The organism is Rhizobium sp. BR 249 (genome assembly GCF_047445895.1).
Lineage (GTDB): Bacteria > Pseudomonadota > Alphaproteobacteria > Rhizobiales > Rhizobiaceae > Rhizobium.
This window is the reverse complement of sequence record NZ_JARWKX010000024.1, coordinates 1-57671: the sequence shown is the minus strand read 5'-3', so window position 1 is coordinate 57671 and position 57671 is coordinate 1. Positions and strand designations below refer to the sequence as shown.

Genomic DNA, 57671 nt, shown 5'->3' with positions numbered 1-57671 from the left:
GCGGTCGATGATCGGGCGGGCGGTCTCGTCGAGGATGCGCGTCAGTTCGACCGAGCGGCCTGACAGCATCGAGTTGAGGTCGCGGCTGCGTTCTTCAAGCGTCGTGCGGATCGAATTGCCGCGCGCTTCGAGCGCCCGGTCGATGTCCGAGAGCGTCGTATCGATCTCGCGGACACGCTCTTCGAGATTGGAGCGGATGGCGCTGCTGCGTGCCTCGAGGGCGCGCTCGACATCCGCCATGGTGGTGGAAATCTCGCTGCCGGCGCCCGACAGCGTCGAGCGGATGGCGTCGCCGCGCGCTTCAAGCGACTGGCCGGCATCCGACAGAGCCTTGGAGATCGCATTGACCTGGGTGCCGACGATGGTCTCGGCCTCGGCCACCTTGTTGACGATGGCGTTGCCGGCTTCCGAGAAGGTCTGGGCGACGGCGGCGGCCTGGCTTGCCAGCCGGCTCTGGGCCTCGGCGACGCGGGTGACGATCTGCGACGAGCGCTCGTCCATGGTGCGGGTGAATTCGTCGCTCTTGGTGTTGAGATCCTCGGCGAATTGCTGGCCTGTCCTGCCGAGCAGTTCGGTGGTTCTCGTCGCTTCGCCTTCCATGCCCTGGGCCGCATCGGCAACCGCGCTACGCAGCGTCGAGGCGAGACCGGCGGCCTTGCCTTCGATGGTGCGGTTGACGGCGTCGAGGCCGACGGTCAAGGCGCGGTCCATGGTGGAGAGGCGTTCCTCGATGCGTTCATTGCCGCGATCGAGGGTTTCGCCGAGGCTCGCCGTGCGGCCGTCGATGGCGCCGGTGAGCATCGAGGTGCGGCTGTCCAGCGTCTCGGCCAGATTGGCGGTACGGCTGTCGATCGCCTGGGTGAGGTTTGCGGTGCTGCCTTCGAGCGTCGCCGAGAAGCGCCGGGTGGCGTCTTCGCTCAGCGCACCGAGACGGGAGATGCCGTCGGAAAGCACGCCGGAGAGCTGGCTGCCGACCGTTTCCACCTTTTCGGCAACGCCGCCGACGCCGTCGCGGATGCGGGTCTCGATCGCCGCAAGGCCAGATTCGACCCGCGATCCGGTTTCCTCGAAACGGCCGGTCAGGCTTTCCACGGATTGGTCGAGATGCGAGGAGAAATTCTGGGCGGATGTCGAAATCGCGCTTGCGGCTTCCTGGAAGCGACCGGCGATCTGGCCGGCGCCGGCATGCATGCGCTCTTCCAATGTCTGGGCGCTGGCATCGATCGCCTGGCGGATCGAAGCTTCGCGCTCCTCCAGCGACATTTCGAGCATGCTGACGCTCGTCGCAACCGAGGTGCCGATACTGGTCGCCTGTTCGGTCAGTGTATCGCTGATCAAAGCATGGGCCTGGTTCAGCGTCAGGTCGATGGCGTTGGCGCGATCGTCGAGCGTGTTGCGGATGCGGTCATGGGCGGAGGCAAGCCCGCCTTCGATACGCGCCGCGGCCTCGTCTGCAAGGCCCCCGAGCCGCGCATGGGCATCGGCCAGGCGGCCCTCGATACGGCCGGTCAGGCCGCCGACGATATCCTCGAAGCGGGCGCCGCCGGCATCGAGGACGCCGGAGAGAGCCGCACTGTGCCCGGAAAGAGCATTTTCAAGCCGTTGCTGATTGTCGGTATAGGCGGCGTGGATCGCGTCGGTCTTGTCGGCGAAGGCGCCGGCAACACGGGCCTCGGCATTGGCGACGGCTTCCATCATGGCGTTGCTGCGGGCTTCCAGCGCGCTGTCGAAGCGGCTCTGGTTGTCGTCGAGCGAAATGGCGAGCGCCATGGTCTTTTCATCGAGCGAATCGGTGAGGCGGTCGTGGCTGGCGGTGACAGTGTTGATAATCGCGGCGGTGCGATGACCCAGGGCCTCCTCGAGGCGAGCCTGGCCGTCGTTCAAGGAAGCGGCGAGGGCGGCTGCCTTCTGATCGAGCACACCGTTCAGCTGTTCATGCGTGCCGGAGACGGCATTGGTGATCGCATCGGCGCCTGATGTCAGGGTTTCTTCGAGACGGCTCTGGCTCTCGTTCAGCGAGATGGCAAGCGCCATCGCCCGGTCGTCGAAGGTCTCGGTCAGGCGGTCGTGGGTGCTGGAGATCGCGCTGAGGAAGGATTCCGAGCGGGTTTCCAGCGTATCCTGCAGACGGCTCTGGCCTTCGTTGAGCGAGGCGGCAATTGCCGATGCCTTCTCGTCGAGCGTTTCGGAGAGGCGCTCATGCGTGCCGGAGACGGCCTTGAGGAAGGCTTCGGAGCGGGCTTCCAGCGTGTCTTCGATCCGGGACTGGCTCTCGTTGAGAGAGATTGCGAGCGTCATCGCCTTCTCGTCGAGCGTCTCGGACAGGCGCTCATGGGTGCCGGATACCGCATGCAGCAGCGCCGCCGACCGGGTCTCCAGCGTATCTTCGATGCGTGCCTGGGTCTCGGACAATGAGATGGCAAGCGCCATCGCCTTTTCATCAAGGGTCTCGGAGAGGCGGTCATGGGTACCGGAGACGGCATGCAACAAGGCTGCGGAGCGGGTCTCGAGCGTATCTTCGATGCGTGCCTGGGTCTCGTTCAGCGAGGTGGCGAAGGCCGCCGCCTTGCCTTCCAGCGTCTCGGCAAAGAGGTCATGGGTGCCGGAGACGGCGTTCAGCAGGGCCGCGGAACCGGTTTGGAGCGTATCCTCGATGCGGGCATGGCTCTCGTTCAAGGAAATGGCAAGCGCCATCGCCTTTTCATCGAGCGTTTCGGCAAGCCGGTCGGTCGTGCCGGACACGCTGTTCAGCAATGCTTCGGCGCGCGTTCCGAGCGCATCCTCGATGCGCGCATGGCGCTCGTCGAGCGAGGCCGTCAGGGTCGCCGCCTTCGTATCCAGCGTTTCCGACAGGCGATCATGTGTGCCCGTGACCGCGTTCAGGAAGGCCGTGGAGCGGGTTTCCAGCGTGTCTTCGATGCGGCTCTGGCTTTCGTTCAAGGAGATGGCGAGCGCCATCGCCTTTTCATCAAGTGTTTCGGAAAGGCGGTCATGGGTGCCGGACACGGCACTGAGCAGCGCCTCGGAGCGGGTTTCGAGCGTATCCTCGATGCGGGCCTGGCTCTCGTTCAAGGAAATGGCGAGCGCCATCGCCTTTTCGTCAAGCGTTTCGGCAAGACGGTCATGGGTGCCTGAGACGGCATTGATGATGGCGTCGGAGCGGCTGGTCAGCGCTTCCTCGAAGCGGCCGTGATGGGTGGTCAGTGCATCGACCAGCGCGTCGCCGCGCTCCGCCATGACGCTGTCGATACGCTCGTGGGCCGTGCCGAGCGCTTCGCGGATTTCTGCGGCGCGCGCGGCCAGGACGCCGGTCAGCTCCTCGGCGCGGCCACCGAAGGCCGTCGTGACCTGCTCGGTGCCGGCGGCAACGGCGGTCGTGAGATCGGTGGTGGTGGTGCGCAGCGTGTCGCGGAATTCGGCCGAGCGGGCCTGAAGATTGTTCTGCAGGTCGGAGGTACCAGATGCAAGCGCCAGCGCGATGTCCGAAGTGGCGCTCTGCAGCGCCGAGGTCAGTTCGCCGGTGCGGCTGGCGAGTGCGGTGGTGATTTCGTCCGTCCGGGTGCCGAGCGCGCTTTCCAGCACTTCATGGCCGGTGGCGAGCGCGGTGGCGAGCGCCAGCGACTGGTCGGTCATCGAGGAGCCGATCCGCTCGATGCCGGAGCTCAGGATGCCCTCAATCGAATCCGAACCGCCGGTCAGCGTCTCGTTGATGCGGGCAAGGCTCTCCATCAGCTTGGTGTCGAGCGAGCCGGTGCGCTTGTCGAAAGCGCTGGTGAATTCGGCCACGCGCTCGTCGAAGGCGGTCGACAGCTGGGCGACGGTCGTCTGCAGCCGCTCCTCGAAGAAGCCGGAGCGGACGTCGAGATCCATGACGGCATCGTCGGCGGTGCTCTGCAGGCTCTGGCGGAAGCTTGCGCCCTTTTCGTCGAGCGCGCTGTTCAGCTTCGACAGGACGTCGTCGAGCGTGCCGCTGATGGTGCGTTCGCCCGAGGTCAGGCTCTCATTGATCTCGCGCGTGCGAGCGATCAGGATCTCGTTCAGCTGATGCGTGCGCTCGTTCAGCGCCGCGTTCAGCTTCTCGGTGCTGCTGTCCATGGTCGAGGCGCGCGTCTCGAACTGGCTGAGCAGCCTTTCGCCATGTTCATTGAGATTGACCGAAAGCGCTTCGAGGCGGTCGTCAAATTCGGTGGCGAGCGCAAAACCGGACGCGTTCAGTGTCTGAAGCAGGCTGTCGGTCTTGGCGGCGAGCAGGCTGCCCATCGATTGCAGCGCGGCGTCCGATTTTTCGAGGATCGTCGCGGCGCGCGTGTCGATGAGCGAAGCGAAGGCTTCGCCCGACGTGGCGAGACGCACGGCGATCTCTTCGGTCGCCAGCGACAGCTCCTCCTTCAGCTGGTCGTGGACGCTGCCGATCGAGGTGCGGATGCGGTCGGCATGGTTGACGATCGCTTCGCGCTCGGAGCCGAGTTCGTGGACGAGGCCGCGCACACGCAGTTCGTTGTCGGCGTAGGAGCGTTCGAGCGCGTTGACCTCGGAATGGACGAGCGTTTCCAGCTCGGAGGCGCGCGCGATGGTGCGCTCGATGCCCTCGTTCATCGCGGAGACTTCGCGGCGCACGGCCTGGCCGACGGTCATGATGCGCTCGGAGGCAATGGTTTCCGGCTCTGCGAGGCGCAATGCCACCTCCGCCATGGAGCGGGCGGCGTTGCGCATGTCCTGGGCGCGGGAGATCATGATGGCAAAGGCATAGAACATCATCACCGGAATGATGATGCCGACGAGGCCGGCGATGACGCTGGGTAGGGCGACGAGATCGGCGATCGAACGGATCTGCCAGATCTGCGGCGCATAAAGCAGCGACATCAGACCGAGGCCGCCCATGACCCAAAGGACGGAGAAGAGCGTGGCGGTGCGCACGGCCGAGCGGCTGGAGGCGCCGTCGAAGGATTTCAGGATGGAGGCTGGCGTGTTGCGGCTGGCGTCATTGGCCGGGGCAAAGGCCGAAGCCCTGGAAGCCTGCTCGCCGGCGCCACCGCGCCGGTTGCGGCGCTGAGCTTCTTCCTGGGCCTGCTGGTTACGCGCATTGGATGGTTCAGACACATTAGCCTCCGGGGCCTGGGGCGCGCTGCCGCGGCGAGACGGCACGTTTTCCTTGCCGAAATCGATCTGAAGCGCCTCGTCCAATGCCTTGAACGCCTTGTCCTCGATCGACTCATTATATTTGTTGTTCGCCATTCGGTTATGCCTCGTTACTGTCAGCCAGTCCGGCACCGCATCCCGGGGTTCCGCCTTACCCGGATAACGACTTCGCCGTTCCAGCCTTCCATCCCAACCGCGGACGGATAAGCATGTCATTTCAGAATAGATAGCCGCTTTTCAAACGGAAGGTATCAAAACACTACCATTATCCACTCGCTCGGCAAAGGCGCGTACCATAAACCCGCTCTACCAGTATCGTAGTGACACATCTGGGCTCTTGACACAATTAATGAAGGCTTGAGATTCACGGCTCGTTAACCCGTTGTTAACATCTTTGAATCCCGCGCCTCGCTTAAAAACCAATAATTTAGGGATGTTTAACGCACGTTAACCATATGGCGAGATTTCCGCCCTCAATGTGCCGGAATTTAACGTGATGGCCACCCTCCTGACGCAGAACTGTAGCAACTGCGGACGATACGAGACGGGAGAATTGGCAAATGGCAGCCCAGATGGCAGCATTGAACATCGTATTCGAGGCGCCGGACAATGCGAAGGGACCCTGTCCCTCGAAGGTCCGGCCGATCGACCTGGTCCATCTCGCCAAGCAGACGATGGGCGACAAGACGCTGGAAATCGAAGTCCTTCAGATGTTTGCGCGCCAGGCGCGCGCCTGCCTTCAAGATATAGCAAGCGGTGAAACAAGCCGCGCGGGCGCTGCCGCTCACCGGCTCAAAGGGGCGGCAAGCTCCGTCGGCGCGTTCCGCGTGTCGCAGACGGCGGAAGCCGTCGAGGAAGCCGGCTGCGATGCCGGAGCGATGGCAGCGCTCGGCGCCGCCGTCGTCGACGCCGAGAATTTCATCCTGAAGCTCTGCCGCGGCTGAGCCATTTCCAGCCATCGTCCGAACGAGGCCCGTTGTTTCATTGCGAAACCACGGGTCTTTTTGCGACGTCCCTCATGACGCTATGAAGACGGCGGGCGAGGGCTCGATCTGCGAGGCTATGGCCAGTTTCCGAATGTTGACTGACGCGTCGAATTGTCGGAAGAAAATCCGCCCATCCATTAGAAGACCGGAAATAGTCCTGATGCCCAAACTTACCATCGTCGCCTTCGACGGCACGCGCTTCGACCTCGACGTCGACCAAGGCTCCACCGTCATGGAGAATGCCGTGCGCAACTCGGTGCCCGGCATCGAGGCGGAATGCGGCGGCGCCTGCGCCTGCGCGACCTGTCATGTCTATGTCGACGAGGAGTGGACCGAGAAGGTCGGTCAGCCGGAGGCGATGGAAGAAGACATGCTCGACTTCGCCTTCGATGTCCGCCCGACCTCGCGGCTGTCCTGTCAGATCAGGATGAAGGCCGCCTATGACGGGCTCGTTGTGCACGTGCCGGAACGCCAGGCCTGAACGCATCGACCCGAAAATCGGAATCGGTTTTCGGAAAGCGCGATGCGAGGACTGGAAGAGTTGGAGCGTCCTTTGTGCATCCGAAAGGATACGCGGCGCTCCAAGCGCGCCCGCGTTTCAACAATCGTCGCTGTCAGATCTTCGTATGGCACAAAAAAGACGCCTCGCGCGCTGGTGCGAGCGAGGCGAGGCGGGCGCATTACCAACGGATGAGGGAGGAACATCCGCGGCTTCGGAACGCGCCAGGAGAACCCAGCGATGAAAGTGCAGATGCCGTACCTGAACTTTCGAATGTGTTCATATTAACGCGTTCCGGTTGAGTCTGCCAGGATGAAAAATGACCATTAAAACGCTGGGGAGGGCGCAAGTTTCGCACAGGTTTCGTTGCGCGGCTAAGTTTTTCCGCTCGCAGAAGAGTTGAGAAAGCCCTATTTTGCGCCGGCTCGACCGTTGATTCGATTGTTCAGCAATCTCAGCATGCGCTTCTGGAAATTGACCGCCTCTACCCGGTCGAATTGCGCCTGCTGCCGGTCGTGCTCCTCTATACCGCGAGCTGATTCGTTGGAAACGAGTTCCTGCATGGCTTCGCAGCTGCGCTGGACCGGCAATGCGCGGATGGCGCGCTCCATGGCGCGGGCCTGGTTGCGGGCGATCTCGGCGTGGCGCTCCTCGTGGCGCTTGATATCGCTCGACAGCGCATCCCAGATCATCGACAGCTCTTTGCTGGCGCCCTTGCGGCTGCTCCAGCGCGGCAGGATGATCTGGGTATGGACGGTGACCTTGACGTTGCCGACGCGGCAGCGGCCGTCATCCTGGATATAGGTGGCTTCGCCGCCGAAGCGGATCTTCGTGGCGCCTGGATGGCGCGCCGAGGAGCCGCTCGCCGTCGGGCCGCGCCGGCTGAGTTCGCGGTCGAGCTCATCCGCCGTTTTGCCGCGAATGTCGAAATAGGAATAGCTTTTCGATGCAATTACTTCGGCTGCCGCTGGGCCGCAGAGGCAAAGAGCAATGGAAAAGGCGACAGGAAGAACCATATTACGCACTGCAAGCGGCATTCTGAACGCAACCCGTGTTGAAATCGGCTGGAGCTTGGGGCATAGCCACCACAAGCGCAATATCGGATGACGGTTTTTTCGTCATCAATGGGATAAGTCTGGTGACAGGGCTCGAAGGCAGTTTATGGCGCGTCGCCCATGGCCGGGAGATCGAACTCGGCCGTCGCTCGGCGATCATGGCGATCATCAACGTGACGCCGGACTCCTTTTCCGATGGCGGGCGCTTCCAAAGCGTGGATGCGGTTGTTGCTCATGCGTTACAGGCAGTCAGCGACGGCGCTGCCATCATCGACATCGGCGGCGAATCGACCAGGCCGGGCGCGGCAACCGTAAGCCCTTCCGAGGAGCAGGCGCGCGTGCTGCCCGTCATCGAGGCCTTGCGCGGGCGCACCGAGGCGCTGATATCAATCGATACCTATCGCGCCGAGACGGCGCGGCTTGCGGTTAGCGCCGGCGCTCATATCGTCAATGATGTCTTCGGGCTGCAGAAGGAGCCCGATATTGCCGATATCGCCGCAGCGACCGGGGCCGGGCTCTGCATCATGCATACCGGCCGCGACAGGGCGAAGCTTCCCGACGTGATCGCCGACCAGGTGCATTTCCTCAAAGCATCGCTTGCGATTGCCGCGGCAGCGGGCGTCAACAGCGACCGTATCGTGCTCGATCCGGGTTTCGGCTTCGCCAAGGAGACGGCAGAGGAGAACCTGGAGCTGATGGCGCGGTTTTCCGAACTTTCCCGTTTCGGCCTGCCGCTGCTCGCCGGCACCTCGCGCAAGCGGTTTCTCGGCGCCGTGACCGGGCGGGAGGCGCCGGACCGGGACGCGGCGACGGCTGCATCAAGCGCGTTGCTGCGGCTTCAGGGGGCTGCGGTTTTCCGCGTGCACAATGTCGCAATCAACAGGGATGCGCTCGATATCGCTGATGCTATGCTCAATGCCCGCCAGGATTTCGAGAGGACGCGGCCGACATGACCACCTACACGATCACGCTGCAGAACTGCGCCTTCTTCGCGCGCCATGGCGTGCATGACGAGGAGGAATTCCTCGGCCAGCGTTTCTTCGTCGATGCGGAGCTCGATGTCGTCGGCGGCGAGGCGCTGGAAAGCGATTCGATCGACGACACCGTCAATTACGGCATCGCCTTCACGGTGATCGAGGAGATCGTTACCGGCAAACGCCGCTACCTGATCGAGGCCTTGGCGCTCGATATCGCCAAGGGGCTCTGTCAGAAATTTCCGCAGGTGCGGCGGGCGAAGATCACGGTGCGCAAGCCGAATGCGCCGGTGCCCGGCGTACTCGATTTCGTGCAGGTGAGCGTTGAGCACTTTGCCTGAGGCTGCATGGCAATCGGCCACCCTCGGCCTCGGCGGCAATATCGGCGATCCGGTAAAGGCGATGGCCGCCGCGCTGCAAAGCCTGGACCGGCGGGACGACTGCCGTGTCGCCGCCGTCTCGCGGCTTTATCGCACGCCGCCCTGGGGCAAGACCGACCAATCCTTCTTCTTCAATTCCTGCGCTGCCGTCGAGACCTTGCTTCCCCCTGAGGCTTTGCTTGATGTCTGCCTGTCGATCGAGCGCGAGATGAAACGCGAGCGTATCGAGCGCTGGGGGCCGCGCACACTCGATATCGACGTGCTGACCTATGGCGATGTCGTTCAGGACGCGCCGCGGCTGGAGCTGCCGCACCCGCGTATGACCGAACGCGGTTTCGTGCTGATGCCGCTGGCCGATATCGCGCCCGACCTTCTGGTCAAGGGCAGGGCAATCGGCGACTGGCTCTCGGAGGCCGACGTGGCCGGCATCGAGACTGCCGATGGCAGCCGTGACTGGTGGCGGAAGGCCTGAAACGGAAAACGGCGGGAAAACCCGCCGCTTCAGGACGATCCTGCAATCCCGTTTTACTGAATGGAGCCGACGGCGATTTCGTCGACCTGGCGGGTCAATGTCAGGCCGATGACCGGGATCATCTGGCTTTCGACCTTGACCGAGACGGTGATGTTCATCGTCTTGTCGTCTCGCACGCGAGCGATCATCGCGCCGTTCAGCTTGGCGCGGTTGATGCCGACGACGACGGTATCCTCGGTCACGGCGCCGGAGACGACGTCGAGGCCCTTGCCGGCAGCGCCGTCGAGGAACTTGCCCTTGTAGGTGGAGCCGGACTGCGAGATGACGGCGGTCATCGGCTGCTTGAAGACGCCGACGCGGCAGGTGCCGTCAAGCTTGATGCCGGTGCTGCTGTCGTCGGTCGGTTCGCCGGTCAGGTTGCAGGTGAATTTCGTACCCTTGTACTTGCCGGCGACGATCTCGCCCGGGCCTTTCCAGGAGCCGGTGACGGATTCGAAGAAAGCCTTGTCACGGGTCGCAGCCGTGGCTGCCGGAGCGACATCTGCGACAGGAGACAATGCCGCGGCGGCCAGGCCGCAAACGAAGAGAAACTTGCGCGAATACATGGATTTTCCTTGGCAAACACCACTCACGAATTGAGTGTAAGTTTTGCCGAATAATGGTTAATCCTTCCTTTCCATCATGGCGGAATGCGAGGAAATGCCGAGGCTGGGAGCCGTCCGGATTTTAGATTTTTATCGCTAATGCATTGGATTTACTTAAATTTATCCAACCTTACCTTGGGGATGGCAAAAGCTGCAGAACTGTTCCGTTGTTCAAGGAGTGTTGCCGCGCGGTGACATCGAAGGCGTGAGATCGCCGATGAAATCTCCGATTCCCGGCCGTTTCAGCGCGTGAAAGGCGAGCGGGCGGCAGAGATCCATGGCCGCGATTCCGATGCGGGCGGTCATCAGACCGTTGATGACGCCTTCGCCGAGTCGGGCCGAGAGCTTGGAGGCCAAGCCATGGCCGAGCACCTGCTGGACGAGACTGTCGCCAACGGCGATCGAACCGGTGACGGCAAGGTGAGCCAGTACATCGCGCAGCAGGCGGAACATGCCGAGCGTGCCGGGACGGCCGCCATAGAGCTCGGCCATGGCGCGGATGAGACGCACGGCCTCATAGAGCACATAGAGCAGGTCGACGACGGCGCGCGGGCTGACGGCGGTGACGATCGAGACGCGCTTGGAGGCGTTGACGATGAGCGCCCGGGCCTTGCGATCGAGCGGGGCGAGCAGTTCGCGTTCGGCGAGCGCAATCAGATGCGGGGAATCGATGACCTCGCCCTCGGTCGCCTTCAGCGTCGCGCGGCCCTTCGATGTTTCGGGATTGGCCGAAAGGAGAGTGCAGAGACGCCCGACGACGGCGCGCGCCTTTGCCGGCCTGGTTTCGAGGATGGCGGCCTCTGCGTCGGCCTTGATGGTCTGGACGGCGGCAAGGCGCATCATGCCCGCGGTTTCGCGGATGACGAGGGCAAGCACGGCGAGGATGCCGATGGCGAGCACGCCAAGAGCGACATAACCCAGCCAATCGGCGCGGGTGAAGAGATCGCGGATCAGCCGGTCGGTCCAGAGGCCGATGCCGAGCGACAGCAGGATGCCGAAGGCGCCGGCGGCGATCTTGCCGAAGGAGGTTCGCCTCTTCAGCGGCGTTGCGACCGGCACCGCGCTCAGATCCTTGTCGGGATTGAGGAAGGGATCGTCCTCATCCGCCGTGACGACGATGTTCTCGGAGAAGCTTTCCGGCTTGCGCCGCGCCTGTGGCCCGCGGCCATTTTCGCGCGGTTCCGCAGTCTCTTCCTCATAGGTGAAGGCGGCGGGCGGGCGGCGAGGCGAATCGGATGGGGGCTTGCTCATGCGAGACGGTCTCCGAACAGGAACTGCATGGCGCGGTCGAGGCGGATATGCGGCACCGACAGCTTGATGCCGCCGCCGGATTCTTCGAGATGCGGCGGGCGGAACCTGACGACATTGACGTCGGGCAGGGGCTCAACGGTCTTGCCCGAAGCAATGCGGTCAAACAGGTTTTCCGGATCTTCCGGCAGGTCGCCGGGGAAGATCGCGGTCTTCTTCTGGCCATCGAAGCGCTCGCCGGCGATGGTTTCGCCCTCCATCGGCGTGCCGACGATCACAGGCAGTTCATGACCGTCACGCTTGACGGTGGCCTCGCGGGTGGCGCGCACGGAGGCCAGCGCCATCACATCGATGCCCGCACCCGCCATGCCGATGCGGGCGATGGCGCGATCGACGAGGCGGCGGGTCAGCGCATCGAGCCGGTCGTGGCTCTCATGATGGAGATGATCGGCCTTGGTGGCGGCGACCAGCACGCGGTCGATGCGGCGGCCGAGCAGCGAAGAGAGCAGCGAATTGGTGCCGGGGCGGAAACAGGCGAGCACGTCTGTCAGCGCGCGCTCCAGATCCTGCACGGCCTCGGGACCGCGGTTCATTGCCTGCAGCGCATCGACCAGCACGATCTGACGGTCGAGCCGGGCGAAATGCTCGCGGAAAAAGGGTTTGACGACGACCGACTTATAGGCCTCGTAGCGCCGCTCCATCATCGCCCAGAGCGAACCGCGGCCAGGATGTCGGCTCGCCGGCAAGGCCAGGGGCGCAAAAGTCAGCGCCGGCGAACCGTCTAGATCGCCGGGCAGAAGCAGGCGGCCGGGCGGCAGGGTGGAAAGCGAGCGCTCGTCGGCCTTGCAGGCCATGAGATAATCGGCAAAGGCGGTGGCGAGATCGCGGGCGACCATCTCGTCGGCATCGGCATGGATATTGGCGGAACGCGTGAGCTCCAGCCAGCCGCGCGACAGCTCGGAACGGACGCCGGTTTCGGCAAGCGCGATCGTCTCCTCGCTGAAGGTGCGGTAATCCTTGCCGAGCAGCGGCAGGTCGAGCAGCCACTCGCCGGGATAATCGACGATATCGATCGACAGGCGGCCGGGCGAGAACAGGCGGTTCCAGCCGCTGGCGCTTTGATAATCCAGCGTGATGCGCAGCTCGGAGATGGCGCGGGTCGAATCCGGCCAGATGCGGTCCTTCACCAGTGCGCGGATATGGTCCTCGTATTGAAAACGCGGCACGGCATCGTCCGGCTGCGGTTCCAGCCGCACCGCCGAGACGCGGCCGGACTGTACCGGCTCGAACAGCGGCAGGCGGCCGCCATGCAAGAGATTATGGACCAGTGACGAGATGAAGACCGTCTTGCCGGAGCGGGAGAGGCCGGTGACGCCGAGCCGCACGGTCGGATTGACGAGACCGCTCGCCCTGTCGGCGAGATTGTCCAACGCGATGCGGGCGTCGTCGGCGAGGGATGTCAGGCGTGGCGGCAAGGCGCGATTCCGGTTGATGACTGCCGGCAATATAGGAAGAGAGCTCCGCCCGAAAAAGAAGCGGATCTAGAGCATTTCCGTTTTTCTTCGAATCACGAAAATTCTCTATCTTCTTGTTTTAACGCAATTCCCGGCAAAAGCTTCAGACGACTAGGAAATCGGTCAGGCGCCAGGCGGTCGCCGATACGTCGAAATCGAGAACGGCGAGGCCGGCCGTCGGGAAGCCGCCGGGAAGGGCGCTCACCATCGCTTCGTGGCCGATCAGCGCCTCCAGTGCCTGCTCGATCGTCGGGTTGTGGCCGACCAGCATGACGGCTGCCGCATCCTGCGCATCGATGATCTCGATATAGGTGCCGACCGTGGCGTTATAGAGCGCATCGACGTAACGCACGTCGAGCGTGACACCCATCGCGCGGTGGACGGCATCGGCAGTGGCGCGGCAACGCAGAGCCGTCGAACTGATCAGGAGATCAGGGCGAAAACCTTTGTCGGCGGCCTTATCGGCGATGATCTCGGCATCGCCATAGCCCTTCTCATTGAGCGGCCGGTCGAAATCGCGCTGTCCGGGTTCGGCCCAGGCCGCCTCGGCATGACGCAGGAGATAGATGCGGTTAGGCGGAGGCAGGGGTACGGTCATGGGCAAATCCAGGATCGAGCAAGTCTTTTCACTAACGGCTGCGATCAGCCGCCGTCAACCGCCAAGCGTGCAACGGCTGCCCAAAACCTGGCCGACAACACGGCGTTTTGAAGGCGAAGCAAAAAACGGCAGCCGGAATAACGATGATAAAATAGACCGTTAGCCGGAAAATGTAACAGATTTAAAAATCTGTTTACCTGTCGTATTTGGCTTGAATCGCGGCCAGCGCTTGGGATATACAGCCCGCCATGAGATGTTCTTCAGGAGAATCGCGTTGAGTGAGAAGATCGATCTTAGCAATTACGTTCCCTCGGAAGAGGAAGAGTTCATGAACGTAAACCAGCGTGCCTACTTCAGGGCGAAGCTGGTAGCCTGGAAAAATGATATCCTTAGAGAAGCGCGCGAGACACTCGACCACCTGGCCGAGGAAAGCGCAAACCATCCCGATCTCGCCGACCGTGCGTCATCGGAAACAGACCGGGCGATCGAACTTCGCGCCCGCGACCGGCAGAGAAAGCTGATCTCCAAGATCGACGCCGCGCTGCAGCGCATCGAGGACGGCACCTACGGCTACTGCGAGGAAACCGGCGAGCCGATCGGCCTCAAGCGTCTCGATGCCCGCCCGATCGCGACGCTGTCGATCGAGGCGCAAGAGCGCCACGAACGTCGCGAAAAAGTCTATCGCGACGAATAGCGATTTTCATGCAGGCATGAAACAGAAGAAGGCGCCGCGACCGATCGCGGCGCCTTTTTGTTACGCGGGATCTCCTGTCGCCAAGGGCTTCCAGGATTGTTCGCGGTCCGCCTCCCCAGCGAGGTCGATCCCAATAAGCACCGCATTCCTGATTCGCCGCCGAATGAGGTCCGCATGGCCGGGGTCCGTGCGAAGCATGCCGCTTTCGTGAAGGGCTTGCAGCCGGGAACGGGAAAGCTTCAGCTCGGACGCCAGCAGGCGGTCGAGACGGATGCTGATCGGAAACGGAATCGTCAGTTCGATTTCCAAACGCGTCCACTCCGGAACGTCCTGCTGGATTTCTTTGGTGACTTCGAAGTCGGCGAACTCGTCCACGCGTTGCGATTTGCGTCGCAGTGCTTCGAGATTGAAGGTTTCCGCCCGAATCCAATCCGGATCGTTGGACTGTAACGCGTCAAGGATTGCGGGATCGATGGTGCGGACATTCTGGCGTTCCAGGATCGGCCGGTTCCACGTTCTTTGGCAGGCCAGGCATTTGTAGATGAGCCAGGCATCCAGTTTGCGGCCGTTGGCGTTGAGCCGGATCTTGTCGCTGGATTGGAAGGCTCTGAGGCCTCCGCATCCGCCGCATGCAATCCAGGGCTGAGGTGCTGTTGTCGGAATGATGGTCCATCGGACCCGAAGCGTCTTGCACATATCGCGTTGGTCTTCCTGTCGGAAGTCCACCAGGATGGTGCATGAGAAAGCCCTTGCGGGCGCGGCGTGGCGATGTTCTGGGCGGCTGAAGAGCTGAGGCAGCGGAGGCAGCGGAGCTGCGCATGGCACAAAATAACAATGCCAAACCGGTCTCTCGCCACCACCCGATGAACATAGTCATACCCCGGCAGCGCATCGCTGTCCCGAAGTACGGGTGAAACTGGAGTGAGACCGGTATTTACTTAGGCAAAATGAACCTCGGTGCGCCAACGCTCTTCAACCCGAGGAATAACAAATGATCGGAGCGGATGGGAGTCCCCGCTGCTTTCCGCAATTGAAAGCCGCAGACTTGCGACTTTTATGCAACTTGATGATGCGGGCAGGAGCGCGGGGCGCTTCCCTCACTTGTCGCGGTTGACGCTCATTTCCCCGAAGATGCGGGCGACTTCCTTCTGCAGTTCGGTGTCGGCGCCGGTGATCGGCGCAAGATCGGGGTCACGGCGCGGCAGGTTGCCGGGCTGCGGCGCGGCCTGGCGCGGCGCCTGGTTTGCCGGCGCCGGCACAACGCGTTCGGCCGTCAGGTTGTTCGACATCTCCTCTTCCAGCACGCGCTGGAAATCACGCCGAATCGCCGCTGCCGATTGCGCAGCCGCATCGTCCTCGGCCGTCGCCGTGCGCGCGGCCGCCGGCGTGCTCTGGACAGGCGGGGCGGAGACCTCAGGTTCGATGCGCTGCTGCGGCAGCACGCGCTGGCGGGCAGCATCGAGGATCTCGGCGGCACTGGCCGCGTCCCGGTACGGCGCGGGCTGCGCGGAAGCAGGCGGAGCGGGACGTTCCGACGGGCGCGGCGAGGGCGGGACGGCGCGCAGCGGATTGTCGCGTTCTGCCGCCAGAGAGGCTATCGCAGGAGATGCTGCGGGCTCAACCGGAAGAGGGCTCGTGGCCACCGGGGACGCGACGACCGGCTGGGCCGGCGGTTCGGGACGAGGGCGCGGTTCCGGCGACACGGGTGTGGAGAACGAGGGCTCGGGGGCCGGTTCGACGCGGGCCGCGACAGGCGGGCGAGCTGCAGGGGCGGGCGGCGTTTCCGGCCGCGCGGCCGGTATCGGACGCTCATCGGCGGGCTGCGGACGGTGGGCGCTTTCCGCCTGTCCGGCCGTCTCGGTCAGGATGCGGCTTTCGATAACGATATCGGTCGGGCCGCCGATCATGATCAGGTGCTCGACATCGTCGCGGCGAACCAGCACCAGCCGGCGGCGGGTATCGACGGCAGCCGCATCCAGCACCTGCAGGCGGGGCTGGCGGTTTTTGCCGCCGCGAACGAAGGGCGAGGGCGCGCGATTGCGGAGCAGCCAGAGCGCGAGGATGAGCAGGAGAAGCGCCAGACCGACGCCACCGGCGGCAAGCAGGAAGCGGCTGCCGTAAGCTCCCACAACATCATCGAACATAGTCACTCACTCCATTTCACATTCGGCACATATTGACGACTTTTCCGTTCCTTAGACAAGGGCCGAAGGTCCTGTCCAGTCACGCGCGAACGCGATTTCGTGTGCGCAGGGTTGCGCGTGCAGGTGTTGCGCTTTTGCGGGCACCTCAGGCGAGCTTCAGGGGCAGATGGCGCTCTTGCCTGTGAATTCAAGCAGTCTTGCCGCCTACCGCTGTTTTTGCCGGCGCGGCAAATTGCTAAGAAGGAAAGAGTGCCTGATTCCTGCTTCGTCTTCGTGCTACGAACCAAGCCGGAAGGGTTTATGTGAGGAATACATGACGAAACCGCGTCAGGCCGACGACTATAACGCACCGCTTGTCGATCGTGGGGGGCGTTCTGGCACGGTTTTGCGCATTCTCCTCCTGGCGATCGTGCTGATCGCGGCCGCCGGCGGCTTCGTCGTTTTCAAGCACTCGCTCGACAATGAGATTGTGCTCGGCGGTCTCGGCGTGCTCGCCATGGTCGGCATCTTCTTCCTGGTATCTTCCGTCATCGGCTTCATCGAGGTGATGCCGCAGCGCCAATCCGACAGCCTGGCGCGCGCCTTCCTGAACAGCCACCCCGACGGCACGCTGATCACTGACGAAAAAGGCCGGATCATTTATGCCAACGCTGCCTATGGCGCGTTGACGGGCGCACGCAAGGCGACCGAGGTGCAGACGCTGGAAACGCTGCTTTCCCGTCACCGCGAATCCAACGAAGCGCTCTACAGGCTGGTCAACGGCCTGCGCGAGGGAAGGGAAGGCCGCGAGGAATTCCGCCTGCTGCGCGCGGTCGGCCCCGGCAGCAACGGCTCGGGCGCACACTGGTACCGGCTGAAGGCGCGGCTGCTCCAGCCGGAGGAGAATGGCGGCAAGCCGCTGCAGATCTGGCAGATCACCGACATCACCACCGAGCGCGACGATCAGGAGCGCTTCTTCAAGGAGCTGCAGAACGCGATCGACTATCTCGACCATGCGCCGGCCGGATTCTTCTCCGCCGGCAGGAAGGGCGAGATCTTCTATCTGAATGCGACGCTTGCGGAGTGGCTGAGCCTCGACCTCACCAAGTTCGTGCCGGGCTCGATGACGATCGGCGACGTCGTGGCGGGCGAGGGGCTGGCGCTGATCCAGTCGGTGCAGGCCGAACCGGGTTTGAAAAAGACCGTGACGCTCGATCTCGACCTGCGCAAGACCAACGGCCAGAGCCTGCCGGTGCAGATCATCCACAGCGTCACTTCGATGCGCGACGGCGCGCCCGGCGAAAGCCGGACGATCGTGCTGGCGCGCGAAAAGAGCGACGAAAGCGGCCATTCCGCTTCGGCCGCGGCCATGCGCTTCACCCGCTTCTTCAACAACACGCCGATGGCGATCGCCTCGGTCGATGGCGACGGGCGCATCCTGCGCACCAATGCGCCTTTCCTGAAGCTGTTCTCCGGTGTGGTCTCTCGTGACGATCTGGAAAGGCGGCCGCGTCTCGAAACCATCGTGCAGGAGAGCGACCGGCCGCAACTGGCCGAGGCGCTGGCGGCGGCGAAGGACCGGCAGGGCGACATCGCGCCGCTCGACACCCGCACGCCGACCGATGAGGCGCGCTATTTCCGCTTCTACGTCAACGCGGTCATCGACCAGAGCGACGAGGCACCCGAGGAAGCGGCGATCGTCTATGCCGTCGAGGTGACCGAGCAGAAGGCGCTGGAAGCGCAGATGGCGCAGACGCAGAAGATGAATGCCGTGGGAACGCTTGCCGGCGGCATCGCGCACGACTTCAACAACGTACTGACGGCGATCCTGCTTTCCTCCGACCATCTGCTGCTGCAGGCGCGCCCCTCGGATGCGAGCTTCGCCGACCTGATGGAGATCAAGCGCAACGCCAATCGCGCCGCCGTGCTGGTGCGCCAGCTGCTCGCCTTCTCGCGCAAACAGACGATGCGGCCCTCGGTGCTGAACCTGACCGACGTCGTCGGCGACCTGCGCATGCTGGTCGACCGGCTGCTCTCCGGCACCAATGTCAAACTCGACGTGCAGTATGGCCGTGATCTCTGGCCGGTCAAAACGGACCTTTCGCAATTCGAGCAGGTGCTGATCAACCTCTGCGTCAATGCGCGCGACGCCATGCCGGAGGGCGGCACGCTGACGCTGCGCACCCGCAATCTGACCGCCGCCGACGTTGCCGCCTTCAACTATTCCTATATGCCGGCCGAGGACATGGTGCTGGTCGAGGTCGCCGATAACGGCACGGGCATTGCGCCTGAGATCATGGACAAGATCTTCGAGCCGTTCTTCACCACCAAGGATGTCGGCAAGGGAACCGGTCTCGGCCTCGCCATGGTCTATGGCATTGTCAAGCAATCGGGCGGTTACATCCAGCCGGAATCCGAAGTCGGCAAGGGCACGACCTTCCGTGTCTTCCTGCCGCGCCACATTCCGGAGCCGGCCGTTGCAGCGGAAGCGGGCGCGATCGACGGCGCCATTGCCGGAACGGAAGTGCTGCCGCCGCCCGTATCGTCGCAGCAGCCCGAGGACCTGACCGGCTCGGCCGTCGTTCTCCTCGTCGAGGATGAAGAGGCGGTGCGCCGCGGTGGCAAGCGCATGCTGGAAACACGGGGCTATACCGTGCACGAGGCGGGCTCGGGGGTCGAGGCACTGAGCATCATGGAAGAGCTCGACGGCAAGGTCGACATCGTCGTCTCCGACGTCGTGATGCCCGAAATGGACGGCCCGACGCTGCTGCGCGAGCTGCGCAAGAACTATCCCGACCTGAAATTCATCTTCGTTTCAGGCTATGCCGAGGACGCGTTTGCCCGCAACCTGCCGCCGGATGCGAAATTCGGGTTCTTGCCGAAGCCGTTCTCGCTGAAGCAGCTTGCTGTCGTGGTGAAAGAGACGCTGGATAGTTAGGGCTGCGGCTTGGCGGTTTCAGTAGAGGGTGCGCTGTGTGGCACCCCCCTCTGTCCTGCCGGACATCTCCCCCACAAGGGGGGAGATCGACAAGCGGCCTGACCGTCGCACACAGCTACCGCTTTGCCGGGCGACAACGCTTGTTGTTTGGGGAAACCCGCGCACCCAGCCGATCTCCCTCCTTGTGGGGGAGATGTCCGGCAGGACAGAGGGGGTGTTACACGGCACTATCTATCTGTATGGCCGGACCAGCCCGCCCGTCAAAAATTACTCGCCCAGCGCCACGGCAATCTCCGCCGCAAGCCGGGCATTGTTCTCCACCAATGCAATATTCGTCTTCAGGCTCTGGCCGTCCGTCAGATCGAAGATCGTGCTCAGGAGATAGGGCGTCACCGCCTTGCCGGTGATTTCGTCGCGCTCGGCGCTATCAAGTGCCCGCTCGATATAGATTTCCATTTCCTCGCGCGCGATCTCGTCGGCTTCGGGCACCGGATTGGCGACGAGCATGCCGCCATCGATGCCGAGCTGATCGCGCACGGTCTGGAAATTGGCGATGGCCGCCGGGCTGTTCAGCGACAGCGGGCTTGGGATGCCCGAGGAGCGCGACCAGAAGGCGGGGAATTCTTCGCTTTCGTAGGTGACGACGGGTACGCCGCGGGTTTCCAGCACTTCCAGCGTCTTCGGAATGTCGAGGATTGCCTTGGCGCCGGCGCAGACGACGATGACGCCGGTGCGCGCCAATTCTTCCAGATCGGCCGATATATCGAAGCTTTCCTCGGCGCCGCGATGCACGCCGCCGATGCCGCCGGTGGCAAAGACGCGGATGCCGGCGCGGGCGGCAGCGATCATCGTCGCCGCGACCGTGGTGGCGCCGGTGCGGCGCTCGGCGATCGCGAAGGCGAGGTCAGCGCGCGACACCTTCATCACATCAGTCGCCTTGGCGAGCTGCTCCAGTTCGGCGGATTCAAGGCCGATATGCAAGGTGCCGTGGATGACGGCGATCGTTGCCGGGACGGCGCCCTGTTCGCGGATGATCGTCTCGACGCTGCGGGCCATCTCGATATTGCCGGGGTAGGGCATGCCGTGGGTGATGATGGTCGATTCCAGCGCCACCAGCGGCGCGCCGCGCTGCTTGGCGCTGGCGACTTCCTTCGAATAGGCGATCGGCAGAAGAGGAGAGATGGGCTTGGTCATGATCTTTTCCTGTGATCGGCAGAGCATGATACCGAAAAGCCGGGCGGGTTTCGAACGGCGTCATGCTCAACTCTTTAATTCAGCCGCTTCAATGCAGAATTCTGGCCTCGGGAACAAGGGCAAGCGCCTCATTCAGGAGAACCGGCGTCAGATTTTCATTGACGGCGTGCCGCGACTGCACGGTCAGCACTGCTGCTGCCGCGCCGTGGCGAACAGCCTCCGCGAGCGGCAAGCCTGACATCAAGGCGGCGAGTGTGCCGGCGGCAAGGGAATCTCCGGCGCCCGTGACGTCGGCGACGGTCTCGGCGATCGGCGGCTGCAGCGTCACGGCGCGGCCCTCACAAATCGCAACCAGCTCGCGCCGGCCGCGGGTGACGACGGCGTTTCGGATGCCGATTTCGTTCAGGAGCGGCGGCCAATCGCCCACATCCTCCGGCTGTCCGCCGGTAAGAGCAGCGGCTTCGGCCTCGTTCAGGAACAGATAGTCGATATCCTCGATGCAGGGTTTCAGCCTGACAACCTTGGCCGGCGAGATCGCGATCGCCGCGACGGGTTTTGCGAGGGAGCGCGCCTTCGCGACGATTGCCGAGATCGTCTCTTCCGGCAGGTTGGCATCGAAAAGGATGAAATCATGGGCGGCGAAGGCTTCCCGCACCCAGCGGATGGAGAGCCGGCGCGGCACGAAGAAACGGTAGAGTTCCATGTCGGCAAGGGCGATGACGAGGTTGCCGTCCTTCTCGATGATCGCCGTGTAACTCGGCGTCTTGCGGTCGAGGAAAACGAAGGGGCGGTCATCGACGCCGGCGAAATCGGCGGCTTCACCGACCATCTCGCCGGTAGCGTCGCCGCCGCGCGGCGAGATCATCGTCACTTGAAAGCCGAGCCTTGCGAGATTGCGCGCGGCGTTGAAGCCGCCGCCGCCCGGTTCCTCGAACCATGTGCCGGGATTGCTGGTGCCTGGCGCCGTCTCGCCGGAAATACGGCCGCGCCGATCGATATGGGCGCCGCCGAGAACGAGAATCTTTTTCTTCATTTCAGCTGCTCTCCTGGCGCCGAAGGAGCGAATCGACCGGGAGAGCACCGTTCCGCCGGAGCCGGTTTTGACGGCTTAAGCCTTTGCTTTGCATCGATAAAACAAATATAGAACACGAACCGTTTTACCTTTTTCTTTCAATTGTTTGATCGCCTATTGCGGGAGTGGAACAAATAGGGTACAAACTCGACATTGCTTGAGCGGCTTCAATAACCTAAAGGTGGATCGGATGTCTCAGAATTCATTGCGGCTGGTAGAGGACAAATCGGTGGACAAAAGCAAGGCGCTTGAAGCGGCACTCTCACAGATAGAGCGGTCGTTCGGCAAGGGCTCGATCATGAAACTCGGCTCCAACGAGAACGTCGTCGAGATCGAGACGGTTTCGACGGGCTCGCTCGGCCTCGATATCGCGCTCGGCATCGGCGGCCTGCCGAAGGGGCGTATCATTGAAATCTACGGGCCGGAAAGCTCCGGTAAGACGACGCTCGCGTTGCAGACCATTGCGGAAGCGCAGAAGAAGGGCGGCATCTGCGCCTTCGTCGACGCCGAACACGCTCTCGATCCGGTCTATGCCCGCAAGCTCGGCGTCGATCTGCAGAACCTGCTGATCTCGCAGCCCGACACCGGCGAACAGGCGCTCGAAATCACCGATACGCTGGTGCGCTCCGGTGCCGTCGACGTTCTGGTCGTCGACTCGGTCGCTGCGCTGACGCCGCGCGCTGAAATCGAAGGCGAAATGGGCGACAGCCTTCCCGGCCTGCAGGCCCGCCTGATGAGCCAGGCGCTGCGCAAGCTCACCGCCTCGATCTCCAAGTCGAACTGCATGGTGATCTTCATCAACCAGATCCGCATGAAGATCGGCGTCATGTTCGGTTCGCCGGAAACGACGACGGGTGGCAACGCGCTGAAATTCTATGCTTCCGTCCGCCTCGACATTCGCCGCATCGGCGCGGTCAAGGAACGCGAAGAGGTGATCGGCAACCAGACCCGCGTCAAGGTCGTCAAGAACAAGATGGCGCCTCCCTTCAAGCAGGTCGAATTCGACATCATGTATGGCGAGGGCGTTTCCAAGACCGGCGAACTCGTCGATCTCGGCGTCAAGGCCGGCATCGTCGAGAAGTCGGGCGCCTGGTTCTCCTATAACAGCCAGCGTCTCGGTCAGGGCCGTGAAAACGCCAAGACCTTCCTGCGCGACAATCCGGATCTCGCCCGCGAGATCGAGCTGTCGCTGCGCCAGAATGCCGGCCTGATCGCCGACCGCTTCCTGCAGAACGGCGGACCGGATGCCAATGACGGCGATGACGCGGCGGAAATGTAATTTTCGCGCTCAGTTCGTCTGCCAGTCCATTTGAAAGTCAGACCGGCCGCATTCCCTGATCAGAATGCGGCCGGTTTTGTTTGTCGGCTGGACAGTGGCGGAGGCGAACGTTAAAAGCCGATGGATTTGTATTTATCCGCCTTGGGCAGCATTGAAGGGCATAGAATGAGCGGCGTGAACGATATCCGGTCGACCTTCCTCGACTATTTCAAGAAGAACGGCCACGAGATCGTTCCGTCTAGCCCGCTCGTGCCGCGCAACGACCCGACGCTGATGTTCACCAATGCCGGCATGGTGCAGTTCAAGAACGTCTTTACCGGCCTGGAAAAGCGTCCCTATTCCACGGCGACGACTTCGCAGAAGTGCGTGCGCGCCGGCGGCAAGCATAACGACCTCGACAATGTCGGTTATACCGCGCGTCACCTGACCTTCTTCGAAATGCTCGGCAACTTCTCCTTTGGCGACTATTTCAAGGAGAATGCGATCGAGCTTGCCTGGAAGCTCGTGACCGAGGGGTTCGACCTGCCGAAGCATCGCCTGTTGGTGACCGTCTATTCCGAAGACGAAGAAGCAGCGGCGCTGTGGAAGAAGATCGCCGGCTTCTCCGACGACAAGATCATCCGCATCCCGACCTCCGACAATTTCTGGCAGATGGGCGATACCGGCCCCTGCGGCCCTTGCTCTGAAATCTTCATCGACCAGGGCGAGAACGTCTGGGGCGGCCCTCCCGGTTCGCCTGAGGAAGATGGCGACCGGTTCCTGGAATTCTGGAACCTCGTCTTCATGCAGTTCGAGCAGACCGAGCCCGGCGTGCGCAACCCGCTGCCGCGTCCGTCGATCGATACCGGCATGGGTCTGGAGCGCATGGCCTGCATTCTCCAGGGCGTCCAGAGCGTTTTCGACACCGACCTGTTCCGCACGCTGACCGGCGCGATCGAGGATGCCGTCGGCGTCAAGGCCGCGGGCAGTGCCAGCCATCGCGTCATCGCCGATCACCTGCGCTCGTCCGCCTTCCTGATTGCCGATGGCGTTCTGCCGTCGAATGAAGGCCGTGGCTACGTGTTGCGTCGTATCATGCGCCGCGCCATGCGCCATGCCCAGCTTCTCGGCGCCAAGGAGCCGTTGATCTACAAGCTTCTGCCGACGCTGGTGCAGCAGATGGGCAGGGCCTATCCGGAGCTCGTGCGTGCCGAAGCGCTGATCTCCGAGACGCTGAAGCTCGAGGAAAACCGCTTCCGCAAGACGCTGGAACGCGGCCTGTCGCTTCTATCCGACGCGACCGCCGACCTTTCCAAGGGCGACATGCTCGATGGCGAGACGGCTTTCAAGCTCTACGATACCTACGGTTTCCCGCTCGACCTGACGCAGGATGCGCTGCGCGCCCGTGAAATCGGCGTCGATATATCGGGCTTTACCGATGCGATGCAGCGCCAGAAGGCCGAAGCCCGTTCGCATTGGGCCGGCTCCGGCGAGAAGGCAACGGAAACCGTCTGGTTCGAACTTAGGGAAAAGCACGGCGCCACCGAATTCCTCGGTTACGACACGGAGACCGCCGAAGGCGTTGTCCAGGCGATCGTTCGGGATGGGGCGGTTGCGACCGAGACCAAGGCCGGCGACAAGGTACAGATCGTCGTCAACCAGACGCCGTTCTATGGCGAATCCGGCGGCCAGATGGGCGATACCGGCGTGATCTCCTCCGACCACGGCAAGATCGAGATATCGGATACGCAGAAGAAGGGCGAAGGCCTCTTCGTGCATTCCGGAACCGTGATCGAAGGCGTGTTCAAGGCCGGCGACGCTGTTGTGTTGACGGTCGATCATGTCCGCCGTTCGCGCCTGCGCGCCAACCATTCTGCAACCCATCTGCTGCATGAGGCGATGCGTGAGGTGCTCGGTACCCATGTCGCCCAGAAGGGTTCGCTGGTCGCGCCCGAGCGCCTGCGTTTCGACGTGTCGCATCCGAAGCCGATGTCTGCGGAAGAACTGAAGATCGTCGAGGACATGGCCAATGAGATCGTGCTGCAGAATGCGCCGGTCACGACCCGCCTGATGAGCGTTGACGACGCCATCGCCGAAGGCGCCATGGCGCTGTTCGGCGAGAAGTACGGCGATGAAGTGCGTGTCGTGTCGATGGGCACAGGCCTTCATGGCGCAAAGAGCAACAAGCCTTACTCGGTCGAGCTTTGCGGCGGCACGCATGTGTCGGCCACCGGTCAGATCGGCCTCGTGCGTATCCTCGGCGAAAGCGCCGTCGGTGCAGGGGTGCGCCGTATCGAAGCGGTGACCGGTGAATCGGCGCGCGAATATCTCGCCGAGCAGGACGAGCGCGTGAAGACGCTCGCTGCCTCGCTGAAAGTTCAGCCTTCGGAAGTTCTGTCGCGCGTCGAAGCGCTGATGGACGAGCGCCGCAAGCTCGAAAAGGAACTGGCCGACGCCAAGCGCAAGCTTGCCATGGGCGGCGGGCAGGGCGGTTCTGCCGATGCCGTGCGCGAGGTCGCCGGAGTGAAGTTCCTCGGTAAGGCCGTGGCCGGCGTCGATCCGAAGGACCTCAAGGGTCTGGCCGATGACGGCAAAGCCAGTATCGGCTCCGGCGTCGTGACGCTCATCGGCGTGTCCGAGGATGGCAAGGCAAGTGCTGTTGTCGCGGTGACACCGGATCTGGTGCAGCGCTTCAGCGCCGTCGATCTCGTCCGTGTCGCTTCGGCCGCTCTCGGCGGCAAGGGCGGCGGCGGTCGTCCCGACATGGCGCAGGCCGGCGGCCCTGATGGCGCCAAGGCTGATGAGGCGCTTGAGGCTGTTGCAGCGGCACTTGCGGGCTGACCTGCCGTCCATTCCGCAGTTTCGAAAAGGCGGCAGCTCGGCTTCCGCCCAAGCTACATCATTCCTGTGACCTCAGGGCTTTGCCCGAGGGATGTCACAGGAATCCAGTGCGCCCAAGTCCTTGGGCGCGAAGGACTCTTTTCTTTAGGTGCTGATTCATTCACGGCGCAGACGCGCCGTGGCTGGATTCCTGTGACGAGCACAGGAATGAGGGAGGGGAGGCGGCGTAGCCGACATATGGCGACGCTTTTCTCTGCCGCTTACGGGCGATGACATAGCGTTGGCGCTCCGGACCGCGCAAGTGCGCAGGATTTGTCAAATCGGAATATGGTTCTTTCCAGTCGATCGATTTGCGCGAGGTTTGACATGAACGGCGAAACGGCATGGGCACTTTACGAAAGCCGTCTGAGACGGGTTTCGGCCTATATTCACGACCACCTCGATGAGGAGCTGGATATGGAGCGCCTGGCCGAAATCGCCTGTCTGTCGAGCTATCACTGGCACAGGATCTATCGGGCGATCTATGGCGAGACGCTGGCGGCTACCGTCAAGCGGCTGCGGCTGCATCGCGCGGCGGGCGAGATCGTCGGCACGGAGCTTGCCGTCGGCGAGATTGCAAAGCGATCGGGCTATCCCAATCTCCAATCCTTCAATCGCATCTTCAAATCGGTCTACGGCATGCCGCCGGCCCGCTACCGGAAAGAGGGAAGCCATACAGCCTTCGAACCCTCACCTAACGGAAAGACCAAAGCCATGTTCGACGTGACCATACGCGAGATCGGGCCGACCGAGCTGATCGGTGTTGCCCATACCGGTTCCTATATGCAGATCGGCAAAGCCTTCGAGACCTTGTTCGGAACGCTTTACGCCCGCGGCCTCGCAAGGCCCGACATGCGGATGATCGGCGTCTATCTCGATGACCCGGACATCGTGCCGGCCGAAAAGCTGCGCTCAGTCGCCTGCGTCACCGGCACTTCCGAGCTTCCCACGGAGGCGCCGTTCGAACGACGCAGGATCGATGGCGGCGAATATGCCGTGCTGCGCCACAAGGGTCCCTATGCGGATATGCACAAGGCCTATCACTGGCTTTATGCGGAATGGCTGCCCAAATCGGGGCGGCAACTGAAGGACAGTGTCATGTTCGAGGAATATCTCAACAACCCGCGCGAGGTGCCGCCGACCGAACTGATGACGGACATTCATATGCCGCTCGCCTGACGGCCGACATCCCCGACGCGGTGGTCTGGCCGCCGCGCCGGGTTGAGGGTCAGGCGGCCTGCATCGTCTTGCCGGCTTCGTCGTCCAGTGCGTTTGCGCGCTTATAGGCCTCGCGCTCGCTGACGCGGTCGAAATAGTCGATGAAGGCCTGGCGCTTTTCGATGCTGCCGAAGCCGAGGCCCCAGCCGATATGGGCGCCGACATAAACGTCGGCGGCGGTGAAGCGTTCGCCGGTGACATAGGCCGATTGGGAGACGGCCATCTCGAGCGTGTTCATGACGTCGCCGAAACCGCCGCAGCCGGCCATGCGCAGGCGTTCCGCGGGAATTTCAAAGCCGAGTGCCTTCATCGTCACCGCCGATTCGAGCGGGCCGGCGGCAAAGAACATCCAGCGGTAATAACGGGCGCGTTCCTCCGGCCTTGGCGCCAGGCCCTTTTCCGGAAAAGTCTCGGCAAGATAGGCGCAGATCGCCGCGCATTCGGTCACGATGGTATCACCGTGGCGGATCGCCGGCACCTTGCCCATCGGATTGACCCGGAGATATTCCGGCGCCTTCATGGTTTCGCCGAAGGTCAAGAGTTCGGTGCGATAGGGCTGGCCGATCTCCTCCAGCATCCAGCGCGCGATGCGGCCGCGCGACATGGGGTTGGTATAGAATACCAGTTCTTCAGTCATGACATCCTCCTCGTTTCCCGGAATCAATAGTGCGGGCTGGCGTTTCTGCAACCCTGCTGCCTAAAGCGCCTTGCGGTATTGGATGAAGCCCGAGCGTTCGGCGATCTTGTCATAAAGGCGCCGGGCCGTCGCATTGCTTTCATGCGTCATCCAATAGAGCCTGCCGGCACCGTTTTGCCGGGCGATCCCGGCGACGGCCTCGATCAGTGCTGCGCCGGTGCCGAGCCCGCGTCGACTGTCCTCGACATAGAGATCTTGGAGATAGCAGGTCCATTGCGGCAGCCAGCAGGACCGATGGAAGATGGCGTGCACGATGCCGACGAGGCGGCCGTCTTCGTCGAAGGCGCCGAGCGCATGCATCGGTTCATCTGCAATGTGGAAGCGAGCCCAGGTAAGATCGGTCGTCTCGGCGGGGATCACCACTTCGTAGAAACGCTGGTAGGCAGCCCATAAGGGTTCCCAGGCCGCGTAGTCAGAGGGTTGGAGCGGGCGCACGGTCGCCGTCATTTGCTGTTCTCCCAAAATGAAAACGGCGGGGAAATCCCCGCCGTTTCAATGCTATTCCGAAAAGACCTGATTACGCCATGGCCTTCTGCAGGTTCTGATCGATCTTGTCGAGGAAGGCGGTGGTCGAGAGCCACGGCTGATCGGGGCCGATGAGCAGCGCCAGGTCCTTGGTCATGAAACCGGATTCGACGGTGTCGACGCAGACCTTTTCCAGCGTCGAGGCGAAGCGGGCGAGCTCGGCATTGTCGTCGAGCTTGGCGCGGTGCGCGAGGCCGCGGGTCCAGGCGAAGATCGAGGCGATCGAGTTCGTCGAGGTTTCCTGGCCCTTCTGGTGCTGGCGATAGTGGCGGGTGACCGTGCCGTGAGCGGCTTCGGCTTCAACCGTCTTGCCGTCGGGCGTGAGCAGAACCGAGGTCATCAGGCCGAGCGAGCCAAAGCCCTGGGCAACGGTATCGGACTGAACGTCGCCGTCATAGTTCTTGCAGGCCCAGACGTAACCGCCGGACCACTTGAGCGCCGAAGCGACCATGTCGTCGATCAGGCGGTGTTCGTAGGTGATGCCGGCTTCCTTGAACTGATCCTTGAATTCGGTGTCGTAGACTTCTTCGAAGATGTCCTTGAAGCGGCCGTCATAGGCCTTGAGGATGGTGTTCTTGGTCGACAGGTAGACCGGCCACTTGCGCATCAGGCCGTACATCATCGAAGCGCGGGCGAATTCGCGGATCGATTCATCGAGGTTGTACATGGCCATGGCGACGCCGGCGCCCGGAGCGTTGAAGACTTCCTTCTCGATGACGGTGCCGTCTTCGCCGACGAACTTGATCGTCAGTTTGCCCTTGCCGGGGAATTTGAAGTCGGTGGCGCGGTACTGGTCGCCGAAAGCGTGACGGCCGACGACGATCGGCTGCGTCCAGCCGGGAACGAGGCGGGGAACGTTGCGGCAAATGATCGGCTCACGGAAGATGACGCCGCCGAGGATGTTGCGGATCGTGCCGTTCGGGCTCTTCCACATTTCCTTGAGGTTGAATTCCTTGACGCGGGCTTCGTCCGGCGTGATCGTCGCGCACTTGATGCCGACGCCGTACTTCTTGATGGCGTTGGCGGCATCGACCGTGACCTGGTCGTTGGTGGCGTCGCGGTTTTCGACCGAGAGGTCGTAGTAGTCGATGTCGAGGTCGAGATACGGATGGATCAGCTTGTCCTTGATAAGCTGCCAGATGATGCGTGTCATTTCATCGCCGTCGAGATCGGCGACGGGATTGGCGACCTTGATCTTCTTCATGTATCTGCCTCGTAAGCTTGGAAGGGAAGGGTTGTCCCGGCTGGGTGATGTAATCCGGAGCGCTATAGCATTGTGAGCAGGGAACGCAAAGCTGCAACGGGCAGGGACGTGACGTTTTTGCCGCCATTGCCAAGTGCCGGAAAATGGCTACCCTCCGCGGCATAAGCCTGCCCCGAGTCCCGGACATTTTGCCATGAAGAAGATCGCCGTTCTCGCCGGCCTCGTTGCCGCCGTGTCTTTCGCACCTGGCCTTTCGCTTGCGGCCGATGCGACTGTACCGGTCAAGGAAATTATGCAGGACACGCAGAAGAACTGGGCGAGCGACGCCAGCGACTGGATCGATATTTTCGAAGAGAGCATGCTCGGCCGGCTCTACAGCAAGGACTTCGGCGACAAGTACAAGGCAGCCGCCCAGAACCCCGCGGCCGACGAGGACGGCATTTCGCCCTTCGACTATGACGTGATCGTCAATGGCCAGGATGCCTGCCCGCTGCAGGACCTCTCCATCGAAAGCGGCCAGCCGGCAAACGGCACGACGGAGGTGACGGTGAAATTCAAGGCAGCCACCTGCATGGAAGGCGCAGCCAACAAAGATGACGTCACGACCGTGCGTTTCGAGGTGATCGAGGAGAACGATAAATCCGTCATCGATGACATCATGATCCAGGGTGAAGAGGGGAAAGGGCCGACCTCGCTCAAGGAAACCATGGGGCTGATTGCCAAGGGCCAGTAGGCGCACGGCATCCGATCGGCATCGGGGAGGATGTCGCCGGCAGTTTGATTTCCGCTCGCGCGGCGGTATCTATCGATCCTTCCATGGCATGAGGGGATCATGCATCTGTTTTCCGGTTTTCAGTTCCGCGACTGGCTGCTTGCCAACGATCCGGCGCTTTCGCGCCTGCGCATGGCGACGCGGGTGACGCTGACGATCGTTCTCTCGTTTCTGATCCTGCTTGCCATCAAATCCGTTATCTGGCCCTTGCCGGCCGCAGCCTTCGGCCTCGGCATCGTATTGTCGATCGAAGGCGGAGTGGCGGTGCGCGACAAGGGCAATGCGCGCCAGCTGGTGACGCGGCTCTTCGGCTGCGCCGTAAGCCTTGCCGTCGTCGGCATCGCCGCTGGGCTCGAGGATCGCCGCTTTCTCTCGGATCTGGTCTTCCTTCTGATCATCCTGCTTGCATCGGCGGGCCGCGTGTTCGGGCCGCGCGGCTTTGCGATCGGCATGTTCGCCTTCACCTCCTATTTCATGGGTGCCTATTTCCGGCCGTCGCTTGCCGAATTGCCTGCCGTGGCGGTCGGCCCCGTTGTCGCGGTACTCGTCGGCCATGTGGTGAGGGCGGTTCTCCTGCCCGATGATTGGCGGCGCGATCTGCTGCGCTCGCTCGAAAGCGTGCGGGGACGGATCAACCAGATCCTCTTCAAGCTCGCAGCCCTTGCCGGCAGCGGTGCTATCGGCGATGCCGACCGGCAGGAGCTGCGCCAGCTGGAAGAGCGGCTGAAGGAAGTGGTGCTGATGGCCGAAACCTTCATCCCGCGCCCACCCGCCGGTGTCTTCGACGGTGCCGCCGATCCCGCCGCGGAACTGGCGATCCGGCTCTTCGATGCGCATCTTGCCGCCGAGAGCGCCATCGTGCTGAGCTTCCAGAGCCCGCCGCCCTTCGGGCTCGTCCACGCCGCGATCGAGGCGGATGCGGCGGAGCTTGCAAGATATGAGGGCATGGCCGAGACCATCAAGGATGAGCCGCAGGGCGAAACCGTGCGGGCGCTTCTCTGGCTCGGCGAGGCGCGGCAGCAGCTGACCGAGGCGATCGTCAAGGGAGAGGCCTCTGGCTTCTCGGGCATCGAGGTTTTCGAGGACACGGCGCCGCCCCAGCCGATCGACTTCTCCTTTGCCAACCCGCTGCTGCGTTCGGCGTTGCAGATCACGCTCGCTTCGGCGATCGCCATGAGCTTCGGCCTGCTCCTGTCGCGCGAGCGCTGGTTCTGGGCCGTACTTGCCTCTTTCCTCGTCTTCACCAACACCAATTCGCGCGGCGATACGGCGATGAAGGCGTTGTCACGCTCGCTCGGCACCGTGTTCGGCATCGCCATCGGCCTGGTGCTCGCGACGCTGATTTCGGGTGAACAGGCGATTGCCATTCCGGTCGCGGTCGTCTGCATCTTCCTCGCTTTCTATTTCCTGCAGGTTTCCTATGCGACGATGACCTTCTTCATCTCGATCGTGCTCTGCCTGGTCTACGGCATGACCGGCGTGCTGACGCTCGATCTCCTGAAGTTGCGCATCGGGGAGACCATGATCGGGGCCGCGGCCGGAACGGCGGTCGCCTTCGTGGTGTTTCCGGCGCGTACGCGCGGCGCTCTCGACGCAGCACTCGCACGCTGGTTCCAGGCGCTGCGCGATCTGCTCGGCGCTATCGGCGAGGGCAAGCGCGGCTTCGAGCTGATCGCACTGTCGCAGAAGATCGATGCCTGCTACCGCGACGTGACGGTGGCGGCCCGGCCCCTCGGCTCTTCCTGGTCGGTGGTGACGCGGCCGGGCCAGATCCGCCAGACGCTGGCGATATTCCTCTCCTGCACCTATTGGTCGCGCATCCTGGCGAAGAGTTACGACGCGCCAGCCGTCGACGATGACCAGAAACGATTGATCGCGGCGGATCTGGCGCTGATCGACGATGCGGCCCCGCGCGGCTCGACCTGTTTCGTCATTGAGCGCAAGGCATCGCGGACGACAGGACGGCACCTGCCGGTGTCGCGCGAGGGCGCCAGGGTGGGGCTCGAAATGATCGGTTCGGCGCTGGAAAGGCTCTATCCGTGGGCCGACACCTTGCCGTTTGCGCCGGGCGAGGCTATTGCGCGCTCGAAACAGGGATAAGACCATGGCAGGCACGAACAGCGAGCGTCAACTTCTGGCCGAAGGGCCTGCCATCATTCTGGTCGAGCCGCAGATGGGCGAGAATATCGGCATGGTGGCGCGCGCCATGGCGAATTTTGGCCTGGCGGAACTGCGCCTCGTCAATCCGCGCGACGGCTGGCCGAACGAGAAGGCGCAGGCGACGGCTTCCAAGGCCGATCACGTGATCGAGGCAACCAAAGTCTATGATACCCTGGAGCAGGCGATCGCCGACCTCAATTTCGTCTATGCGACGACAGCACGCAGCCGCGACAACTACAAGCCGGTGCGCTCCCCGGTCTTTGCCGCGCAAACGCTGCGCACAAGGTTCCGGGCAGGCGAGGCAACGGGCATTCTCTTCGGCCGCGAGCGTTGGGGCCTGACCAATGAGGAAGTGGCGCTGGCTGACGAGATCGTGACCTTCCCGGTCAATCCCGCCTTCGCCTCGCTGAACATTGCGCAAGCCGTGCTTCTGATGTCCTATGAATGGATGAAATCCGGCATGGAAGATCTGGAAGCCGTGCCGTTCCAGGCGCTCGATCAGCGGCCTTCCACCAAGGAGCAGCTCTTCGGCCTGTTCGACCAGCTGGAAGAAGCGCTCGATTCGCGCAACTATTTCCATCCGCCCTCGAAAAAGCCGAAAATGGTGGACAACCTTCGCGCTGTTCTCTCCCGCCGTGCCTTCACGGAGCAGGAAATCAGCGTGCTGCGCGGCGTCATCTCCTCCCTCGATCGCTTTTCGCGTAACAGTCCGCGCAAAGGCGGTTTCACCAGATCCGGCAAGGAAGCGCCAACCGATGACAGCGCCGACCAATGAGCTGAAACCCGTCCTCGTCTTCGATTCAGGCATAGGCGGGCTGACCGTGTTGCGTGAGGCGCGCGTGCTGATGCCGGAGCGCGGCTTCATCTATGTCGCTGACGATGCGGGCTTTCCCTATGGCGGCTGGGAAGAGCAGGCGCTGAAAGAGCGCATCATCGGGCTCTTTGGCAAGCTGCTTCAGGAGCACGATCCCGAAATCTGCATCATTGCCTGCAACACCGCCTTCACGCTGGTTGGCGCTGACCTGCGCGGCGCCTTTCCCCAGATGACCTTCGTCGGCACCGTTCCAGCGATCAAGCCGGCGGCGGAGCGCACACGCTCGGGCCTGGTCTCGGTGCTGGCAACGCCGGGTACCGTGAAGCGCGCTTATACGCGCGACCTCATCCAGTCCTTTGCGCAGCAATGCCACGTGCGGCTCGTCGGCTCGGAAAACCTTGCGCGCATGGCCGAAGCCTATATTCGCGGTGACACCGTCTCCGACGAGGCGGTGCTTGCCGAGATCGACCAGTGCTTCGTCGAGAAGGACGGCCACAAGACCGATATCGTCGTGCTTGCCTGCACGCACTATCCTTTCATGGCCAATCTTTTCCGCCGGCTTGCGCCCTGGCCGGTCGATTGGCTCGATCCGGCCGAGGCGATTGCCCGGCGCGCCCGGACGCTCGTGCCGCTGGTTGCCGATGCCGTACATCCCGACAATTTCGATTTTGCCGTCTTTACGTCAGGCAATCCCGATTTTGCCACGCGGCGATTGATGCAGGGGTTTGGCCTCAGAGCGTGAAGGAATTGTCCTGTGGGTTGGCGAAATCCGGCCCTGAAAAACAGTGCATTCTTTGATAGACGGGGCGGTGCCGTTTCGGAAGAATGGCGCTTCGTTCATGTGAGTCTCTTCGCCGCGAGGATCAGCATTGCAGGTTGGCATCGATATGGGATTGGCGTCCGGCGCTCCGGCGACACTCGATATCGAGGAGTTGCTGGCGACCCGTCTGCTCGTGCAGGGCAATTCCGGCTCCGGCAAGTCGCATCTCCTGCGCCGGCTGCTAGAGCAATCCGCCCAATGGGTGCAGCAGGTCATCATCGATCCCGAGGGTGATTTCGTCACTCTCAGCGACCGGTTCGGCCATGTCGTCGTCGATGGCGAGCGCACCGAGGCGGAATTGGCCGGCATTGCCAACCGTATCCGCCAGCATCGCGTTTCCTGCGTTCTGACGCTCGAAGGGCTCGATATCGAGCAGCAGATGCGCGCCGCCGCCGCCTTCCTCAACGGCATGTTCGATGCCGATCGCGAATATTGGTATCCGGTCCTCGTCGTCGTGGACGAAGCGCAGATGTTTGCGCCCTCCGTCGGCGGTGATGTCTCGGAAGATGCGCGCAAGATGTCGCTCGGCGCGATGACCAACCTGATGTGCCGCGGCCGCAAACGCGGCCTTGCCGGCGTGATCGCGACGCAGCGGCTTGCCAAGCTCGCCAAGAACGTCGCGGCCGAAGCCTCGAACTTCCTGATGGGCCGCACCTTCCTCGATATCGACATGGCGCGCGCCGCCGACCTGCTCGGCATGGATCGGCGCCAGGCCGAAATGTTCCGTGACCTGAAGCGCGGCAATTTCGTTGCCCTCGGACCAGCCTTGTCGCGTCGGCCGCTGCCGATCCAGATCGGCGCGGTGGAGACCTCGGCGCGTTCCTCCAGCCCGAAGCTGATGCCATTGCCGGACGCACCGCAGGATGTCGAAGACCTGATCTTCACGCCGGATCCGGAAGAATTCCAGCGTCCGCTCGTGCGCCGTGCTCCGCCGGCGCCCCGGCCGACGACGGATATCCTGGCCGAACTCTCACGCTCGACGCCGGCGGCATCCCCAGCGCCTGTCGAGGCGAGGGCGAGCCAGGCGGAGATTTCGCCAGAGGAGCGGGAGGAGCGCCTTGCCGGCGTGCTTGCCGAAATACTCGACGATCCCGCATCGGCCTTCCGCACCGATTCCGTGCTTTATCAGGACTTCCTCGTCCGGCTCCGCATGCGCCGCGTGCCGGGGCCGCCGATTGCGCTGCCGGATTTCCGCCGGCGCGTGGCGATCTCGCGCTCCGGCGTCGATGCGACAACAGCTGCGAGCGATGAGTGGGCAACGGCGCTGTCGTTGTCGGCAGGCGTCACCGATGACCTGCAAGGCGTCTTCCTGATGCTCGCCAAGGCGGCCGTCTGCGGGGAAGCGTGCCCGTCGGATGCGCGCATCGCCCGCGCCTATGGCACCCATTCCGCCCGCCGCGCCCGCCGTCTGCTCGGTTATTTCGAGGAGCAGGGGATCGTCGTCGTGCATACGGATTTCTCCGGCAAGCGCATCGTGGCGTTCCCTGATATGAACTGCCAGACGGCACCCGGCGACGCGAACGCGCCGGATAGCGGTGACCAGCCTCTGGCTGCGGAATAGGCCTATATTTCAATGAGGTAAAGCGCCTCAGACCCATCGGTTACTGGAGCTGTGGCTATTCGACGATCGAAGGTCGCAAGTTTTCCGCCATGCGCTTTTGCCAATGCAAGCAGATAGACGTCGGTCAATTGCTTGGGTGAGAATGACGCCGTCCGATCAATGAGGTTGCTGGTGACCAAGCTGATGTCGTCGGGCCAAAACACATGGTTGGTAAGCTTTGCCAAATCAGCAAGATAGGACAGCACCTCTGTCGGAGAGCCCGGCGAGTCCGGATAGTTCGGGTTGCCGAGAATGCGAGCAACGCCGTTCTCAGTCAGCGGACAGGTAGCCCAACTGTCGCGATCTAGAGAGCGAAACCATCTGTGAGCAGGTTCATGATAGAGATGGTCGGGGTCAAAAAGGGCAATCAGGACATTGACGTCGAGGAGAAACGTCACGGATATTCATCGCGGAGTTCGTTGACGAATTCGGGTGTAATCGTTCGACCTGTAGGCTTTTTCTTGATAAGGGGCACACCGTTACGCCGAACAGGCGGCTGTTGGAGCTGCAGCGCCTTGCGAGCGAGGTCTGAGATAACTTCGCCAAGGTTTTTCTCCTGGCGTTCTGCTATCTCTTTGGCCGCGTCGAGAACGTCGTCATCAATTGCGAGTGTCGTTTTCATTGGCTGCTCCAAGCGTCTGCGCAATATATAGCGACAAATACCTTGCTTCTCAACGTCGAGCCGCTGTTGACATTTTCATGACGGCCCTCTAAAGACCGCGCCAAGCACCGGGCAGCAATGTCCGGTGTTTCATTTGACATGTCCCGTGGATCGTTCCTGTTCGCTAACCGGAGCATCCTGTCAGGTCTCGAAAGAGGTCAGAGGAGGGCGTGTTTCCTTCGCGCGGTTTGGTAATAAGCCGCCATAAACATTTGAAAGGAAATGCGATGAGCAAGCGCGAATCGTCCAAGTACAAAATTGACCGCCGTATGGGCGAAAACATCTGGGGCCGTCCGAAGTCTCCGGTGAACCGTCGCGAATACGGCCCGGGCCAGCACGGCCAGCGCCGCAAGGGCAAGCTTTCGGACTTCGGTGTGCAGCTGCGCGCCAAGCAGAAGTTGAAGGGCTACTACGGCGACCTGCGCGAAAAGCAGTTCCGCGCGATCTTCGCCGAAGCCGACCGCCGCAAGGGTGATACCTCGGAAAACCTGATCGGCCTGCTGGAATCGCGCCTCGACGCGATCGTCTATCGCGCCAAGTTCGTTCCGACGGTCTTTGCTGCCCGTCAGTTCGTCAACCACGGCCACGTGACTGTCAACGGCGTGCGCGTCAACATCGGTTCCTACCGTTGCAAGGCCGGCGACGTCATCGAAGTTCGCGAGAAGTCGAAGCAGCTCGTGACCGTTCTGGAAGCCGTCAGCCTCGCCGAGCGCGACGTTCCCGAATATATCGAAGTCGATCACAACAAGATGGTCGCCACCTACGCACGCGTTCCCACGCTCAGCGACGTTCCGTTCCCGGTCGTCATGGAGCCGCATCTGGTCGTCGAATTCTATTCGCGTTAAGAAACACCAGGCGTTTTCGCATATGGAAAAGCCGCTCTTTTGGGCGGCTTTTTTGTTATCCGGAGAGAAGCGATGACGGATTTGCAGGCGACCCTCGACAGCATCTACAGCGATATCCTGCCACGTATCGGCGAGGGTAAGGTCGCCGACTATATTCCCGAACTCGCCAAGATCGATCCGCGGCAGTTCGGCATGGCGATCATCACTGTCGACGGCAAGGTCTACCGTGTCGGCGATGCCGATATCGCCTTTTCGATCCAGAGCATTTCGAAGGTCTTCATGCTGACGCTGGCGCTCGGCAAGGTCGGTGAGAGCCTGTGGAAACGCGTCGGGCGCGAACCTTCGGGATCGGCTTTCAACTCGATCGTCCAGCTCGAGCATGAGGGCGGCATCCCGCGCAATCCTTTCATCAATGCCGGCGCAATCGCCGTCACCGATGTCGTCATGGCCGGCCATGCGCCGCGCGAGGCGATCGGCGAGCTTCTGCGTTTCGTGCGGTATCTCGCCGATGACGAGTCGATCACGATCGATGACAAGGTGGCGCGGTCGGAGACGCAGACCGGCTACCGCAATGCCGCGCTTGCCAATTTCATGCGCGCCTATCGCAATCTCGACCACCCCGTCGACCACGTGCTCGGCGTCTATTTCCATCAATGCGCGCTCGCGATGAGCTGCGAGCAACTGGCTCGCGCCGGGCTGTTCCTGGCGGCGCGCGGCAGCAACCCGATGACCGGTCATTCGGTGGTCTCGCCGAAGCGGGCGCGGCGCATCAATGCACTGATGCTGACCTGCGGCCATTACGACGGTTCGGGCGATTTCGCCTATCATGTCGGCCTGCCGGGAAAAAGCGGCGTTGGCGGCGGCATTTTCGCTGTGGCGCCCGGCATCGCGTCGATCGCGGTATGGTCGCCAGGGCTGAACAAGGTCGGAAATTCGCAGCTTGGCGCCGTGGCGCTTGAGATGCTTGCGGCGCGAACCGGCTGGTCTGTTTTCGGCGATTGACGCTGTGTTGCCGAGCGGCTTTCTGCTAAGGCAGGTCTGGGATCTTCGATAGGACGGAGCAATGAATATCGCAGCCAATATCGCGGATGATCTGGAAACCGGCGAAGCCGACAGCGGTATCGGCCATGCGCTGTTTTCCGATGCGCCGCGCTCGGTCTCCTTCAATAAGCTGCGTAAACGGCTGCTCCGGCAAGTGCGCCAGGCCTTCGACGATTTCGACATGCTGAAGGGGCAGAAGCGCTGGCTCGTCGGCCTTTCCGGCGGCAAAGATTCCTACGGACTGCTGGCGCTGCTGCTCGATCTGCAATGGCGCGGCCTGCTGCCGGTGGAGCTCATCGCCTGCAATCTCGATCAGGGCCAGCCGAACTTTCCCAAGCATGTTCTGCCGGATTATCTGACGAGGATCGGCGTGCGGCACCGGATCGAATATCGGGATACCTATTCGATCGTGAAGGAGAAGGTGCCGGAGGGTGCGACCTATTGTTCGCTCTGTTCGCGGCTGCGGCGCGGCAATCTCTACCGTGTGGCGCGGGAAGAGGGCTGCGATGCGCTGGTGCTCGGCCACCACCGCGAGGACATTCTCGAAACCTTCTTCATGAACTTCTTCCATGGCGGACGGCTCGCCTCGATGCCGGCTAAGCTTCTGAATGACGAAGGCGACCTGATGGTTCTGAGGCCGCTTGCCTATGCTGCCGAGGACGACCTTGCCAGGTTCGCCGCCGCCATGCAGTTCCCGATCATTCCCTGTGATCTCTGCGGCTCCCAGGACGGATTGCAGCGCAATGCGATGAAGGACATGCTCGCCGATATCGAGCGGCGCATGCCAGGGCGCAAGGACACGATGTTGCGGGCGCTTTCGCATGTGAACCCATCACATCTGCTCGATCCCAAACTCTTCGATTTTTCCAGCCTTGGCGTCACCGATCCTTCATGAAAGGCCGGCTATGCAGGCTGTTCATTGCATGAAGGACAGATTTCGCATGACTATATCAGACACGGACGTTCTTTTCCTCGGCGAGTGCGTCAAACAAGCGGCGCGTGCCGAAATCATGCCGCGTTTCCGCAATCTCGGCGCTACCGATGTCTCGGAAAAGACCTCGGCGACCGATTTGGTGACGCAGGCGGATCTGCTTGCCGAACACAGGATCACGGCCGCGCTGAAAGAGCGTTTCCCCTCGGCGCTCGTCGTCGGGGAGGAGGCCTACGACGCCGATAAGTCGGTGGTGCCGGCGCTTGCCGATGCCGAGCTTGCCTTCGTCATCGATCCTGTCGACGGCACGTTCAATTTCGCCGCCGGGCTTCCCGTCTTCGGAACGATGCTTGCGGTCACCGTCAGGGGCGAGACCGTCGCCGGCATCATCCACGATCCCGTTCTCGGCGACACGGTGACGGCGATCAAGGGGGCGGGCGCCTTCCTGACGCGGCAGGACGGGCAATCGAGCCGGCTGAAGGTGGCCGAGCCCGCCGCAGTGAACCAGATGGTCGGCGGCTTCTCGTGGGGGCATATGGAAGATCCGGATCGCTCTCGGATCTGCGCCAACATGGCAAAGGCCCGGATGACCTTCGCTTTCAACTGCTCGGCCTATGAATATTGGATGGTCGCCTCCGGCAAGCTGCATTTCATCGGCCATGCGAAGCTGATGCCCTGGGATCATCTGGCTGGCGTGCTCGCGCATCAGGAAGCCGGCGGTCATACGGCGAAATTCGACGGAACGCCCTATCGTCCGGGCGAGACGACGGGCGGCATCATCTCCGCGCCTGATAGGGAAAGCTGGCAGCTGATCCGGCGCGAGATCGTCGGCATCTGATTTGAGGCCTTTCCCAAAGGCGGGACCGAAAGGATTTGATATGACTGCGACTGTCGATGTGACCGTGCTTGCCGATCTGCTGCGTCGTGCGGCGCAGGCGGAGATCCTGCCGCGCTTTCGCCGCCTCGGTGGCGAGGATGTCCGTGCCAAGAGCGAGGCGACGGATCTCGTCACCGAAGCCGACGAGCAGGCCGAGCGGATGATCAAGGCGGAATCGGAGAAGCTCTGGCCTGACGCGCTGTTCCTCGGCGAAGAATCGGTCGCGGCCGAGCCGGCGCTGCTGGCAAGGCTCGCGGATGCGGATCTTGCGATCGTCGTCGATCCCGTCGACGGCACGTTCAATTTCGCGTCCGGCATTCCTGCCTTCGGCGTGATGGCCTCCGTCGTATCGGGCGGCGAGACGGTCGCCGGCATCATTTACGATCCGATGGGCGACGACTGGGTGATGGCGGAAAAGGGCGGCGGAGCATGGCTGCGGCGGCCGGATGGCGAGGCGCAGCGCCTGCGCACGGCCGGGCCGGTCGCGCTCGACCAGATGGTCGGCATGGCCTCCACCGGATATCTGGCGCAAGAAAAGCGGGCCGAGATCCTCGGCAATCTCGCCAAGGTGCGCTTCCTCACCAATTATCGCTGCGCGGCCCATGAATACCGCACCTTTGCCGGTGGGCATGTGCATTACCTGATGTACAACAAGCTGATGCCCTGGGATCACCTTGCCGGCGCGCTGATCTCGCAGGAGGCCGGCGCCCATGCGGCGCGTTTCGACGGCTCGCCCTATTTGCCGCACCATCTCGACGGCGGGCTGCTGGTGGCTCCCGACAAGGCCTCGTGGGAGATGTTGCGGCGTGAGGTCTTTACGGTCTGATAAACCGACCGTTGCAAGGCCGGTTGCAGACGTTGAATTGCGGCCGGCGCCCGTGAGCTCAAGTGTAGACCTTTTCCATCAGGAAGTTTTCCAGACCTTGGCCGCGTTTCTCGACGATTTGTCCCGTCAACACGCGGAACCCTTTCCGTTCGAAAAACGGGCGGGCGGTTCTGCTCGCTTCCGTGTAAATTCTGCGGAACCCCAGCTTGAAAGCCTCTTCCTCGACCCTGCGCAAGAGGTGGGTCGCCACGCCGACGCTCTGAAACTCAGGGTGCACGAACATCATGTCCAGGCACCCGTCTTCCGTCAGATCGGAAAACCCTGCAGGCCTTCCATCGACTTCTGCGATCCAGGCTGGCCTGCTTATCCTTCGCTCCGCCCATAAGCTGGGGTCTTCCACTTTTGCCCAGGCCTCGATCTGGGCAGGCGAATAGTCTTTCGACGAAACTTCCCGGATGGAGCGCAGAAAAATCTCGATCGTCGCGTCTGCGTCGCCTGCCGTGTATGGTCTGATCAGAATTCGGTCGTCCATCGATTATGTCTTTCACTCAGCGATCCGAGCCACGACAAGATAGCGAGGATCTGTTGCCACGCACGTTGCCCCCAATTCGGAGTCGGCTTCATCGGTTCCGCCATGGGCATGCAACGATGATCGGGGTGTCGCTTCGCCCGGAAGCAAAATGCGACGCCCTGCGTCTTCTCCCAATAAAGGCCGAGTTCTTGAGCCTGAACCAGCACGCTGCTGGACAATGGATGCGGCGAAAGTGGCGCGAACGTTTCAGTGTGCGACGCCTGGTTCCTCGTGTGCCCTCACGATGGCATCCGCTTCCTTGCCGTATAGCTCCTCGAAGTGATCGAAGGTCTTGGAAAAGTAACCAATGCCCTGCGTCGCCGAGCGCAGCGCCCGCGCCAGATCGTCAAGTGCACCACCCGGAACAAGTGCCCGGAAGATGTCCCATCCCTTCGCGGTTTCATCCCGGTCGAAGCCGAGAACCTGACCCTTGAGAGCGGAGACGATCTGGACGAGGCTGCCGGAATAGATCGACGGAATGTGAATTTCGCTGCGGAAGACCGGTTGCATTAAAACGGCCGCCCCTTCGGAAAGCGCCTGTCGCACCCCCATTTTCGACGCGGTCCTGAAGGCGTGTTCCGAACTGTCGACGGCATGGTGCTGACCGTCGAACAGCGTTACGCCGACATCGATGACCTGGAAGCCGAGCGGCCCTTTCTCCATCGCTTCGCGCGCGCCTGCTTCGACGGCAGGGATGTAGTTGCGCGGAACGACGCCACCCTTGACGGTTTCGCTGAAGGTGAAGCCCCGGCCCCGCTCGTTGGGGCGAATGCTCAGCTTCACATCCGCGAATTGCCCGGCACCGCCGGTCTGTTTGCGATGCCGGTAGTGAACCTCGGACGGCTTCGCGATTGTCTCGCGGTAGATCGGTCTGGGCGTTCGATCGGTCACGTCGATGTGGAAGACGTCGGACAGGGTTCGGCAGAGATCGCGCAGATGTACCGGGCCCTGGGCGCGGACGAGCTGGGCGCCGGTGCCTTCCTCCTGCAAAACGACAAGACCGCGATCCGTTTCGGAAAGTTTAGCCAGTGTTTCGGAGAGCTTGTTTTCATCGCGGTCGCTGCCCGGGACCAGGATCCTTTCAAGCATCGGCGTCGGTGGCTCGGTCCATTCGGGCGGGGCAACCGTCGCGCCTGATGTCAACAGCGACGGGACGGGCAAGTGGTCGGACTTGACCGTTGCGAAGACATCCCCCGATGCAGGCACGATCGCCGAGCTGGACCGTCCGTTTGCGGGATCCTGCACGGCGCCGAGGCTGGAGCCGCCCAGTAATGCGCCTTGCCGCAGTCCCTCACCGAACGCACGCACCAGCACCGTCTTGCCGATATTCTGACGATGATAGGCATGGAAGCTCACGGCGGTCAGCTTGTTTTCATCGACATTGCCCGCACGAGCCAGGCGCTGTCTGAGAATCCCTACCGGCGGCGCCTCGTGGCGCAGCGCCTTCATCAGCCTCATCATGCCGTTGCCGTGACTTGCGGCACCGATCAGGACTGGAATAATCCTGTTTTCGCTGAGAACCCGCGATGAAATGGCATAGAGCGCGTCGCTGGGCGGCTCGCGATCTTCGATCAGTTCCTCGAGAAGCCAGTCATCGAATTCGGACAGGTGTTCCAGGAGCTCGCTGCGCGCTTCGTGCTCGCGCTCGGCAGCACTTTCGGGGATTGCGATCAGCGCCGAAGTCTGGCCTTCCCGGTAGCGCCACGCCCGTTCCGAAATCAGATCGCAACTGCCTACGATCTTGTCTCCCTCGCGGATCGGGATCTGGCGAAGCAAAAGCGTGTGGTTGGCGTAGTCTTGAAGCGCGGCGATCACGTCCCTCAGCCGCCCTCTCGGTTCGTCCATTCGGTTGACGAAGAGGATGCACGGCGTCCCCGAGGCTTCGACTATCCGCAGATAGGGCGCGGCGAGCACAGCCTCCTCGGGTGCCGATGAAACGCACAGGATGCAGGCGTCGCTGGCAAGAAGCGCGTGCTGTGCATGCGCCAACGCTTCGTTGGGTCCTGGCGCATCCAGCGCACACCACGCCTCGTTTCCAAAGGTGAATTCTGTGAGGTTCAATCCATAAGGGGACTTGGATTTTCTCGGCGCCCCCTCCAGGGAGCCGAGCTTTTCCACGACTGTTGATTTTCCGGTCTGCGAGGGTCCAAGCACGGTAAAGCAGCGCATCGCATTCCTCCAACTGCATAAACACAATTTTCAGCCATCATAGGATGCCCTGAACCGCTGCAAGGCGCCAGAGGTGTTCGGTTTCACAATGCTGACCTGGAGACGTAGGAGCTGAGACCCGAGGGCTGAAAAGCCGACGTGCCTCTCTAGAAGTGAGCCGCCCCTGGATCGAGCTGCGGGCTGTCCCCTGGGTGCGTGAAGAGCTTGCCATTTTCCGCCCAGAGGGTGGCTGCGATCGTGAGGAGGCCGAAGAGCGCGAAACCGGCGAAGAGGGGCTGCACCGTGCCGTTGAACATCTGGCCGACCAGGCCGCCGAGGATGGTGCCGAAGGTCGTCGAGACGAAGCCGGTGACGGCGGTCGCCGTGCCGGCGAGATTGCCCATAGGCTCGAGGCTGATGGCGGTGAAATTGGTGGCGATCAGGGCAAACATCATCAGTACGACGGTGAAGATGCCATAGGCGAGGGCGAAATCCGGCTTGCCGGCCAGCGAAATGATGAAACCGACAACCGATAGCGCCGTGAAGATCAGCAGGGCGGCGTGCGAGATGCGGCGCATGCCGAACTTACGGACGAAAAAGCCGTTGGCGAAATTGGCGAGGGCGATGCCGCCGGCGGTGGCCGCAAAGGCGATCGGCAGCCAGTCACCGAGACCGTAGACCTCGCCGAAGACCTGCTGCACCGAAATCACATAGGCGCTGATGACACCGGTAAACATGGTGAGGCCGATCATGTAGCCGCAGGTGATGCGGTTGGTGAGCACCGTCTTGAAACCATCCATGACGGAGCCGACCGACAGCGGCAGCCGCTCTTCCGGCGGCAGCGATTCCTTCAGGCGCAGAAGCGCCCAGACGAACAGGATGGTGGCGATGACGCCGAGCAGGATGAAGATCCAGTGCCAGTTGGCATAGAGGATGATCAGCTGGCCGACGGAGGGGGCGACGATCGGCACGATCATGAAGACGATCATGACATAAGACATGACGCGGGCCATTTCGCGGCCGCCGAAGCAGTCGCGCACGATAGCCATGGTGGTGATACGCACCGCCGCGCCGCCCACGCCCTGGATGAAGCGCATCACCAGCAGCATTTCGAAGCTGCCGGTTGCTGCGGCGGCAAACATCCCGATCACGTAGCAGACGAGGCCGCCGAGCAGAATGTTGCGGCGGCCGAACGTATCCGAAAGGCTGCCGAAGAATATCTGCGAGATGCCGAAGCCCAGGAGGAACACGCCGATGATGAGCTGCGCGTCGTTGGTGTTGGTGACGCCGAGGGAATGGCCGATATTCGGCAATGCCGGCAGCATGCTGTCGATCGCCATGGCGACGCTGGCGGTCATGATGGCGATGGTGACGACGAACTCGCCGAAACCCATGCCGATGCGGCGGGAGCCCTGGTTTTCCTGGTGCGGTTTGTGCGGCGGCGTCATGTGGAGATATCCCCTAGGCGAATGAGGCCGGTCGTTCAGACGGCCGGGTTCTGCTGGTGGAAGAGGCGGCCCTTCTCGGCAATCAGCACGAAGATCAGCCCGACGACCGATACGGCGAAATAGCCGGCGACCATCGGCAGCGCGGTGCCGTCGAAGGCCTGGCCGATGCCGGCGCCGATGATGGCGCCGCCGACCGTGCTCATGAAACCGAGGACGGAGGAGGCGGTGCCGGCGACATGGCCGAGAGGCTCCATGGCGAGCGAGTTGAAATTCGAGCCGATCCAGCCGAACTGGAACATGGCAAGGCCGAAGAAGGAGATGAACAGCGCGAAGGGCATCGGCTCGGAGCTCGCCATCTGGACGATCAGCCAGATCGTGTTGATGGCGATGAAGCCGAGCAGCGAACCATGTGACAGGCGGCGCATGCCGAGCTTGCCAACGAAACGCGAATTGAAGAAGGACGACAGCGACATGAAGATCGCGACGCCGGCAAAGGCGAAGGGGAAATAGACGCCGAGGCCGTAGATGCCGACATATATCTGCTGGGCGGAATTGATGAAGCCGAACAGCGCGCCGAAGATGAAGGTGCTGGCGATGGTGTAGCAGAGCGCCACGCGATTGGTCAGCACCAGCTTGAAGGCGCCGAAGATCGAGCGGGCGGTGAAGGGGCGGACATTCTGCGGATGCAAGGTCTCCGGCAGGCGGAGATAGGCCCAGACGCCGATCGCAGTCGCCATGGTGGCGATGAAAAGGAAGATCAGGTGCCAGTTGCCGAAGAACATCACCACCTGGCCGGTGCCTGGCGCAATCACCGGCACGATCATGAAGACCATCATGATCAGCGACATGACCTCGGCCATCTGCCGACCGCCATAGATGTCGCGGACGATGGAGATGGTGATAACGCGGGTGGCGGCTGAACCGATGCCCTGGACGAAGCGCAGCACCAGCAGGCCGGCAAATGACGGAACGAAAACGATCCCGATGGCGGAAACGATATAGATGACGATGCCGGTCAACAGCGGTGCGCGGCGGCCGAAGCGATCGGAGAGTGGGCCGTAGAAAAGCTGGGCGCAGCCGAAGCCGAGAAGATAGGAGGAGACGACGAACTGGCGGTGATTCTCGCTTTCGACGCCGAGGCTGGCGCCGATCTGCTGCAGGGCCGGGAGCATGATATCGATCGCGAGCGAGTTGATGGCCATCAGGAAGGCTGCAAGCGCGATGAATTCACGCTTGCCCATGGGCAGGCGGCCCGCGGACACGGCTTGGGATGAATCTGTCACAATGAAATTCCCATAAACAGGCTAAGGCGCTGCTCACCGCAGCGCCTCGGACTCGAGAAACAGATTTGGAAACCGGACGGACGCCCGGTGACCGGTCAGGCGGCGCCGCGAACGGTGACGCCGTTTTCCTGGAGATGCTGCTGCAACTCACCGGCCTGGAACATCTCCCGGACGATGTCGCAGCCGCCGATGAACTCGCCCTTTACATAAAGCTGGGGGATCGTCGGCCAGTTGGAATAATCCTTGATGCCCTGGCGGATTTCCGAATCGGCGAGCACATTGATGCCCTTGTAGTCGACGCCGATGTAATCGAGAATCTGCACGACCTGGCCGGAGAAACCGCACTGCGGAAACTGCGGCGTGCCCTTCATGAAGAGGACGACGTCGTTGCTCTTGATTTCGTTGTCGATGAATTCGTGAATGCCGCTCATAGGACCTGATCCTTTCAACAGGCGAGTTAAAGGCCCGCCGTTTCAATCGTTTCCCTTAGATAGCATGCGACAGCAGGAATTCCAGCCGCCCGAACCAAAAAAAGACCAATCTGGTCAGACCACTTCGGGATTGTTGCCGTCGCGTGACGGTGGGCGAGATGCAGTGCTTTTCTCAACCGCGGCGTTGACGGCTGCGGCCGGCGGCGGTGCGCCGCTTGCTGACCTGTTTGCGGACTGGTTTGCGTTTGGCCGTCGTCGTCTTGCGCGCAGCCGTTGTTGTTGTCGTGGGGCGGGTCCTGCGCCTGCTGCGCTTCCTCGTGACCCGGCCGGTGGTTTTCTTCAGGATTTCCTTCAGCACTGTGTCGACGACGCCTGATATCAATTCTTTGACAAGATCGGCCACAAAACCTCTCCGTTCGTGGTGGAAACGACATGCCCGCTATTGAATTCCGGAAGAGTTCGGTTAGCAAGACGCCTTCGAGACCATCCCTGCTTTTTCGTCGATATCGGCACGGCAGCAGGATCGCAGTAGCATGCCGGCTATCGACCCGGCCGAAAGAGTGGAATGAAACTGATCGAGAAGCGGGTCGTCCTGCATTTCCCGGGCTTCGAGCCCCTCGACGGCGCTGCCCACAGGGCTCGCTATGAGCGCTCGGCCAGGCAGAGCGCCGCGGTGTGGGGCTATTCGATCGAGACGGGAACGCCGGAGGCGGGAAGCGATCCCCTCAGCTTCGAGGTGATGACGAGCGAGGCGATCGGCGGCGGGTCGGATTCCCATAGCTGGCAGACGAAGAGCCGGATCCACATGGTCGAGCATGATGTGCTCGTGCGCCGGCTGCGCAGCCGCAGCACGGTAAGCCGCATCATCGCGGGCTTTCGAAGCTGCGTTGAGATCATGCTCGAGGGCGGCATGCGGGGATATTTCCGCCATGCCTGGCGTTTCGGCCTGTTCTTCCTGTTCCCCTTCCTGCTGACAGCCCTGGCGATCGCGTTGACGGCGCAGATCGCTCTCCTGCCTTATGGTCTCGGCTTCCCGGCCTGGCACATGCTCTGGAGCGGATCGCTGGCGCTTTGCTTCTTCATCTTCGCCTTCCTGCCGTTTTCCGAGCGTTTCCATACGCTGCATCTCTTTGCCGATTGGGAAATGGCGGTGGCGCTCGGCCGTATGGACCAGGCTGAATTCAACGATTGGCTGGAGGGCCGGGCCGTTGCCGTGCGCAAGGCGCTCATGGAAGAGGCGGATGAATATGTGATCTCGTCGCACAGCATGGGATCAAGCGTCGCCGCCCATGTCATCGGCATTCTGCTCGAAAGGGAGCCGGAGATCTTCAAGGGCAAGCGCGTCGTGTTTGCCACGCTCGGCAGCGCGGTCCTGCAATGCGCACTCTTGTCATCGGCGAAGCTGCTTCGCGCCCGCGTCGGGCTGATCGCCCGCTGTCCCGAGATTTCCTGGCTCGACGTGCAGTGCCTGACGGATTCGATCAATTTCTACAAGGTGCCGGTCGTTGCCGTCTGCGGCCATGCCGATGCGCCCCCGGCGAAGATCCTTCTCATCCGCGTCAAGCAGATGTTGACGGCCAAGCATTACCGCAAAATCCGCAAGGACCAACTGCGGGTCCATCGGCAATATGTGCTCGGACCGGACATGAAATCCTCGTTCGATTTCACGTTGCTCACCGCCGGCCCGATGCCGGCTTCGGTCTTTGCCTATCCGGAGCAGGACAAGCTGCCGGTTTGAGGGCGCTCAGCAGCGATAGGCTGAGAGGCATACTGCATCGTGTCGAGCTCGTTGGCGGGGTAAAGTGCTTCTACCTCCCCGCCTTCATTCCTGTGCTTGTCACAGGAATCCAGTGCGCCCAAGTCCTTGGGCGCGGGAGAACCTTTTCTTTCAGGCAAGTGAGTCATTCACCGCGCGGACGCGCGGTGGCTAGATTCCTGTGACGAGCACAGGAATGAGGGTGGTTGAGGTACGGCGCCTAACCAGTCCGGACGCCTTTGTGGTCTGGAACCGCTTCGTGCCCAGAAAACAAAGGACCCGACAAGAAGGAAATCTTCCAGCCGGGCCTGTTCATTTCAAAACTTCAACCGGTCGAAGCTGAACGTCAATCCGGCGCGGAGGTCTGCAGGGCGAGCGCGTGCAGCACGCCGCCCATATTGCCCTTCAGCGCCTCGTAGACCATCTGGTGCTGCTGTACGCGGCTCTTGCCGCGGAAGACTTCGGCGACGACTTCGGCGGCGTAGTGGTCGCCGTCACCGGCCAGATCGCGGATCGTCACTTTGGCACCGGGAATCCCAGCCTTGATCATGTCTTCGATATCGCCGGGTTTCATGGCCATGATCGTTACTCCTTGCGCATCATTCCGCGGCCAGTTCGCCGCGGCCTTCCATGAAATCAGGGAACCACGATTCATGGGCATCGCGCAATTGCTGAATCGGCAGCGAGATGAGATCGCCGACGACGAGTGCGGCTCCCCCGACCGTGCCGAGGCGGCGGAAGGGAACGCCGGCTCCTTCGGCGTTGGCGCAGACGAAATCGGCGACATCGGCCGGCACCGTCAGCACGTAACGGGCCTGGTCTTCACCAAAGAGCAGCGCATGCGGCGCACCCTTGCATTCGCCGAGATCGATCGTCAGGCCCTTGTCCGATGCCATGGCCATTTCGGCGAGAGCGACGGCAAGGCCGCCCGAGGAAATGTCGTGGCAGGCGGTCGCCTGGCCGTTGCGGATGACGGAGCGGACGAAATCGCCGTTGCGGCGCTCGGCGAACAGATCGACCTCAGGTGCGGGACCTTCGCGGCTGGAAAGCACGTCTCTCACGTAGACGGACTGGCCGAGGTGGCTGCCGTCCACGCCGATCATGATCACTTTGTCGCCGTCATTGGCGCTGCCGATGCGGACCATCTTGCGCCAGTCCGGCAGCAGGCCTACGCCTGCGATCGTCGGGGTCGGCAAGATGGCGACGCCGTTGGTCTCGTTATAGAGCGAGACGTTGCCGGAGACGATCGGGAAGTCGAGCGCGCGGCAGGCTTCGCCGATGCCCTTCACCGCCTGAACGAACTGGCCCATGATTTCAGGCTTTTCGGGGTTGCCGAAGTTGAGATTGTCGGTGGCGGCGAGCGGCTCGGCGCCGGTCGCGGTGATGTTGCGCCAGCATTCGGCAACCGCCTGCTTGCCGCCCTCGAAGGGATCGGCCTCGACATAACGCGGCGTGACGTCCGAGGAGAAGGCGAGCGCCTTGCTTGGATGGCCGTCGACGCGCACGACGCCGGCATCGCCGCCCGGAAGCTGCAGCGAATTGCCCTGGATCAGCGTATCGTACTGCTCATAGACCCAGCGGCGGCTCGACTGGTTGGCGGAGCCGACGAGCTGGAGCAGCGCCTGGCCATAGTCCTGCGGCGCGGCGACGAGATTGGCGGGCAAGGGAGCCTGCTTGCCGGATTCGCGCCAGGGGCGATCATATTCCGGCGCCTGGTCGCCGAGATCCTTGATCGGCAGGTTGGCGACTTCCTCGCCCTGATGCACGACGCGGAAGCGCAGATCGTCGGTCGTCTTGCCGACGATGGCAAAATCGAGGCCCCATTTGACGAAGATCGCCTTGGCTTGCTCTTCCTTCTCCGGCTGCAGCACCATGAGCATGCGCTCCTGGCTTTCCGAGAGCATCATCTCATAGGCGGTCATGCGCTCTTCACGCACCGGCACCTTGTCGAGTTCGAGCAGGATGCCGAGATCGCCCTTGGCGCCCATTTCGACGGCCGAGCAGGTGAGGCCGGCGGCACCCATGTCCTGGATGGCGATGACGGCGCCGGTCTGCATCAGCTCAAGGCAGGCTTCGAGCAGGCACTTTTCGGTGAAGGGGTCGCCGACCTGAACGGTCGGGCGCTTCTCCTCGATCGATTCGTCGAATTCGGCCGAAGCCATCGTCGCGCCGCCGACGCCGTCGCGGCCGGTCTTGGCGCCGAGATAGACAACCGGGAGGCCCACGCCCTTGGCTTCGGAGAGGAAGATGGCGTTCGATTTCGCGATACCGGCGGCAAAGGCGTTGACGAGAATGTTGCCGTTGTAGCGTGCATCGAACTCGACTTCACCGCCGACCGTCGGCACGCCGAAGGAGTTGCCGTAGCCGCCGACGCCGGAGACGACGCCGGAGACGAGGTGGCGGGTCTTCGGATGATCCGGCTCGCCGAAGCGCAGCGCGTTCATCGCGGCGATCGGGCGCGCGCCCATGGTGAAGACGTCGCGCAGGATGCCGCCGACGCCGGTCGCCGCACCTTGGTACGGTTCGATATAGGAGGGGTGGTTGTGGCTCTCCATCTTGAAGACGACGCAATCGCCGTCATCGATATCGACCACGCCGGCATTCTCGCCCGGGCCCTGGATGACGCGCGGCCCCTTTGTCGGCAGCGTGCGCAGCCACTTCTTCGAGGATTTGTAGGAGCAGTGCTCGTTCCACATGGCCGAGAAGATGCCGAGCTCGGTGAAACTCGGCTCGCGGCCGATCAGGTCCAGGATGCGCTGGTACTCGTCCGGCTTCAGGCCATGGCTTGCGATGAGTTCCGGCGTGATCGGGATGGTGTTTGGAATGGTCATGAGCGGAAAGTCCCTGGCGCGTTTCGCGCTGTCTTTAGCTCATGTAGCGGCGGCGCGCGACAGGAAAATGCCCGCCGTCAACAGAGGGCGGGCAGAGTGTTCCAATAAAAGATCAGATGATCAGAACTTGTAGCCGACCTGCAGGCCGGCGCGCGTCATGCCGTCGTTAGGTCCGTCGCAGAGATTGGCATGGGAGGAATGGGCAATTTGGGCCATCACATTCCAATTGCGGGTGAAACGATAACCGGCGCCGACATATTCGTGGAAGAGGACGCGGCAGCCGAGTCCAGGGCCGTCATCATCTTCATCGAGATCGCCGGTATGGATGACGCCGCCGAAACCGGCTTCGGCAAAGAGCTTCTCGTTGAAATCGACCGTCCAGGTGAAGCCGGTGAAGAATTGCGTGGCTTCGCCCGATGTGCCGATCGAGGTGCCGACATGGACCCGCGGATGCAGCAGCCGCTGCCAGCCGACCGTCTCATCATAGCCGAAGGGATCGAAGAGGGCGGTAATTTCGGGAAAAACGCCGTTTTCCCGGGAGTGGCCCGATTGTACCGAGGCCGAGGCGCCGAAGCGCAATTCGTCGAATATTTGTTCACCTGCACTTGCAGAGTTGGCCATGGCAAAAAAGCCCATAACCGTCCCTACTGACGCAATACCCAAGAAGCGCAGAACGACCTTGTTGAAGTCGATCTTCATCCGCTGTCCTTTGATTCCCTCACCCAAGGAGGAATGACAAAGAGGTAGCATGGCAGGCAGAGGGGTAAAGAACCGCGATTCAACGCGGATATTTTTTCGGAACTATGACGTGTATTTGCAACAGGTCATATTTCGCCGTCATAGGCGGAGCCGCCATTTTCTAAGAGACGGCGCAGGATCATCAGGCCCGAGATCAGCTCCTGTCCTGTTTTCGGCGAGGAGAAACCGACGCGAACTCGGTGATAGGTTTTTTCGCCACGCGCCGTCTTGAACTCGTCCTCGTCGTCGACCAGCACGCCGTCGCGGAAGGCGGCATTCTTGAAGGTGCCGGACATCCAGGGCTCAGGGAGCTTCAGCCAGAGGAAGGGCGCATGCGGGTGCGATTCGAAATCGAAACCCTGCAAATACTCGCGGGCCAGCTGGGTACGGCGGGCAAGCTCCTCAACGCTCGACTTGCGGATCTCGTGCGCGGCGCCGCTTTCGACGAGCCGTGCACAGGTCTCCGCCAGGATGAAGGGCAGGCCGCCTGTGATCATCCTGTGCGTTACCTTGATGCGCTGCGCGAAATGCGGCGGGCAGGCAACCCAACCGCCGCGCACGCCGGCGGCGACCGATTTCGACAGGCCGTTGACGAGAAAGGTGCGATCGGGCGCAAGTGCTGCAAGCAGCGGCGTATCGTCATCGGCCATGCCGCCATAGAGATCGTCCTCGATCAACCAGACGCCGTGCTTCCTGGCGATGCCGGCGATCGCGGCACGCCGCTCATAGGGCATGATCGCCACCGTCGGGTTATGGACCGTCGGCATCAGGAAGGCGAGCTTCGGGTGCTGCTGCTGGCAAAGCCGCTCGAAATCCTCGGGGATCATGCCGAATTCATCGGAATCGACCGTCACCGTGCGGCGACCAAGAAGGCGGGCGCTGCGACTGACCTGGGTATAGCTGAGATTCTCGAAGACGATCTTGTCGCCCGGAGCCGAGACGGCGCCGATAACGGCGATCGCCGCCGCATGGGCGCCGAGCGTCGGGACGATATTTTCGACGTCCGGCGTCCAGCCGCTGCGGGCAAGCCAGCGACGTCCGGCTTCGAACCAGTTCGGCGGGAAACTTCGGGAGTAGGAGGAAATCTCCGCCAGATGCTGTTCGCCGATCTCCGCGAGAACGCCCGATATGATCTTGCCCTGGCCGAGGTCGGGAGCAGCGGTGGTATCGAAGCGGATCTTATTGGCAGGCGCATCCTGGAAGCGGGTGCCGCCAAGCGAGACGGTCAATGGATCGCTCTGTTCGCCGGGCGGGGTCTCGGAACGGTTCAGCACATAGGTGCCGCGCCCGACTTCGCCCGCGACCAAGCCGCGCTCGTGCACCAATGCATAGGCGCGCCCGATCGTGCCGATCGTCACGCCGATGTCATAGGCAAGGTTGCGCTGCGGCGGCAACTTGCTGCCGGCGGGCAGGGCGCCGCTCGATATGGCGGATTCGATGCTGTCGGCGAGCCGGAGATAGACCGGCCCGGAACCGCGTGAAAGATCAGGAAGCCAATTTGTCATGGTGACAATTGCTTATATTGTCACCTTGTATCTGTCAAGATTAAGAGTCAATTCCAACGGATCGCCGAAAGGATTCCTGGAATGTCTGCTTTGCCTGAAAGCAAAATGCCAATTGTACCAATTGTCTCCTTCGAAGACAGAAGAGTGATTGCCTTGCCGGCCGAGCCAGCCGAGACGACGCGTCTCGGCCGAATCTGGGCGGCTATTCTTCTCTGGCATGAGAAGCGGGAAGGCCGGCGCGCATTGAGAGGCCTGATGGCGAGCGAACTCAAGGATATCGGTGTGTCACAGTCCGATGCGGCCCGTGAGGTCGGCAAGTCTTTCTTTTGGGATTAAGCCTGGCGTGCAAAGATTTGCAGCGGTTCACCGTTTCTGTCGTCGGTCGAGGATTGCCAAGGACGATGGAACGGTGATGGCTCGAAGCCGTGCCCGGGAAACGCGAGCAACTGCCCCAGTCGCGAGGCACGAGGTAGCGAGCTTACGTTAGTGACGGGAAATTTGCTGCTTATTAGCCACACCCACTTAAAAAAGCAGGAAACACAAGCACCCCCATGGTGCCTTACCTCTGCGTGAGCTACATCTCCACAAACAACCGCAGCAGGTTCCGCACTCGCGGTAAATCCGCAGCTTTGAGGGGAATAATTCCGCGTATGGATGGCGTCATTTCGCAGCATCTGGACTCCGGTCTTCGTGAGCCCTGCGGGATTGCTGCGTTCTATCGAATTGCTGCCGACGCGGCTCAATTGCGGCGCGACCTGACGTTGAAGGGATGCTCGTCCCGGGCCGAAGGCATTCAGAGAGCCGCCAAGATTATCGGGCTCAGGGCGCGTGTCGCGGATAAGGTCGCGGAGCAACGGCTTCGAACCATGCCGATCCCCCCTATCGTCAAACTACGAAGCGGATCCTTTCAGGTGTTCGCCGGGTTGAATCCGTCAGGGAAGTACAGACCTATCGATCCGATGACGCGCGTTAATCGCGAAGTTACTCCGTCGGATATACGCGTTAGCGCATTGGCCCGAAAATCGGAATCGATTTTCGGAAAGCACGATTTGAAGATTGAAAATGTAGAGCGTTCTTTGGCGTCCGAAAGGACGCACGGCGCTCTGGTAGAGCAGCATAGGCAAACGGGGATCCGATGACAGGCATTATTACCTCCACGAAGGATGTGTTCTTGACGGGGGATAAGAAAATTGACGGGCTTCTCAGCGGCATTGCCTGGGACGGCACGATAACCTATGCGTTTCCCACTCTCTCGACATCGTATTCCTATAGCGGCGAGAAAGATTTCGATTTCTCGTCGATTTCCTCGCAACAGCAATCTGCAGCTTTGTTTTTTATGGAGCAATCCTATGGAAACGCGGCAAATGACGGTTTTTCGGTAGAGGGGTTTACGAACGCCAATTTCGCGGCGGGAAGCGCCGATACCGCAACCGTGCGGTTCGCTCAGTCGTCCCTGCCTTCGACGGCATGGGGCTACTATCCGGACTCTAGCAACAGCGGCGGTGATGTCTGGTTCGGGACGGAATATGCTGGCACGGAATCCGACTATCGCTATCCGGAGTTCGGCAACTATGCGGGACACACCCTGGCGCATGAACTCGGTCATGCTCTCGGGCTGAAACATGCTCACGAACCGGATTTTTTCTACAATCCCACGGTCGTTCCGCGCGCGTACGATTCGGTCGAATATACGATCATGACCTATCGTACATATGTCGGAGACAGTACGAGCGGCGGGTACAAGTACGAGGCTGACGGCGCGCCACAGACCTTCATGATGCTCGACATCGCCGCTCTGCAGGAAATGTATGGTGCAGACTACACCACGAACAGCGGCGATACCGTCTACAAGTGGAATCCGAACGAAGGTGTCACCTATGTCGACGGGGTTGCGGCCATCACCCCTGATGCCAACCGGATCTTCGCGACAATCTGGGACGGCGGCGGTATCGATACCTATGATTTGAGTGCTTATACCACCGCCCTCAGTATCGACCTGCGAGCGGGGGGATACTCGGTCTTTTCCCAAAGCCAGCTAGCCGATCTGTGGGGTGGTCCGAACGATGGCTATGCCCGCGGCAACATTTTCAACGCGCTTCTTTATAACGGCAACCTTGCGTCGTTGATCGAGAATGTTCAGGCCGGCTCCGGCAACGACAATATCGTAGGCAACGAGGCGAACAATACGTTCTGGGGCAATGCCGGAAATGATTCGCTTTATGGTGGTGCCGGCAACGATACATTGATCGGGGGGGCTGATTCCGACTGGATGGCGGGCGGGGTGGGCAACGACCTCTATGTTGTCGACGATAGATTCGATTCTGTGATCGAGTTCGGTAACCAGGGGACGGACACGGTCCAGACGGCGCTTTCAAACCATGCGCTCGACAGCGATGTCGAGATCCTGATCTACACGGGATCGGGCAATTTCACGGGCACCGGCAATGCAGTCGCCAACACGATTACCGGCGGCACCGGCAATGATGTGCTGAATGGCGGGTATGGCGCCGACACTCTGATCGGCGGAGTAGGCGACGACACCTATGTCGTCGACAATGGCGGCGACGTCGCCGTCGAGAATGCCGACGAGGGTATCGACACGGTTCGCGCGCTGGCAAACTATACACTCGGCAGCAATGTCGAGAACCTCACCTATATCGGCACGGCAGCCTTTACCGGAACCGGCAATGCGCTCGATAACGTTATCACCGGCGGCGGCGGCAACGATGTGCTGAATGGCGAGGTTGGCGCCGACACTCTGATCGGTCGAGTGGGCAACGACGCCTATGTCGTCGACAATGTCGGCGACGTTGTCGTCGAGAACGCCGCCGAAGGAACGGACACGGTCTGGACGAACCTGAGCGCCTACACGCTTGGCGCCAATACCGAGAACCTCACCTACTTCGGCACCGGGGCGTTTACCGGAACCGGCAATGCGCTTGCCAACGCGATCGTCGGCAACACCGGCAACGATCTGCTGGACGGCGGCGCCGGCGCCGACAGTCTGCGCGGTGGCGCGGGCAATGACATCTATGTGGTCGACAATGCGGGCGACGTGATCGTCGAGGCGGCGGGCGGCGGCACTGACGAATTGCGGACGGYGCTTTCAGCCTACTCGATCGCYRCGCTGACCAATGTCGAGAACCTGAGCTATACGGGATCCGGCAACTTCACGGGCACCGGCAATGCGCTGGCCAACATTATCACCGGCGGCGCCGGCAATGATGTGCTGAATGGCGGGTTTGGCGCCGACAGCCTGATCGGCGGAGCGGGTGACGACACCTATGTCGTCGACAATGTCGGCGACGTCGTCGTCGAGAACGCCGCCGCAGGAACGGACACGGTCTGGACGAACCTGAGCACCTACACGCTTGGCGCCAATRCCGAGAACCTCATCTCCTTCGGCACGGGGGCGTTTACCGGAACYGGCAATGSGCTCGACAACGTTATCACCGGCGGAGCGGGGATCGAYACGCTGAAGGGCGGRGCGGGCGACGACACCTATGTCATCTCCACCGGCGACGTCGTCGTCGAGAATRCCGACGAGGGTATCGACACRGTTCGCGCGCTGGCAAACTATACGCTYGGCAGCAATGTCGAGAACCTCACCTATATCGGCACGGCAGCCTTTACCGGAACCGGCAATGCGCTCGACAACGTTATCACCGGTGGCGGCGGCAACGATGTGCTGAATGGCGAGGTTGGCGCCGATACTCTGATCGGTCGAGTGGGCAACGACGCCTATGTCGTCGACAATGTCGGCGACGTCGTCGTCGAGAACGCCGCCGAAGGAACGGACACGGTCTGGACGAACCTGAGCGCCTACACGCTTGGCGCCAATACCGAGAACCTCACCTACTTCGGCACCGGGGCGTTTACCGGAACCGGCAATGCGCTTGCCAACGCGATCGTCGGCGGTGCCGGCAACGATCTGCTGGACGGCGGCGCCGGCGCCGACAGTCTGCGCGGTGGCGCGGGCAACGACATCTATGTGGTCGACAATGCGGGCGACGTGATCGTCGAGGCGGCGGGCGGCGGCACTGACGAGTTGCGGACGGTGCTTTCAGCTTACTCGATCGCCGCGCTGACCAATGTCGAGAACCTGAGCTATACGGGATCCGGCAACTTCACGGGCACCGGCAATGCGCTGGCCAACATTATCACCGGCGGCGCCGGCAATGATGTGCTGAATGGCGGGTTTGGCGCCGACAGCCTGATCGGCGGAGTGGGCGACGACACCTATGTCGTCGACAATGTCGGCGACGTCGTCGTCGAGAACGCCGCCGCAGGAACGGACACGG

At 62.1% G+C, this 57671-nt stretch carries 50 protein-coding genes and 1 pseudogene (1 of these 51 running past the window's edge); 25 read left to right on the top strand and 26 right to left on the bottom strand.

Going from position 1 to position 57671, the window contains the following annotated elements:
- On the bottom strand, positions 1-5235 hold the 5' portion of the coding sequence (locus QD408_RS21085; protein WP_414140641.1) for a hypothetical protein. 1881 nt of this gene lie to the left of the window's left edge; the window shows 5235 of its 7116 coding nt (coding positions 1-5235); its start codon is at positions 5233-5235; its stop codon lies beyond the left edge, outside the window.
- A 464-nt stretch (positions 5236-5699) separates the two neighbouring features.
- Between QD408_RS21085 and QD408_RS21080 the strand changes: the two genes are divergently transcribed.
- Both QD408_RS21080 and QD408_RS21075 read left to right on the top strand, forming a co-directional pair.
- The gene (locus QD408_RS21080) at positions 5700-6083 is read left to right on the top strand and encodes an Hpt domain-containing protein (protein WP_088681172.1); all 384 of its coding nucleotides are present in this window, start codon (positions 5700-5702) and stop codon (positions 6081-6083) included.
- Positions 6084-6285: 202 nt separating this feature from the next.
- A complete protein-coding gene (locus QD408_RS21075; protein ID WP_011425597.1) occupies positions 6286-6606 on the top strand; it encodes a 2Fe-2S iron-sulfur cluster-binding protein in 321 nt (106 codons plus the stop codon).
- A gap of 428 nt (positions 6607-7034) precedes the next feature.
- Here QD408_RS21075 and QD408_RS21070 read toward each other — a convergent pair whose 3' ends face one another.
- On the bottom strand, positions 7035-7661 hold the full coding sequence (locus QD408_RS21070; protein ID WP_088681173.1) for a DUF922 domain-containing Zn-dependent protease: 627 nt from the start codon (positions 7659-7661) through the stop codon (positions 7035-7037).
- A gap of 101 nt (positions 7662-7762) precedes the next feature.
- Here QD408_RS21070 and folP point away from each other — a divergent pair, with 101 nt between their 5' ends.
- Genes folP through folK form a run of 3 tightly spaced genes read left to right on the top strand, consistent with a single transcriptional unit; the run spans position 7763 to position 9505 of the window.
- Positions 7763-8632 carry a dihydropteroate synthase gene (folP, locus tag QD408_RS21065; RefSeq protein ID WP_414140640.1) on the top strand — a complete coding sequence of 290 codons (870 nt, stop codon included), beginning with the start codon at positions 7763-7765 and terminating at the stop codon, positions 8630-8632.
- Positions 8629-8994: a dihydroneopterin aldolase gene (gene folB, locus QD408_RS21060; protein ID WP_088681175.1), complete on the top strand. Its 366-nt coding sequence runs from the start codon at positions 8629-8631 to the stop codon at positions 8992-8994. The genes folP and folB overlap by 4 nt, the downstream gene beginning before the upstream one ends.
- Entirely contained in the window at positions 8987-9505 is a 519-nt protein-coding gene (gene folK / locus QD408_RS21055) for a 2-amino-4-hydroxy-6-hydroxymethyldihydropteridine diphosphokinase (RefSeq protein WP_414140665.1), read from the top strand. The genes folB and folK overlap by 8 nt, the downstream gene beginning before the upstream one ends.
- A 53-nt stretch (positions 9506-9558) precedes the next feature.
- On the opposite strand, the gene QD408_RS21050 is transcribed toward folK, so the two are convergent.
- The 4 genes from QD408_RS21050 to QD408_RS21035 form a co-directional block, all read right to left on the bottom strand.
- Entirely contained in the window at positions 9559-10110 is a 552-nt protein-coding gene (locus tag QD408_RS21050) for a hypothetical protein (protein WP_088681177.1), read from the bottom strand.
- A 210-nt stretch (positions 10111-10320) separates the two neighbouring features.
- A complete protein-coding gene (locus tag QD408_RS21045; RefSeq protein ID WP_414140639.1) occupies positions 10321-11400 on the bottom strand; it encodes a YcjF family protein in 1080 nt (359 codons plus the stop codon).
- Complete coding sequence (locus QD408_RS21040; RefSeq protein ID WP_414140638.1) at positions 11397-12872, bottom strand: YcjX family protein; 1476 nt, start codon at positions 12870-12872, stop codon at positions 11397-11399. The genes QD408_RS21045 and QD408_RS21040 overlap by 4 nt, the downstream gene beginning before the upstream one ends.
- Positions 12873-13014: 142 nt before the next feature.
- On the bottom strand, positions 13015-13509 hold the full coding sequence (locus QD408_RS21035; RefSeq protein ID WP_414140637.1) for a SixA phosphatase family protein: 495 nt from the start codon (positions 13507-13509) through the stop codon (positions 13015-13017).
- Between QD408_RS21035 and QD408_RS21030 the strand changes: the two genes are divergently transcribed.
- Positions 13508-13672, top strand: a complete 165-nt coding sequence (locus QD408_RS21030) for a hypothetical protein (RefSeq protein ID WP_414140636.1) — start codon at positions 13508-13510, stop codon at positions 13670-13672. The genes QD408_RS21035 and QD408_RS21030 overlap by 2 nt on opposite strands.
- Positions 13673-13783: 111 nt before the next feature.
- Entirely contained in the window at positions 13784-14203 is a 420-nt protein-coding gene (dksA, locus tag QD408_RS21025; protein WP_008525884.1) for an RNA polymerase-binding protein DksA, read from the top strand.
- Between the two features lie 60 nt (positions 14204-14263).
- Here the strand turns inward: dksA and QD408_RS21020 are convergent, their stop codons facing one another.
- On the bottom strand, positions 14264-14899 hold the full coding sequence (locus QD408_RS21020) for a DUF1062 domain-containing protein (RefSeq protein ID WP_414140635.1): 636 nt from the start codon (positions 14897-14899) through the stop codon (positions 14264-14266).
- A 401-nt stretch (positions 14900-15300) separates the two neighbouring features.
- On the bottom strand, positions 15301-16347 hold the full coding sequence (locus QD408_RS21015; protein WP_414140634.1) for a flagellar biosynthetic protein FliO: 1047 nt from the start codon (positions 16345-16347) through the stop codon (positions 15301-15303).
- 313 nt (positions 16348-16660) lie between these two features.
- Here QD408_RS21015 and cckA point away from each other — a divergent pair, with 313 nt between their 5' ends.
- Positions 16661-19264 carry a cell cycle histidine kinase CckA gene (gene cckA / locus QD408_RS21010; protein WP_414140633.1) on the top strand — a complete coding sequence of 868 codons (2604 nt, stop codon included), beginning with the start codon at positions 16661-16663 and terminating at the stop codon, positions 19262-19264.
- A 267-nt stretch (positions 19265-19531) separates the two neighbouring features.
- Here cckA and QD408_RS21005 read toward each other — a convergent pair whose 3' ends face one another.
- A complete protein-coding gene (locus QD408_RS21005) occupies positions 19532-20458 on the bottom strand; it encodes a pseudouridine-5'-phosphate glycosidase (RefSeq protein ID WP_088681184.1) in 927 nt (308 codons plus the stop codon).
- Positions 20459-20546: 88 nt separating this feature from the next.
- The gene (locus QD408_RS21000) at positions 20547-21491 is read right to left on the bottom strand and encodes a carbohydrate kinase family protein (protein ID WP_414140632.1); all 945 of its coding nucleotides are present in this window, start codon (positions 21489-21491) and stop codon (positions 20547-20549) included.
- A gap of 229 nt (positions 21492-21720) precedes the next feature.
- On the opposite strand from QD408_RS21000, the gene recA reads away from it, so the two are divergent.
- The 3 genes from recA to QD408_RS20985 all read left to right on the top strand — a co-directional run bounded on the left by recA (position 21721) and on the right by QD408_RS20985 (position 26847).
- The gene (gene recA, locus QD408_RS20995; RefSeq protein ID WP_088681186.1) at positions 21721-22809 is read left to right on the top strand and encodes a recombinase RecA; all 1089 of its coding nucleotides are present in this window, start codon (positions 21721-21723) and stop codon (positions 22807-22809) included.
- A gap of 165 nt (positions 22810-22974) precedes the next feature.
- The gene (alaS, locus tag QD408_RS20990) at positions 22975-25629 is read left to right on the top strand and encodes an alanine--tRNA ligase (RefSeq protein WP_414140631.1); all 2655 of its coding nucleotides are present in this window, start codon (positions 22975-22977) and stop codon (positions 25627-25629) included.
- A 366-nt stretch (positions 25630-25995) separates the two neighbouring features.
- A complete protein-coding gene (locus QD408_RS20985; RefSeq protein ID WP_414140630.1) occupies positions 25996-26847 on the top strand; it encodes an AraC family transcriptional regulator in 852 nt (283 codons plus the stop codon).
- A gap of 49 nt (positions 26848-26896) precedes the next feature.
- On the opposite strand, the gene QD408_RS20980 is transcribed toward QD408_RS20985, so the two are convergent.
- The 3 genes from QD408_RS20980 to QD408_RS20970 form a co-directional block, all read right to left on the bottom strand.
- Positions 26897-27523 carry a glutathione S-transferase family protein gene (locus QD408_RS20980; RefSeq protein ID WP_414140629.1) on the bottom strand — a complete coding sequence of 209 codons (627 nt, stop codon included), beginning with the start codon at positions 27521-27523 and terminating at the stop codon, positions 26897-26899.
- A gap of 60 nt (positions 27524-27583) precedes the next feature.
- Positions 27584-28030, bottom strand: coding sequence for an N-acetyltransferase family protein (locus QD408_RS20975; RefSeq protein ID WP_414140628.1), 447 nt, complete (start codon positions 28028-28030; stop codon positions 27584-27586).
- A 70-nt stretch (positions 28031-28100) separates the two neighbouring features.
- Positions 28101-29312 (bottom strand): NADP-dependent isocitrate dehydrogenase, encoded by a 1212-nt coding sequence (locus QD408_RS20970; RefSeq protein WP_414140627.1) that lies wholly within the window; start codon positions 29310-29312, stop codon positions 28101-28103.
- A 193-nt stretch (positions 29313-29505) separates the two neighbouring features.
- On the opposite strand from QD408_RS20970, the gene QD408_RS20965 reads away from it, so the two are divergent.
- The 5 genes from QD408_RS20965 (at position 29506) to QD408_RS20945 (ending at position 35439) form a co-directional block, all read left to right on the top strand.
- Positions 29506-30045 (top strand): hypothetical protein, encoded by a 540-nt coding sequence (locus tag QD408_RS20965; RefSeq protein WP_414140626.1) that lies wholly within the window; start codon positions 29506-29508, stop codon positions 30043-30045.
- 99 nt (positions 30046-30144) lie between these two features.
- Positions 30145-32184, top strand: coding sequence for an FUSC family protein (locus QD408_RS20960; protein ID WP_414140625.1), 2040 nt, complete (start codon positions 30145-30147; stop codon positions 32182-32184).
- A gap of 4 nt (positions 32185-32188) precedes the next feature.
- Positions 32189-33019: an RNA methyltransferase gene (locus tag QD408_RS20955; protein WP_414140624.1), complete on the top strand. Its 831-nt coding sequence runs from the start codon at positions 32189-32191 to the stop codon at positions 33017-33019.
- Positions 33000-33800: a glutamate racemase gene (murI, locus tag QD408_RS20950; RefSeq protein WP_414140623.1), complete on the top strand. Its 801-nt coding sequence runs from the start codon at positions 33000-33002 to the stop codon at positions 33798-33800. The genes QD408_RS20955 and murI overlap by 20 nt, the downstream gene beginning before the upstream one ends.
- A 127-nt stretch (positions 33801-33927) precedes the next feature.
- Positions 33928-35439 carry a helicase HerA domain-containing protein gene (locus QD408_RS20945; protein ID WP_414140622.1) on the top strand — a complete coding sequence of 504 codons (1512 nt, stop codon included), beginning with the start codon at positions 33928-33930 and terminating at the stop codon, positions 35437-35439.
- 2 nt (positions 35440-35441) lie between these two features.
- Here QD408_RS20945 and QD408_RS20940 read toward each other — a convergent pair whose 3' ends face one another.
- Both QD408_RS20940 and QD408_RS20935 read right to left on the bottom strand, forming a co-directional pair.
- The gene (locus tag QD408_RS20940) at positions 35442-35876 is read right to left on the bottom strand and encodes a TA system VapC family ribonuclease toxin (protein ID WP_414140621.1); all 435 of its coding nucleotides are present in this window, start codon (positions 35874-35876) and stop codon (positions 35442-35444) included.
- Complete coding sequence (locus tag QD408_RS20935; protein ID WP_414140620.1) at positions 35873-36100, bottom strand: CopG family transcriptional regulator; 228 nt, start codon at positions 36098-36100, stop codon at positions 35873-35875. Before QD408_RS20935 ends, QD408_RS20940 begins: the two co-directional genes overlap by 4 nt.
- Positions 36101-36366: 266 nt before the next feature.
- On the opposite strand from QD408_RS20935, the gene rpsD reads away from it, so the two are divergent.
- The 5 genes from rpsD (at position 36367) to QD408_RS20910 (ending at position 40659) form a co-directional block, all read left to right on the top strand.
- On the top strand, positions 36367-36984 hold the full coding sequence (rpsD, locus tag QD408_RS20930; protein WP_088681199.1) for a 30S ribosomal protein S4: 618 nt from the start codon (positions 36367-36369) through the stop codon (positions 36982-36984).
- A gap of 72 nt (positions 36985-37056) precedes the next feature.
- On the top strand, positions 37057-37986 hold the full coding sequence (locus tag QD408_RS20925; RefSeq protein ID WP_414140619.1) for a glutaminase: 930 nt from the start codon (positions 37057-37059) through the stop codon (positions 37984-37986).
- Between the two features lie 61 nt (positions 37987-38047).
- On the top strand, positions 38048-38920 hold the full coding sequence (gene ttcA, locus QD408_RS20920; protein WP_414140618.1) for a tRNA 2-thiocytidine(32) synthetase TtcA: 873 nt from the start codon (positions 38048-38050) through the stop codon (positions 38918-38920).
- 46 nt (positions 38921-38966) lie between these two features.
- Positions 38967-39794 carry an inositol monophosphatase family protein gene (locus tag QD408_RS20915; protein ID WP_414140617.1) on the top strand — a complete coding sequence of 276 codons (828 nt, stop codon included), beginning with the start codon at positions 38967-38969 and terminating at the stop codon, positions 39792-39794.
- Positions 39795-39834: 40 nt separating this feature from the next.
- A complete protein-coding gene (locus QD408_RS20910; RefSeq protein WP_414140616.1) occupies positions 39835-40659 on the top strand; it encodes an inositol monophosphatase family protein in 825 nt (274 codons plus the stop codon).
- 58 nt (positions 40660-40717) lie between these two features.
- Here the strand turns inward: QD408_RS20910 and QD408_RS20905 are convergent, their stop codons facing one another.
- The 7 genes and pseudogenes from QD408_RS20905 to QD408_RS20875 form a co-directional block, all read right to left on the bottom strand.
- On the bottom strand, positions 40718-41191 hold the full coding sequence (locus QD408_RS20905) for a GNAT family N-acetyltransferase (RefSeq protein WP_414140615.1): 474 nt from the start codon (positions 41189-41191) through the stop codon (positions 40718-40720).
- A pseudogene (locus QD408_RS20900) lies at positions 41173-41422 on the bottom strand (hypothetical protein); the annotation flags it as partial. The gene QD408_RS20905 and the pseudogene QD408_RS20900, both read right to left, overlap by 19 nt.
- A gap of 15 nt (positions 41423-41437) precedes the next feature.
- Complete coding sequence (locus QD408_RS20895; RefSeq protein ID WP_414140614.1) at positions 41438-43399, bottom strand: elongation factor G; 1962 nt, start codon at positions 43397-43399, stop codon at positions 41438-41440.
- A gap of 146 nt (positions 43400-43545) precedes the next feature.
- On the bottom strand, positions 43546-44826 hold the full coding sequence (locus tag QD408_RS20890; RefSeq protein ID WP_414140613.1) for a multidrug effflux MFS transporter: 1281 nt from the start codon (positions 44824-44826) through the stop codon (positions 43546-43548).
- A gap of 35 nt (positions 44827-44861) precedes the next feature.
- Positions 44862-46067, bottom strand: a complete 1206-nt coding sequence (locus QD408_RS20885; protein ID WP_414140664.1) for a multidrug effflux MFS transporter — start codon at positions 46065-46067, stop codon at positions 44862-44864.
- A gap of 137 nt (positions 46068-46204) precedes the next feature.
- Positions 46205-46540 carry a Grx4 family monothiol glutaredoxin gene (gene grxD / locus QD408_RS20880; RefSeq protein WP_009994514.1) on the bottom strand — a complete coding sequence of 112 codons (336 nt, stop codon included), beginning with the start codon at positions 46538-46540 and terminating at the stop codon, positions 46205-46207.
- Between the two features lie 172 nt (positions 46541-46712).
- Positions 46713-46943: a hypothetical protein gene (locus QD408_RS20875; protein WP_414140612.1), complete on the bottom strand. Its 231-nt coding sequence runs from the start codon at positions 46941-46943 to the stop codon at positions 46713-46715.
- 162 nt (positions 46944-47105) lie between these two features.
- Here QD408_RS20875 and QD408_RS20870 point away from each other — a divergent pair, with 162 nt between their 5' ends.
- Entirely contained in the window at positions 47106-48278 is a 1173-nt protein-coding gene (locus QD408_RS20870; protein ID WP_414140611.1) for a hypothetical protein, read from the top strand.
- Between the two features lie 364 nt (positions 48279-48642).
- On the opposite strand, the gene QD408_RS20865 is transcribed toward QD408_RS20870, so the two are convergent.
- The 4 genes from QD408_RS20865 to QD408_RS20850 form a co-directional block, all read right to left on the bottom strand.
- Positions 48643-48876 (bottom strand): BolA/IbaG family iron-sulfur metabolism protein, encoded by a 234-nt coding sequence (locus tag QD408_RS20865; protein WP_010010652.1) that lies wholly within the window; start codon positions 48874-48876, stop codon positions 48643-48645.
- A gap of 19 nt (positions 48877-48895) precedes the next feature.
- Complete coding sequence (purL, locus tag QD408_RS20860) at positions 48896-51127, bottom strand: phosphoribosylformylglycinamidine synthase subunit PurL (RefSeq protein WP_414140610.1); 2232 nt, start codon at positions 51125-51127, stop codon at positions 48896-48898.
- 120 nt (positions 51128-51247) lie between these two features.
- A complete protein-coding gene (locus QD408_RS20855) occupies positions 51248-51826 on the bottom strand; it encodes an acyloxyacyl hydrolase (protein WP_088681209.1) in 579 nt (192 codons plus the stop codon).
- Positions 51827-51951: 125 nt separating this feature from the next.
- Positions 51952-53370 carry a PLP-dependent aminotransferase family protein gene (locus QD408_RS20850; protein WP_088681210.1) on the bottom strand — a complete coding sequence of 473 codons (1419 nt, stop codon included), beginning with the start codon at positions 53368-53370 and terminating at the stop codon, positions 51952-51954.
- A gap of 81 nt (positions 53371-53451) precedes the next feature.
- Here QD408_RS20850 and QD408_RS20845 point away from each other — a divergent pair, with 81 nt between their 5' ends.
- The 3 genes from QD408_RS20845 to QD408_RS20835 form a co-directional block, all read left to right on the top strand.
- A complete protein-coding gene (locus QD408_RS20845) occupies positions 53452-53706 on the top strand; it encodes a DUF1127 domain-containing protein (protein WP_414140609.1) in 255 nt (84 codons plus the stop codon).
- A 314-nt stretch (positions 53707-54020) separates the two neighbouring features.
- On the top strand, positions 54021-54509 hold the full coding sequence (locus QD408_RS20840) for a hypothetical protein (protein WP_414140608.1): 489 nt from the start codon (positions 54021-54023) through the stop codon (positions 54507-54509).
- Positions 54506-57671, top strand: a 3166-nt coding sequence (locus QD408_RS20835) for a M10 family metallopeptidase C-terminal domain-containing protein (RefSeq protein WP_414140607.1), incomplete at its 3' end; no start/stop codon positions are given. The genes QD408_RS20840 and QD408_RS20835, both read left to right, overlap by 4 nt.

Excerpts from the sequence above, each read along its gene's own strand:
- QD408_RS20840 (WP_414140608.1), top strand. The coding sequence starts at position 54,021 with ATGGATGGCGTCATTTCGCAGCATCTGGACTCCGGTCTTCGTGAGCCC.
- QD408_RS20865 (WP_010010652.1), bottom strand. The coding sequence starts at position 48,876 with ATGGCCATGAAACCCGGCGATATCGAAGACATGATCAAGGCTGGGATT.
- grxD (WP_009994514.1), bottom strand. The coding sequence starts at position 46,540 with ATGAGCGGCATTCACGAATTCATCGACAACGAAATCAAGAGCAACGAC.
- QD408_RS20885 (WP_414140664.1), bottom strand. The coding sequence starts at position 46,067 with ATGGGCAAGCGTGAATTCATCGCGCTTGCAGCCTTCCTGATGGCCATC.
- QD408_RS20895 (WP_414140614.1), bottom strand. The coding sequence starts at position 43,399 with ATGCGCTGCTTTACCGTGCTTGGACCCTCGCAGACCGGAAAATCAACA.
- QD408_RS21050 (WP_088681177.1), bottom strand. The coding sequence starts at position 10,110 with ATGTATTCGCGCAAGTTTCTCTTCGTTTGCGGCCTGGCCGCCGCGGCA.
- QD408_RS20870 (WP_414140611.1), top strand. The coding sequence starts at position 47,106 with ATGAAACTGATCGAGAAGCGGGTCGTCCTGCATTTCCCGGGCTTCGAG.
- QD408_RS20925 (WP_414140619.1), top strand. The coding sequence starts at position 37,057 with ATGACGGATTTGCAGGCGACCCTCGACAGCATCTACAGCGATATCCTG.
- QD408_RS20850 (WP_088681210.1), bottom strand. The coding sequence starts at position 53,370 with ATGACAAATTGGCTTCCTGATCTTTCACGCGGTTCCGGGCCGGTCTAT.
- QD408_RS20910 (WP_414140616.1), top strand. The coding sequence starts at position 39,835 with ATGACTGCGACTGTCGATGTGACCGTGCTTGCCGATCTGCTGCGTCGT.
- QD408_RS20935 (WP_414140620.1), bottom strand. The coding sequence starts at position 36,100 with ATGAAAACGACACTCGCAATTGATGACGACGTTCTCGACGCGGCCAAA.
- QD408_RS20915 (WP_414140617.1), top strand. The coding sequence starts at position 38,967 with ATGACTATATCAGACACGGACGTTCTTTTCCTCGGCGAGTGCGTCAAA.
- QD408_RS20960 (WP_414140625.1), top strand. The coding sequence starts at position 30,145 with ATGCATCTGTTTTCCGGTTTTCAGTTCCGCGACTGGCTGCTTGCCAAC.
- QD408_RS20855 (WP_088681209.1), bottom strand. The coding sequence starts at position 51,826 with ATGAAGATCGACTTCAACAAGGTCGTTCTGCGCTTCTTGGGTATTGCG.
- rpsD (WP_088681199.1), top strand. The coding sequence starts at position 36,367 with ATGAGCAAGCGCGAATCGTCCAAGTACAAAATTGACCGCCGTATGGGC.
- QD408_RS20970 (WP_414140627.1), bottom strand. The coding sequence starts at position 29,312 with ATGAAGAAGATCAAGGTCGCCAATCCCGTCGCCGATCTCGACGGCGAT.
- QD408_RS21070 (WP_088681173.1), bottom strand. The coding sequence starts at position 7,661 with ATGCCGCTTGCAGTGCGTAATATGGTTCTTCCTGTCGCCTTTTCCATT.
- QD408_RS21015 (WP_414140634.1), bottom strand. The coding sequence starts at position 16,347 with ATGTTCGATGATGTTGTGGGAGCTTACGGCAGCCGCTTCCTGCTTGCC.
- QD408_RS20965 (WP_414140626.1), top strand. The coding sequence starts at position 29,506 with ATGAAGAAGATCGCCGTTCTCGCCGGCCTCGTTGCCGCCGTGTCTTTC.
- murI (WP_414140623.1), top strand. The coding sequence starts at position 33,000 with ATGACAGCGCCGACCAATGAGCTGAAACCCGTCCTCGTCTTCGATTCA.
- QD408_RS21035 (WP_414140637.1), bottom strand. The coding sequence starts at position 13,509 with ATGACCGTACCCCTGCCTCCGCCTAACCGCATCTATCTCCTGCGTCAT.
- QD408_RS21000 (WP_414140632.1), bottom strand. The coding sequence starts at position 21,491 with ATGAAGAAAAAGATTCTCGTTCTCGGCGGCGCCCATATCGATCGGCGC.
- alaS (WP_414140631.1), top strand. The coding sequence starts at position 22,975 with ATGAGCGGCGTGAACGATATCCGGTCGACCTTCCTCGACTATTTCAAG.
- QD408_RS20980 (WP_414140629.1), bottom strand. The coding sequence starts at position 27,523 with ATGACTGAAGAACTGGTATTCTATACCAACCCCATGTCGCGCGGCCGC.
- QD408_RS20890 (WP_414140613.1), bottom strand. The coding sequence starts at position 44,826 with ATGACGCCGCCGCACAAACCGCACCAGGAAAACCAGGGCTCCCGCCGC.
- QD408_RS20845 (WP_414140609.1), top strand. The coding sequence starts at position 53,452 with ATGTCTGCTTTGCCTGAAAGCAAAATGCCAATTGTACCAATTGTCTCC.
- folB (WP_088681175.1), top strand. The coding sequence starts at position 8,629 with ATGACCACCTACACGATCACGCTGCAGAACTGCGCCTTCTTCGCGCGC.
- QD408_RS20975 (WP_414140628.1), bottom strand. The coding sequence starts at position 28,030 with ATGACGGCGACCGTGCGCCCGCTCCAACCCTCTGACTACGCGGCCTGG.
- QD408_RS21045 (WP_414140639.1), bottom strand. The coding sequence starts at position 11,400 with ATGAGCAAGCCCCCATCCGATTCGCCTCGCCGCCCGCCCGCCGCCTTC.
- recA (WP_088681186.1), top strand. The coding sequence starts at position 21,721 with ATGTCTCAGAATTCATTGCGGCTGGTAGAGGACAAATCGGTGGACAAA.
- QD408_RS21075 (WP_011425597.1), top strand. The coding sequence starts at position 6,286 with ATGCCCAAACTTACCATCGTCGCCTTCGACGGCACGCGCTTCGACCTC.
- QD408_RS21020 (WP_414140635.1), bottom strand. The coding sequence starts at position 14,899 with ATGTGCAAGACGCTTCGGGTCCGATGGACCATCATTCCGACAACAGCA.
- QD408_RS20905 (WP_414140615.1), bottom strand. The coding sequence starts at position 41,191 with ATGGACGACCGAATTCTGATCAGACCATACACGGCAGGCGACGCAGAC.
- purL (WP_414140610.1), bottom strand. The coding sequence starts at position 51,127 with ATGACCATTCCAAACACCATCCCGATCACGCCGGAACTCATCGCAAGC.
- QD408_RS21080 (WP_088681172.1), top strand. The coding sequence starts at position 5,700 with ATGGCAGCCCAGATGGCAGCATTGAACATCGTATTCGAGGCGCCGGAC.
- QD408_RS20985 (WP_414140630.1), top strand. The coding sequence starts at position 25,996 with ATGAACGGCGAAACGGCATGGGCACTTTACGAAAGCCGTCTGAGACGG.
- ttcA (WP_414140618.1), top strand. The coding sequence starts at position 38,048 with ATGAATATCGCAGCCAATATCGCGGATGATCTGGAAACCGGCGAAGCC.
- QD408_RS20955 (WP_414140624.1), top strand. The coding sequence starts at position 32,189 with ATGGCAGGCACGAACAGCGAGCGTCAACTTCTGGCCGAAGGGCCTGCC.
- cckA (WP_414140633.1), top strand. The coding sequence starts at position 16,661 with ATGACGAAACCGCGTCAGGCCGACGACTATAACGCACCGCTTGTCGAT.
- QD408_RS21005 (WP_088681184.1), bottom strand. The coding sequence starts at position 20,458 with ATGACCAAGCCCATCTCTCCTCTTCTGCCGATCGCCTATTCGAAGGAA.
- QD408_RS21030 (WP_414140636.1), top strand. The coding sequence starts at position 13,508 with ATGGGCAAATCCAGGATCGAGCAAGTCTTTTCACTAACGGCTGCGATC.